Consider the following 54551-nt stretch of genomic DNA (forward strand, 5'->3'; position numbering starts at 1 on the left):
GGACAGCATGGACAACGTAAGCAGGATCGGCCGTCTCTGGACGGTGGAGGACGTGTCGGGCTACCTCGGCATCCCGGTGGCGACGCTGTACCAGTGGCGCAGCAAGGGCTACGGGCCTGCCGGTCGCCGGATGGGCAAGTACGTCCGCTACCGGCCCGAGGACGTGCGGGCCTGGGTGGACGGGCTCGCGGACGAGGTGGCGTGATGGGTCGTCCACCTCTGGATATCGGGACCTACGGGAAGATCCGGTACTCACCTCTGCCCGGCGGTGGCTGGCGTGCGCGCACGCAGTTCCGGGACTACGACGGCAAGACTCGGCCGGTCGAGCGCACGGGGAAGACGCAGGGGAAGGCGGCGCAGCGGCTGCGGGAAGCCATCCGGGAGTGGACGGGGGCGACGAGTGGTGAGGTGACGCGGGAAACGAAGTTGAGGGAGCTCGCGGCGATGTGGATGGAGCAGGTCGACCTTGAGGTGGGGCGAGGAGAGAAGTCGCCCAACACGGCGACCACCTATCGCTCGATCCTCGATCGCCATATCCTGCCTGGGCTGGGGGAGCTTCGTGTCCGTGAGGCCACGGTCTCCCGGATTGACCGGTTTCTTGTTGCCCTGCTTCAGAATGTGGGGTCGTCGTCGGCGAAGACGGCGCGGACGGTGTTGTCCGGCATGTTGGGGCTGGCTGCCCGGTATGACGCGATCAGCACCAATCCGACGCGGGACACTCGTCGGATTTCGGCCGGCCAGACCAAGCAGCCGCGGGCGTTGGACGCGATGGAGCGGACGCAGTGGTTGGCCCAGTTGGAGAGCAACGACAAGGCCGTTCGCTGGGACCTGCCGGACTTGTCGAAGTTCATGATGGCGACCGGGGTTCGGATCGGTGAGGCGCTCGGCGTCTTCTGGGATGACGTGGACTTCGACGCCGGGACTGTTGATGTGGCGCACACGGTCGTGCGGGTCAAGGGGCAGGGGCTGTACCGGAAGCCGAAGACGAAGACCAAGAAGAGCGAGCGTCTGTTGCCGCTGCCGTCGTGGGCGCTGGAGATCTTGGAGAAGCGGAGGGCCGAAGCGATGGAGGAGGGCCGGGGCATGAGCAGCCCGGTGTTCGCCAGCTCGACCGGTGGGCTCCGGGATCCGAGCAACGTGCTGCGGGTGATCCGGGAGACCCGCGGCCGGGAGGAGTTCCTGTGGGTCACCTCGCACACGTTCCGCAAGACGACGGCGACCGCGCTCGACGATGCGGACGTGCCGACCCGGTTGATCGCGGATCATCTTGGCCATGCGAGGGTGTCCATGACGCAGGATGTGTACCTGGGCCGGAAGGCGGTCGATCCGGCCACGGCGGCGGCCCTGGAGGGGCTGTTGGATAACCCGTCCGAGGGCAAAAGCGGGGATAAACCGGGGAGATGATCTTGTCCCGGGTGGCCCGCGAGTCGCTGACCTGCATGAAGAGTGGGCCGCCCGGGGCTCGAACCCGGAACCTATGGATTAAAAGTCCACAGCTCTACCAATTGAGCTAACGGCCCGCGCACGTAGTCTAGCCGGTGCTCGCAGTGCCTTGGCCACGCTGGGTGGTTGTTCCGCGTGTGGCGCCCGTCTCGGAGGCGTGTTGTGCCTGGGAGTCGCTCTTCTCCAGTTGTCGGAGGGTTTTCCGCAACCAGGCCAGCTCGGCCTGGCTGGTGGCCTTGGCGATGGTGAGCATCCCCTGCCGGTACGGGTCGTCGAAGTCCTCCGCGCTGAGCGGGCGTCCGCGTTCGTAGAAGAAGCTGGTCGGTTCTTCCAGGAAGGTGAGGCGCCGGCGGAGGACGGCGGCTTCCGCGGCCGGGTCGTCGAGGTGGCGCAGGAAGGCCAGGACGACGTACCAGCGGTTCTCGTCGCTGACGTCGAGCTCTTCGGGCGAGCGTAGCCGTGCCCGCAGGGCAGTGCGTCCCGCGTCGGTGAGGGTGAGTACGTGGCGGGGTGCCGCGGCCTGGCCCGGTTCGGTGCGGCGGCTCAGCAGACCGGCCTGCTCCATGCGTTTGATCTTGGGATACAGGGTTCCCTCGGCGATGGGGCGGATGTGCCCGGTGAGTGCCGCGATCCGGGTGCGCAGCTCGTAGCCGTGCAGCGGCTGTTCGAAGAGGAAGCCCAGGATCGCCAGTTCCAGCATTTCCGCATTGTCGTCCAGGTCGTGCGGACGCGACTCGAGACCGGTATACATCGTAGTCGATGTATTATCGCCGCGAGGTAGCTCGGAACGGAGGGGGATCGATGGCCATACCCGTGAGCGCGCTGATGCTGTGCATCTTCTGCATCGGCACCGCCGAACTCGTGGTGACCGGGCTGCTTCCGCAGCTTGCCGTCGACCTGCACGTCTCGGTCCCGTCCGCCGGTCTGCTCGTGACGCTGTACGCCGCCGGAGCCGTCGTCGGCGGACCCGTTGTGACGGCGCTGACCACGAGGGTTCCTCGCAAGGCACTGCTACTGGCGCTGATGGGGCTGTTCGCGGCCGGCAACGTGATCGCCTTCGTGGCGCCTTCCTACGCATGGCTCGCGGTCGGGCGGGTGCTGAGCGCTCTGTCGCAGGGCACGTTCTTCGCGGTGTCCGTGATCGTCGCGCTGACCCTGGTGGCACCCGAGAAAGCGGGCGTCACCATCGCGAATCTGGCCTTCGGGTTGAACCTGGCCACGGTGCTGGGCTCGCCACTCGGCACGTTGCTGGGGCAGCATCTCGGCTGGCGCGCCGTTTTCGGCGTCATCGCCGTCGCCTCCGTGCTGTGTGTGGTGGCGCTGGGGCGGACGGCGCCGGCCGTCCCCGCCGACGGTGGCTCCGTACGGGCCGAGTTCGCGGTCTTCCGCAACGCGGCGGTGTGGCAGTCGATCCTCATCACGACGCTGGCCCAGGCGGGACTGTTCGCGGTGATGACCTACATAGCCCCGCTGGTCACCGGCGTTTCCGGCTTCCCCGTGAGCTGGGTTTCGGTGCTGCTGCTGGTGTTCGGCGCGGGCTCGGCGCTGGGCAACTTCGCCGGGGGACGGCTGGCCGACCGGTGGCTGCTGGGCTCCCTCGTCGCGTTGCTCACCGAACTGACGCTGAGTTTGCTCCTGCTCTGGCTGGTCCTGCCCTGGCGGGTGCTGACCCCGCCGGTCCTGCTCCTCTTCGGTGCGTTCGGCTTCTCGATCGTGCCCGGCCTGCAAGCGCGGATCATGCGCAGCACCACCGGGGCGCCCACCCTCGCGCTGTCGGTGAACGTCTCCGCGTTCAACATCGGAAACGGCCTGGGAGCGTGGCTCGGCGGGCAGGACATCGCACTCGGGTTACCCGTCCGGTCGGTCACGATCGTCGGCGCCGTGCTCAGCGCCGGCGGGCTGGCCGCGCTGGCTCTCGTGTGGGCTCGGGAAAGAAGAACGGCCGGGAAGGTGTCGGTCTAGTACTTCGCGGGACGTCCGCGCCAGAGGGACACCACGGCAGCGAGGCCGGCGATGCTCGGCAGCAGGGTCAGTATCCCGTACCCGACCGGGAGGATGACCTTGTACGCCCCGCCGCCCATGGTGAGGTGCGCCAGGGAGAGGCAGGCGCCGACGGCGAACACGGTGGTCGCGGCCCCGCGGGCCCAGCGCTTGCGGGTGACCACCGCCCAGATCATCGGCAGCCAGCAGAGGATGCCGAGAACGCCGATGATCACAAGGTAGATCACGATGGCGTTCCGGTCGGCTTTCACGAGGTCGGGGCCCCAATCGGGGTAGGCCGCGCGCACGTGGTCCGCAACGGTGTCGACGGTGGCCACGTCCACGAGCGGGGCCACCGTCGCGACCACGGTCAGGGCCAAGCCGAGCAACATCGCTCCCGGCCAACGCCGCCGGGTGGGGTTGTCAGTGGGTGTTGCCATGAGAAGCCAGCCCTTCCGGATGCTCCCGGGATATTATTCCTACGTTGTAGGTATACGTCTACAGCGTAGGTTTCGGCTACGGGAGCGCCTTGGCAGTGGTCAATCGCACACAGGGACAGTCGGCGGGACTCACTCGCGAACGGATCGGCCGGGCCGCGGTCGAACTGGTGGATCGGGACGGGCTCGAGCGGTTCGGCGTGCGGCGGTTGGCCGCCGAACTGGGGGTGGACCCGATGTCGATCTACAACCACATCAAGGGCAAGGCCGCGCTCCTCGACACGGTTTCCGCGACGGTCCTCGCCGAGGTCGGAGCCGAACTGGGCTCCGCGCCTCCCGGCGGCGACTGGATCGACGTCGCCCGCGGGATGGCCCACGCCTACCGCGAACTGGCTCACCGGCATCCCCGCGTGTTCCCGTTGCTGACCACGCGGGCCCAGACCTCGCCGGTCGCCCTCGCCGCCCTCGAACAACTCGCGGCGGCCATGCGCCGTGAAGGTGTTCCGGACCGGGTCGTCGCCGATGCGCCGTTGATCCTGTTCGGCTTCCTCAACGGCTATCTGCTCGCCACGCTGAGTGCGGCCTCGGAGGCCGCCTCCCCTGACCTGCTCCTCGCGGAATACCCGGCGATGGCCGCCCTCGCCCCTTTGCAGGCCGGTTTCGGTTCCCGGGAGGAGTTCGACCGCATGCTGGAGACCGTGCTCGGCGGAATCCGGGCCGCGGCCGGGGAGCGGTAGCGCGGACCGGGGCATTGGTGCTTTTGAGTTCATTTCCTGGAATGAGCCGCATCCGGGTCCCGTTTACGGCAAGATCGGGCCGCTCGCCTTGACCTGAAGGACCCGGGAGGAACGTCGATGCCTCGGTTGGACGGGCCGGTGCAAGCGCTGGCCCGTGGGGACGCGGAGCGGCTGCTGGCCGAGTCGGCCAACAAGCCCCACGAGGGCCGGGTGTACGACTACTACCTGGGCGGGACCTCGAACTACGCCGCGGACCGGCTGTTCGCGCAGCGCCAGATCGCGACGCTGCCGGACCTGCCGTGGGCGGCCCGGCAGAACCGCGGTTTCGTGGGCCGGGCCGTCCGGCACCTGATCGCGCGCGGGATCCGGCAGTTCATCGACCTCGGGTCCGGTTTCCTCGTCGACGGCACCGTCCACCAGGTCGCCGAACGGTACGCGCCGGGAGAATGCCGCGTCGTCTACGTCGACCACGATCCCCTGGTCAGCGACCGGACGTACCGGCTTCTGCAGCAGAGTGGGCAGCTGGAGCGCAACCGTTCGGTCAACGGGGATCTCCTGCGCCACGAGGAACTGTGGGAGGCGGTCCTCGGCTCCCGGCTGATCAACCCGCGCCGTCCGGTCGGCCTGCTGATGACCGCGGTGCTGCACTTCGTGCCCGACGAGGCCAACCCGCACCCGTCGGTGGCGTTCTTCCGGGACCAGGTCATCGCGGGCTCGGGGCTCGCGATCTCCCACGTCACCACCGACGGCATGTCCGCGCAGGCCCGGGCGAAGCTGGAGGCGGTGGCCAAGGACTACGACCAGACCACCTCGCGCATGATCACTCGCCACCGCGACGAACTGCTCGCGTTCTTCGGGGACTGGTCGCTGGTGCAGCCACCGGGCCTGGTGTGGACGCCCGAGTGGACCACTCCCGAGTCCGGTGCGGTGGTGGTGCCCGAAGATCCCTCCCGTGCCCAGGGCGTGGCCGGGCTGGCGTGGAAGCCCTGAGGTGTTCAGTCCGAGGTGACGCGGGCGGTGCGGCGCAGCCAGAACAGCCCGATCACCGGCAGTACCAGCGGGATGAACAGGTAGCCCTCGCCGTAGCCGGACCACACGGTCGCGTCCGGGAACGCGGCGGGGTCGAACACGCTGAGGGTGCCGACGGCCAGCACGCCGAGCAGTTCGACGCTGCACGAGACCAGCGCCACGGTCCACGAGGTGGAGCCCTTCCTGGCGAGCGCCACGGTGGCGACGATGTAGATCACGGCCGCCAGCGCCGACAGCAGGTAGGCCAGCGGCGCCTCGTGGAACTTGGTGGCGATCTGGACCGCGGCCCGCGAGGTCGCGGCCAGCGCGAAGATCGCGTAGACGGCGACCAGCACCCGGCCCGGCCCGGTCGCGGTGTTCTTCGTCTCAGGCACTGGCACCTCCCCAGATCTGGTGCAGGCGCAACACCATGACCGGGATGGCCACGCAGGCGATGCCGAGGATCACCGTGCTGGACCGGCTGCGTTCGGCCAGCGCCCAGGCGGCGCCGGCGGGGATGATCACGAGCGAGCCGATCAGATAGGCCAGGAACGTCACCAGGCTGCCGGGGTGGTGGCCGCCGATCAGCAGCACCACGCCGATCACCAGTTGGACGACCAGCAGCAGCTCGACCAGGCCGAGCGCGGCGAGCAGGGGCCGTCCGGGCTCGCGGTCGCGGGCGGCGAGCAGGAAGCTCCAGGCCGCGACGACGAGGGCGCAGACCGCCACCGCCACCCCGAAACCCGAAATCACGGACGGTAGCTTAGCCGGGCTCCGTCCGGACCGGTGCGAGGCCCTCGCGCCCCATGTCCACAAAGGACCGCGCTCCCGTTCTACTCAGGGGTGTTTACCAACCGATCGGATGACATCACGTTCACTTGACCGGAGTAGGCGCGCTTGATTACCTTGTGTCATCACGAATCAGCGAGGATGGACCGTCGCTCAGGCCGCGGTCCGGGTAATGGTCGACGCCGGTGTACGGAACGCGTACACCGTGCCCGCTGACTCCTTCCTGGAGCTTCTCGACGCGATCCAGGTCGAACCCCTCCTGCGGCTGGTTGCCGCGCGGCACGAGTCCGCCGTGGCCTTCATGGCCGAGGCCGAGGGCAAGCTGCGGGACCGGCCTGCCCTGCTCCTCGGCAGCCGGGGACCGGGCGTGTACCACTTCGCCACCGGCCTGCACACCGCCTGCGAGGACGAGACCCCGCTGATCGTGCTGCTCGCGGACCCGCCATCGATGAACCTCGTCGGCGGCGGGGACGACGAACTGGACCAGCTGGCCTTCTTCCGCCCGTTCGCGAAGTGGCTCGCCAGGGCGACCACCCCCGGTGAGGTGCCGGCGCTGCTCGCCCAGGCGCTCACGGAGGTCCAGCGAGGCCGGCGCGGGCCCGCCGTGCTCGCCGTCCCGGCCGACTTCTGGGGCGTGCCGTTCGACGCCCCCCTGCCCGCGCCCGAACCGCCCCCGGAGCGGTCGGGTGCGTTGCTGCGCTCGGCCGACGAGGTCGCCGGGCTGCTCGCGGACTCCCGCCATCCGGTGGTGATCGCGGGCAGCCGTGCGCGCCAGGCCCGCGACGAGCTGATCGTCGCGGCCGACAAGCTCGGTCTGTCCGTGTACAACGCCTACCGGCGGCAGGATGCCTTCCCCGAGAACCACGCCCGCTACGCCGGGCACCTCGGGATCGGCATCCCGCCCCGGCAGTTGGACGCGCTCGCGCGGGCGGACCTGGTGCTTTCCCTCGGTGCCCGGCTCGACGAGGTCACCACCCAGAACCACCGGTACCCGGGCCCCAGCCAGACCCTCGTGGTCATCGGGCCCAACCCGGTGCCGACCCGCCGCCGCGGCCTGACCGTCCGGATCGACTGCGAGATCGGCCCGTTCCTCCGAGAGCTGTGCGCGGTCGCGGAGCCGAGGGCGCGGCGCAGTTCCGCGGCCAACGCGGGGACCCACACGTTCATGACCCCGCCGGACACCCGCGGCAACGCGTTGGTGCACCCGGCCGAGGTGGTGCGCGCGGTGCGCAAGGTGGTGCCCGAAGACACCATCGTGGCCGCCGACTCCAGCAACTTCGCCGGTTTCGTGCACCGGTACTGGTGCTTCACCGCTCCGCACACCCAGCTCGGGCCCTCGGCCCGTGCGATGGGGTACGCGGTGCCCGCCGCGGTCGCCGCGAAGCTCGCCGCGCCCCAGCGCACGGTGGTCGCCATGGTGGGGGACGCCAGCGCGATGATGACCGGCCAGGAGCTGGAGACCGCGGTGCGGTACCGGGTTCCGATCATCGTCGTGGTGATCCAGAGCGGTATCTACGGCGAGATCGCGATGCACCAGGCCCGTACCCACGGGCGGCTGTCGGGGGTTTCGCTCGGCATCATCGACTTCGCGTCGTGGGCGCGTTCCTTCGGCGCGGTGGGCTACACGGTCGAATCGCCCGAACAGCTCGAACCCACGGTGAGCAGGGCGCTGCACCACCAGCGGCCGACGGTGATCGACGTGCGCACCGACCCGGACGTGGTCGCGCCCGACATCCGGCTCAGTGCGCTGTTCCCACGGCCTCGCCCGAACTGAACCAATTCCGCGAGATAGGGGTGGGGTCCGCTCGCGTTTTCCCCGCCGCTCACGTACGTTGAAATTTCGTTGCTGCGTACCAAAACGTGAAAACTGGTCTCCTCATATGTCTCTGGAAACTCCGGTACGGAAACCGAAGCCGATCATTTCCGGCACGAGGTCGTTGTCCGAGCACGTCACGGTCAAGGTCTTCGTGCTGCTGCCGCTGCTGGCCCTCGCCGCGGCGGTGCCCTTCGCCTGGGGTTGGGGGTTGAGCTGGCTGGACATCGGCCTCGGCGCGTTCTTCTTCGTCGTGTCCGGACTCGGCGTCACGGCCGGATACCACCGCTACTTCACGCACGGCTCGTTCAAGACCGGCCGGGCGCTGCGCATCGCACTCGCGATCGCCGGGAACCTCTCCGCCCAGGGGCCGGTCACCACCTGGGTGGCCGACCACCGGCGCCACCATGCCTTCTCCGACCGCGTGGGCGATCCGCACTCCCCGTGGCTGTTCGGTACCAGTCCGAAGGCGCTGGCACGGGGCTTCTGGCACGCCCACATGGGCTGGCTGTTCGAACGTGACGTGACCAACGCCGAACGGTTCGCGCCGGACCTGCTCGCCGACCGCGACATCCGCACCGTCGACCGCCTGTTCCCGCTGTGGGTGGCGCTGACCTTCCTGCTCCCCGGTGTGCTCGGCGGCCTGCTGACCTGGTCGGTCTGGGGCGGGGTGACGGCCTTCTTCTGGGCCGGGTTCGTGCGGGTCGCGCTGCTGCACCACGTGACCTGGTCGGTCAACTCGATCTGCCACATGATCGGGGAGCGTCCCTACGCGAGCCGGGACCGGGCGGCGAACTTCTGGCCGCTGGCGATCTTCTCCTTCGGCGAGGCCTGGCACAACCTGCACCACGCGGACCCGACCTGCGCTCGGCACGGGGTGGGGCGGGGGCAGATCGACATCACCGCCCGGCTGATCTGGATCTTCGAAAGGCTCGGCTGGGTCCGCCAGGTGCGCTGGCCCACACCCGATCGGCTTCAACGGTTGGCGTTCCGGCCGGATCTGTGATGTACTGATGGTGGTCTCAAGCTTTTGTGTTCGTGTTTACCCACGCTCGCAAGACTTAGCGGGCGCAGTGGTTTCCCCTTCGGGAGAGCAAACCGTCTCGTAGTGACCCGGAGCACCGGCACGGTGTTCTCGTTTTGTTTGCTGTATTTGGAGATATCTTTTATGGTTCAGGGCACTGTGAAGTGGTTCAACTCCGAGAAGGGGTTCGGCTTCATCACTCCCGACAACGGTGGTGGCGACGTGTTCGTGCACTACTCGGAGATCCAGGGCAACGGCTTCCGTAGCCTGGAGGAGAACTCGCGCGTGCAGTTCGAGATCGGCCAGGGCCAGAAGGGCCCGCAGGCCACCTCGGTCAGCATCATCTGACACAAGCTTTCGACAAGGAGCCCCCGCCTCGACGAGGCGGGGGCTCCTGCCGTGTCCCGGTAAGGTGTGAGGTGTCGCACAGCATGCCTGTCGGTGTTTTTCCCCCAACGTGATCCCGGCTCGCCGACGGCAACCGGCAAGACACATATCAATAACGCCTTTGTCCGATGCCGGTTCATCTTCCCTGTTCGAGCAGGGAAAGCGCAGGAGTCGATGGCGGTGCCCACGGCGCCTCGGATACCTTCATGCGGGTGGTCTCCGGGCGAGGGGTGGATTTGATGACGAGCACCGCGACGCGGCCTGGGGGGCCGGGCGCACCCGTGACGGAGCAGCCTCCGGCACCGGCGCCCGTCGGCTCGCCTGAGGCTACTCGCACCGGTTTCGCCGGGCTGATCGAGTTGCCGGTCGCCGCGGCCCGCGGCCTGATGCGCTCGGTGCGCACGAGCCCGGGCAGGCTGACCGTGATCGGCAGCGTCCTGGTGCTGCTGACGCTGCTCACCGGCCTGGTCGGCACCGTCATGGTGCAGGGCAAGCAGAGCACCCTCAACGACCTGACCGAGCATCGCGAACCGCTGACAGCCGCCTCTCAGGAGGTGTACCGCTCGCTCTCGGACGCCGACGCCACTGCTGCAAGCGCTTTCCTGGTGACCGGCACGGAGCCGCAGGTCCTGCGTGACCGTTACGACGTGGACATCGCCCGCGCGGGCGCGGCACTGGCCAAGGCCGCGTCGGACGCGGAGGGCGTCGCGGACGCCGCGGCGAAGGTCGACGTGATCAGCCGCAACCTGCCCGTCTACACCGGCAAGATCGAGACGGCGCGCACCAACAACCGGCTGGGCTTCCCGGTCGGCGCCTCCTACCTGCGCGAAGCGTCGAACCTGATGCGGACGACGATCCTGCCCGCCGCGGCGGATCTCTATCGCATCGATACCGCACGACTGGTCGCCGAGCAGGACGACGCCCGGGGCTTCCCCTGGTTCACCACGGTGCTGCTGGTGGTCCTGCTCGCCGCGCTGATCGTGACCCAGGTGTACCTGACCCGGCGCACCAACCGGTTGCTCAACATCGGGCTGGTGGTCGGCACCTGCGCGATGGTGATCGCGCTGCTGTGGGGTTCGGTCGCGCTGATCGTGCAGAGCGTGCTGGTCGGCGGCGGCCGCGACGACGGGAGCCACCCGGTGGACGTGCTCGTCCAGGCGCGCAGCGGTGCCGTGCAGGCCCGCGCCGACGAACTGCTCACGCTGGTCGCCCGGGGCGACGGGGCCAGCTACGAGCAGGACTACAAGTACCTTTCGCCGATCGTCGGTTCTCTGCTCAGGCAGGCCAAGGACGTGATGACCGGGGACGCGGACAAACAGATCGATGTGGCGCTGGCCGCCGTGAACGACTGGCAGGCCGCGCACAAGGACGTCCGCGCCAAGGACGACGGCGGTGACTACGCCACCGCCGTGAAGCAGGCGATGGACGCCTCGCAGGTGAACGGCCCCGCCGCCTCCTTCACCAAACTGGACGAAGCGCTGGTCAAGGCGATCAACATCGGACGGCAGAACTTCCTGACCGAGACCTCGAGCGGAGGTCGGGCGCTGACCCTGCTGGCCCCGGGTGTGGCGGTGCTGTCCGTCGTCGCCGCCGCGGGCGTGACGATCGGTATCCGTGACCGGCTGAGGGAGTACCGGTGAGCACACGAAGAAGGCTCGGCGCCCTGGTCGCGGCGCTCGCCCTGCTGGCCACCGGCTGTGCGGGAGCGGGCATCCCGGTCGACCCGGCGCCGGTCGGGACCGTCGGGCAGCCGCAGCCCGCGAACGTCGGCGGCGCGGACCCGACGAGCAGCGGGCCGAGCTCGGGCGGTTGCGACATGAACAGCCTGCCGCCGAGCTCGTCCATCACGTCCGGCTCCACGATGGCGAAGATCCAGCGCCGCGGCCGCCTGATCGCCGCGGTCGACCAGACCACTTACCTGTTCGGATTCCTCAACCCCGCCAACGGCAATCTCGAAGGGTTCGACATCGAGATCGTCAAGGCCATCGCGACCGCGCTCTTCGGCAGTTGGCAGGGGCACGTCCAGTGGATCACGATTCCCTCTTCGGAGCGGGACAACGTGCTCAAGTCCAATGCCGTGGACATCGTGGTGCGGACCTACAGCATCACCTGTGCCCGCTTGAAGGACGTGAACTTCTCGGCCGCCTACTACCAGGCGGGCCAGCGTGTGCTCGTGCCGAAGGACTCCGGGATCAGGGGGCTCGACGACCTCGGGGGCAAGAAGGTCTGCGCCACCAAGACTTCCACTTCGCTGAGCACCATCGCCAAGGCCGCATCGAAGCCGATCCCGGTGTCGGTGAGCAACTGGTCCGACTGCCTGGTGATGCTGCAGCAGGGCCAGGTGGACGCCATTTCCACCGATGACGTCATTCTGGCCGGGATGGCCAAGCAGGACCCGAACGTCGCCGTGGTCGGCGCCCCGTTCACCAAGGAGCTGTACGGGGTGGGGATCCCGAAGGGCCAGGAGGACATGGTCCGGTTCGTCAACTCGGTGCTGGAGTCGGTGAAGAGCAACGGAACCTGGCAGACGAACTACGACCAGTGGATCGCGCCCGTGCTCGGGCACGCGTCCCCGCCGACCGTTTCCTACAGTGGGGGTTAAGTGATGTCCGAAGAGCCTCGTCGCCCCCGGCACGCCGCGCCGGACAACGAGCCCGTTTCGGGGCAGCTCGACGAGCACCGCGACACGGGGTGGACGCGGTCGCCGAACGAGCTCACGGGCTCGGGACCCGCACCGTCACCGTCGAACCCGCCACCGGCACCTGGGACGGCCTCGCGACCGGCACCGGGCTCGGCACAGGGGGCACCGCCGCCGATGTCCGAGCGCGAGGCCACGCGGTTCATCCGCCCGCCCGCGCCCCCCGCGCCGCCTGCACCTCCCGCGCCCCCCGGACCCCCTGTGCTGTCCGCCCAGGAAGCACGCTCGGGTGCGCGGCCCGGTCCACAGGTTCCGGCGGCACCGCGGCAGCAACCACCGGAACCCCAGCTGACCAGCGTGCTCGCCGCACCGGCACCGCCGACCCAGAGCATCATGCCGCCCGCTCCCCGGGTCTCTCCCGGCAGCGGGGTGGAACTGCCCGATCCCGGCACCGAAAGCGTGCTGCCGGAACGAACCAGCGAGGGCATGCATCCGGGCACGGGGACCGGCACCGGAACGGGCCCCGGGACCGGCACCGGAACGGGCACCGGGGCGCATCCGGGCACCGGGCGGCGCAGCGGCCGCCGCACCTCGCGCCGAGGGCGTCTCGGTGCGGGACTGGTGGAGGTCCCGCCGGTGCCCTACCGCGACCCGGCCTCCGCGGTGCTCGCCAACCCCGTGGTCTCGGAAGAGAAGCGGTACTGCAGCAACTGCTCGGCCAAGGTCGGCCGTGGCGACAGCGGACCCGAGGGTCTGTGCGAGAAGTGCGGTACGCCGTACTCGTTCCTGCCCAAACTCCGCCCGCACGATCTCGTCGGCGGCCAGTACGAAGTGCTCGGCGCGCTCGCCTACGGTGGTCTCGGCTGGATCTACCTCGCACAGGACCACAACGTCAACGACCGCTGGGTCGTCCTCAAAGGACTGATCGACACCGGGGACGCGACCGCGCTCGCCGCCGCGGTGAACGAAACCCGGTTCCTGGCCGAGGTCGAACACCCGAACATCGTCAAGATCTACAACTTCGTGCAGCACCCGGACCCCAAGACCGGGCACTCCGTCGGCTACATCGTGATGGAGTACGTCGGCGGTCAGTCGCTGCGCCAACTCGCGCTGGCGCACTACAAGCAGGCCGGGCGGCCGGAACCGCTGCCGATCGCCCAGGTGATCGCCTACGGACTGGAGATCCTGCCCGCGCTCGGCTACCTGCACAGCCAGGGCCTGCTGTACTGCGACCTCAAACCGGACAACGTGATCCAGACCCACGAGCAGCTCAAGCTGATCGACATGGGTGCGGTGCGGCGCCTCGACGACTACTCGAGCCCGCTGTTCTTCACCACCGGCTACGCCGCCCCGGAACTGGCCACGCACGGCGCCTCCGTGGCGTCGGACCTCTACACCGTGGGTCGCACGCTGGCGGTGCTGAGCTTCGAGTTCAACGGCTACACCACCAAGTACAAGGACACGCTGCCCTCGCCGGACGAGGTGCCGCTGTTCAAGCTTTTCGGTTCCTACCACCGGTTCCTCAAGCGCGCCACCCACCGCGACCCGGACCGCCGGTTCATCACCGCGGAGGACATGGCCGACCAGCTCGCCGGAGTACTGCGCGAGATCATGGCCATGGGGACCGGAAAAGCGCGTCCCGGTGTGTCCACTGTGTTCGGTCCGGAGACCAACACCTTCGGGGTGGACATCGTGGTCCCCGAGCCGGGCAAGCCCGTCCCGCTGCCCGACCCGCTGGAGGTGGTGGCCGGCCTGCCCATTCCGCAGGTGGACACCAGCGACGCGGCGGCCGGTGTGCTGGCCACGACCACAGCGCTCGACCCGCAGGGCGCCATCGACGCGCTGGCGGGAGCGCCCCGGCAGTCCATCGAGGTGCGGTTGCGCATCGTGCGGGCCCGGATCGAGCTGGGCGAACTGGCCGAAGCGAACCGCCAGTTGCAGGCCGCGCAGTACCTGGCCATCCGGGCGGGCTACCCGCACGACTGGCGGATCGACTGGCACCGCGGGCTCATCGAACTCGCCGGCGGGCGGCAGCGGGTCGCCCAGGTGGCCTTCGAAGCGGTGTACGACGATCTGCCCGGCGAGATCGCGCCGAAGCTCGCGCTGGCGGTCAGCGCCGAGGGAGTTCGTGACTATTTCGCAGCCTCCCGGCTCTACGAGCTGGTGTGGCGCACGGATCGTTCGTACGTGAGCGCAGCCTTCGGGCTGGCGCGCGTGTACCTCGCGCAGGGCGCGCGAACCAGCGCGGTCGAGGTGCTCGAGTCGGTGCCGCCGTCGTCCACGCACTACGTGGCGGCACAGGTGGCGGCGATCAAGATCAAGACGCAGGTGACCGGCGACGGCTCGCTGACCGAGGCCGATCTCGCCGAGGCGGGGGCGCGCCTGGAGCGCCTGGTCCTGGACGCGGAACGCCGGACCCGGCTGTCGGCCGAGGTACTGGAAGCGGCGTTCCAGTGGGTCAAGTCCGCCCCGGCGGGGTACCGGACGCCGACCACGGTGCTCGGTTGCACGCTGTCCGAGCGGGACGTGCGTTTCGGCCTGGAGCGGTGTTACCGCACGCTGGCCCGCCTCTCGCACACCGCGGAGGACCGCATCGCGCTGGTCGACCGGGCCAACGCGATCCGTCCCCGCACACTCACCTGAAACCGGCGGTTCGGGCACTTCTGGTGGAAGTGCCCGAACCGCTCGCTACGGGTTGATGTCCCAGTCACCGCGCGGACGGTCGTGGGTGCGGCGGAACTTGTCCAGCGCGTTGGGGTCGCCGTGCGTGGTGAAGTGTTCGAAGCCGACCTCGACGAACAGGGCGCGGGCGCGGACCGCCACCGGGCCGTCCTCCGCACCCAGGTGTCCCTCGGCGCTGGCATAGATCTTGCGTCCGGCCACGCCGTCGAGGCGGGCGGTGATGAACAGGGTCGAACCGACCGGGACCGGCTGGACGAAATCGGTTTCCAGCTTGCCGGTCACCGCGGGCTTGCGCAGCAGGTTTCCCACCGTGGCGCCGAGCGCCTCGTCGAACGCGCAGGCCAGTAGGCCGCCGTGGGCAAGGCCCGGCGCGCCCTGATGGGCCTCGGTGACGGTGAACTGCGAATGCACGTGTGCCTGCTCGCCCACCGTCGACTTCAGGTGCAGGCCGCTGTCCAGTTCGCCGCAGCCGAAGCACTCCTCGTAGTGCATCTCCAGCTTGGTGCCCGGGCCGGGCGCGTCGGGGTGCGTCCCCGGCCGTTCGGTGGCCACCGGGGGCCAGGGCGGCGCCGGCCTGCGCGTCTGAGATGCCTCGCTCATCGGACCAAAGTAACTCGGCCTGCCCGGAATGCCCCGTGCCACCCCGCCTTTGAGGAGACAGAGAGCACGATTGGAAGGAAAATTACCACCAATGGCACGGTGGGCCACTATGGTCACCATCTTGATCGCTGGCACGAAACGCGAGGAGGAGGTCGGGGAGTATGACGGAAGCAGCGGCTCAAGTAGGGGAAATCGACCAGAGAACGGTGAAACGCGCGGTCATCGCCTCCGCGATGGGTAACGCAACAGAATGGTACGACTACGGTGTGTTCACCTCGGGCGCGATCGCCACCACGATCGGCACGGTTTTCTTTCCCGGGGACCACAACGCGGTGCTGAAGTCGCTCGCGCTGGTCGCGATCGGTTTCGTGGTCCGGCCGTTCGGCGGGGCGTTCTTCGGCCCGCTGGGCGACAAGATCGGCCGCCAGCGAGTGCTGGCGATCACCATCCTGCTCATGTCCGGCTGCACCTTCCTGGTCGGCTGCCTCCCGACCTATGCGGGCGGGTACGCGATCGGCGCGGCCGCTCCGGTGCTGGTCCTGCTGCTGAGGCTGGTGCAGGGCTTTTCCACCGGGGGTGAGTACGGCGGGGCGGCAACCTTCATCGCCGAGTACGCGCCGACCCGGCGGCGCGGATTCTTCGGCAGTTTCCTGGAAATCGGCACGCTCATCGGGTATGTGCTGGGCAATTCCGTGGTGCTGCTGGTGACCCTGTCGTTCACCGCCCAGCAGGTGGAAAGCTGGGCGTGGCGGATACCGTTCTTCGTGGCGCTGCCGCTGGGCCTGATCGGTCTGTACCTGCGCTCGAAACTCGAGGACACCCCCGAGTTCCGGCGCCTGGAAAAGGCGGGCGAGAAGGCGGAAAAGGCGCCGCTGAAGGAAACTCTGGTCCGCAACTGGCGGATGATCCTCAACCTGGTCGGCATCGTGCTCCTGCTCAACGTCGCCGACTACATGCTGCTGACGACCATGCCCACGTACTTCACCGACACGTTGCACATCAACGACAACACCGCGACGATGATCGTGATCGGGGTGGAGGTCGTGCAGTTGGCGATCATCGCGCCGCTCGGGGCGCTGTCCGACCGCGTCGGCCGCAAGCCCCTGCTCATCACCGCGGCGGTGGGCTACATCGTGTTGAGCTACCCGTGCATCAAGCTGATGCAGAGCGGCAACATCGCCCTGCTGGTGGTGGGTTTCGGCGTGGTGGCACTGCTGCTGGTGCTGATGCTCGCGGTGATCGGCTCGACGTTCCCGGCCATGTTCCCCACGCGCGTGCGCTACGGCTCCTTCGCCATCGGGTACAACGTGTCGACCTCGCTGTTCGGCGGAACCTGCGGCGTGATCGTCACGGCGTTGATCCACGCCACCGGCAACGGGGACTGGCCCGCGTTCTACCTGATGCTCGCCGCCGGGATCGCGCTGGTCCCGATCCTCCGGATTCCGGAGACCGCGCGGGTGCCGATGGCGCGCATCGAGGTGCAGGGCGTGCCCGAGGCGGCTCGCGCCGAGGCACGTTGACGCGGTGGACCGCGCCCCGCCCGGGCGCGGTCCCTCGCGTTGAGGCGTACCGGCGGTGGCGGCAAGATAGGGGGCACCGCACGGGAGGAGAGCGGCGAATGAGCGACAGGACGGAATCGGCGGGAGTGGCGGAGGCCGCTCGCCTGCTCGACGACATGACCCAGCAGATGACCCCGGTGCCCCCGGTGCTCGACGAAGGGCCGTCCGCGGAACCGGACCGGCCGACCAGGCCTCGGCTATCCGAAGTGGACGGTCACGTGCTCTGAGCGGATCCGCTCAGTGGCCCGGTGGCGCGGCGGCACTGGTCGAGGCCGTAGGCCCGCCCCGCTGGCTCCGCGTCGTCGCGGCTCCAGCGTCGGGCGTCGGCCCGCTGGTCACCCGAGCGGTCTGCTCGATGGTCGAGGGCGGACTGGTGGTCATCGGGACGGGTTTCAATGACACGGGCGCGGCGGGCGGAACCGGCGGCGGCGCGGGCGGACGTCCCGCGGCCACCAGCGCGATCGCGACCACCGCGCCACCGGTCGCCACGGCACTGCCGAACACGGCGAGACGCTTGCGACGGCGCCGGACGAGGTGACCGCGCCGGATGATCCCGGAGGCGTCGATGCCCAGCGGCGGTCCCTGCTCGGCGCCGGTGGACGCCAGCAGCCGGTGGATCTCGGGATCGGACATGGTCACCTCCCCTTCCTGGTGGCGGCTTCGAGGATCTCGTGGAACTGAGGGCCGAGCCGCTGCCGGAGGGCGGCCAGCCCCCGCGCGCTCTGGCTTTTGACGTTCCCGGTCGAACAGCCCAGTTCGGCGGCCGTCTCGTCGACGCTCAAGTCGTGCCAGTACCGCAGAACAAGGACCGCGCGCTGTTTCGGCGGCACCGCCGAGAGCGCTTTCAGCACAAGGAGGCGCTGCTCCGGCCCTCCTGGCTCGGTGCCCGTTTCGGGCAGGGTTTCGGCCGGCTGTTCCCGGCGCCGCCACGGCCGTCGCCGTTCGGCCAGGAAGGTGCGCAGCACTGTCTTACGCGCGTAGGCGTCGAGAGCGTCCCGGTGATCGAGCCGAGGCCAGGCAAGGTAGAGCTTGAGCAGCGCGGCCTGGGTGATGTCTTCGGCGTGATGCCAGTCCCCGCACAGCAGGTAGGCCGTCGCCCGCAGGGAATGTGCCCGCTCGCCGAAGAACCGGGCGAACTCATCGTCCCACGACGAAGTCCGCCCGGACCTACTTCGGTCAGTGGCCACGCGTGCTCGGCTGCGGCATCACGGTCGGCGTTTGGGCCGGGGCTGAGGTCGAGATCGCCGTGCTGGGCATGGGGGCTGGAGCCGAGGTGGAGGGCGTTTGGGCCGGGGCTGAGGTCGAGATCGCCGTGCTCGGCATGGGAGCCGAGGTCGAGGGCTCGGGAGCCTGGGTTCCGCCCGAGGCCGCCAGGGCCGTCCCGGTGACGGCCCCGGCGACGATCACGAAAGCCCCCGCGGCCAGGCCGATCCGCATCCGTGTGCTGAGCACATGTCCTCCCAGAGATGGGGTGTCGCCCGATGCGACACCGTCACGGTGAGACATGCACGGCGATGGCCGCGGGGTTGCATCGAATTTTCAGTGGTTGAGCGCGGACATCTTCGTCCAGTCCGCCCACGAGTACGTCCAGTCCGCGTAGTCGCCGTCCTCGGGCCCCAGCTGCTGGGTGCTGCCGATGATCTCCACCGGGTCGCCGGTGAGCACGCCGTCGTAGTACTGCTTGGCGTTCGCCGGAGACAGGTTCAGGCAGCCGTGCGACACGTTCGCCTTGCCCTGCACGGAGACGGTGCCTGCCAGGCCGTGGATGAACTCGCCGTTGTTGGAGATCCGCACCGCCCACGGCACGTTGACGTCGGTGTAGCCGTAGCGCGGGTTGCTCATCGACTTGATGGTGTACTTCTCCATCGTCACGTGGATGCCGCTGTGCGTGACGCGGCCCGGGTCGGAGTCCAGTCCGTAGCTGACCGGGTAGTCCGCGATCTGCTGGCCGTCCCGGATCACCTGCATGCGGTGGGTGCGCGTGTCACCCTTGACGATCTGCGAGCGGCCGATGGAGAAGGCCGAGGTGATGTCGGACTTGCCGTAGGTGCCGTCGCCCATCTTCACGCCGTACACGTGCGCGGCAACCTTCACCGTGGTGCCGGGCTGGAAGTACTCCTTCGGCCGCCAGTGCACCTGGGTGTCCGACAGCCAGGCCCACGAGCCCTCGGTCTTCGGGGTGGTCTCCACGGTCAGCGCGTGCTCGACGGCGGCCTTGTCGGTGACCTTGCTGCTGAAGGTGAGCGCGATCGGCATCGCGATGCCGTAGGTCTGCCCGTCGCCCACGTTGAGGCTGGCCGAGATCTGGCGCTTCGGCGTGACCGTGGTGAACGAGCCGGACAGGGCCGCGGGCTTGCCGTCGGTACCGGTCGCGGTGCCGGAGAACGTGTAGGTCTTTCCGTAGCCCAGTGGTTCCGTGGCGGTCCAGCTGTGCTTGTCGGCCGCGATCTGGCCGGCGACCTGCTTGCCGTCCGGGTTGGACAGCGACACGTTCTGGATCTCGCCGTCGACGACGCTGACCTTCACCGGGTCGCCGGGTGCGACGTCCGTGGCCCCGGCGGTCGGTTGCGTGGTGAGCTTCGCGGGCGCGACCGCGACCCCTTCGGCCCCGCCGGCGGGTCGCGCGCTGGTGCTGGTGCTGGTCGTGGCCGTCGCGTCGGACCCGCTGCTGCAGCCCGTCAGGCCGAGAACCGCGGCCAGTCCTAACCCGATCAGGGCGGCCGGAATGCGGCGTCCGATGCTCTGTGTGCTCACGTCTGTGCCCCTTCTCCCCATTTGCCCCAGAAGACGCCCGACCAGGGGTAGCCGTTGACACTCGAAGGTGTGATCGAGGTCACACAAGCGATAGGAGGCGGGCGCGATCATCAGCCTATCGGGTAGGTCGGGGTCCAGGGCGGGCCGCTCGTGTACGACGTTCCGGTGACTTCGGCGAAGGGGTCGGCAAAGGGGTTCAGATTTCGCCAGATCCCGGTAGGCTGCCCACTAGGCCGTCGTTTTGCGTGTTAGTGGCTTCACACTCGCGGAACTTCTGACGCGAGCCCTGAGCCGAACACGCTCTTTGCTCGTCTCGTTGGAACCGCCCGGGGCGGCCCGGGTCACCGCCACGGCGGGGCCCGATGCGGATGTAACGAGGAGTAAAGCGGTGGCGCAAGGCACTGTGAAGTGGTTCAACGCCGAGAAGGGCTTTGGTTTCATCGCCCAGGACGGTGGCGAGGGCGACGTCTTCGTCCACTACTCGGAGATCGACGGGCGCGGCTTCCGCACCCTCGAGGAGAACCAGCGAGTCGAGTTCGAGGTCGGCCAGGGCCAGAAGGGCCCGCAGGCCCAGAAGGTGCGCGTCATCTGACGCCCCCTGCCCCATGAACGTCGCAGGCCCCCGGCGGTGATCCGCCGGGGGCCTGTTCTTCTCCGTGGGCCGCTTGGGGCCTGATCAGCTCAGGCTCTTGCCGAAGAAGTGCTGGTCGGTGTCCGCGATGCCGTCGTGGTCGGCGAACTGCCGTCGTTCCGACGAGGCGGCCTGCGCCTCCCAGGAAAGGCGTTCGAGGACCCAGTCCCGGGCGAGCGCCTGCGGGGAGGTGCCGCGTTCCTGCGCGAGGTCGCGCAGCTGGGCGCTGGCGACCAGGTTCATGCGGAGCTGGTAGACCTGCGCCTCGCCGAAGCGCTTGCCCGTGCCCGTGCTTTCCGGGGCGGACTCGGGGGCGAGCGCGGCGAGGTAGCTGGTGAGCTCGTGATCTTCGGCCGCGCCCTCGTCCTCCTTGGCGGGGCCGTTGCGGTGACGGCCGGGGCTGACCGGCTTGAGATCGTTCCGGGTGTTGCCGCGGCGTCCTAAAGAGGGAAGAGGCACCCGGACACGATAACGTTTGGATCTCGCCGCGCCCCCGAATGTGACCCAAGACACGCCTTGAGTGGTTGTGGTGACGGTGCTGGGGCCGACTGACACCCACATGTCGCAATAGCTGGTTCACGAACTGTCATTGCCCCAGGAAAAACGTGATAAGGCAACGCGTTCACCGGACGCAATGGTGGGAAACCGACCAAACTCGGGGTGGGGGTGGAAATGGAGAGGCCCCCGCGCCAGGGGGAGGAACGCGGGGGCCGGAGGGGATCTCCACAGGCGCTGACCGGGGGTGTGTCAGCAGGTCGATTGTTACATGACTTCGGCGCTCAACGCGAGTGCTGACCCCGAAAAAATCACCCTGTCCGTCATTTGATCGTCGTCGGCCGTTCATCCGTGATGGTGGCTGAGCGTGGGCATCCATCACTGTCAGGTTCACTCTGCGGGGGGCTGTGTCGCACTGTTTTGGCTCGCTAGCCTCGCGGCGAAGTCGCTTTGAACGAGCTGTCGATGGAGGAGCTATGAGCGGGTCCGTGGAAGTTCGGCAGTTCCTCCTGCGATACGACGGCGCCGACGCGGGCAGCGGGGGTGTGCCGTCGCAGCGCTCCGGTCAGACGGAGGCTCCGCGCGTGTCCGACGATCAGGTCCGCCGGGCGCGGCTTGCGGTGGCGGCCGGCGCGCTCGACGCCGACGACTGTGCGCTCCTGCTGGACATGCTCGGTCTGATCCCCGACGAGGACGGCGAACTCCCCGCGCAGCGGTGAGAGTTGGCGCCGTTCAGGGGTCCGCCCCCTGGTCGCACCCCTGAACGGCCCGCGCCGCGAACCTACCGGCGGCCTTCGACCTGCAGCAATCGATTTACCTACCCCAGGCCGTCGCCCCTGGTAGCGGCCTCTTCGGCGTCCCCGTCAGAGGGTCGGGCGGGGTCTCAAAAGAGTGACCGGCCACACAGTGGTGGGTTTGGCGCTGAAATGGCCTGCGGGCGGGGGTAGCTTGAGGGCATCTGCGCAGGTGGGAGCCCTGTTCGAGGCTTAAGGGATACCCCCTTTGAACGCCCTGATGGCGTGCCCTATGCTTGTAATCGCTCCCGGGGGGACCTGAGAGCGCGGTCGGTCGGTTCGCCGAAATCGATCGAGCTCCCATCGTCCAGCGGCCTAGGACTCCGCCCTTTCAAGGCGGCAACGCGGGTTCGAATCCCGTTGGGAGTACGCAGTACAAAGCAAGGCCCTGTGGCGCAGTTGGTTAGCGCGTCGCCCTGTCACGGCGAAGGTCGCGGGTTCGAGTCCCGTCAGGGTCGCAACAGCGTCTGGCACGTAGCCGGCGTTTCCGGCCAGGTAGCTCAGTTGGTATGAGCGTCCGCCTGAAAAGCGGAAGGTCGCCGGTTCGACCCCGGCCCTGGCCACTTTGCAGACCAGCACAAACGGCCTCCACCGGCAACGGTGGGGGCCGTTTGGCGTTCCCGGGTGTTCAAACAGGGTCTCAGTTGACCTTCGAGGGCTCTGTTTGTGAGCGCCCTGGTGGATGATGTTTGCCATGCTGCCGGTCCGGATGAACGTGCTCCTGCTCACTGTGAGTGCGGCGCTCATTGCTGCATGCTTGTGGTTGGACACGGTGGCGCGGGAGTGGCTCTCTGAGCACTCGCTGATGTCGAACGTGATCGCCGGCGTTCCGGCGATTCCACTAGGCGCTGTGTTGATCAGTTTGTTTGTTGACCGCTCCGTCTCGCGCGCGCATGAGGTTCAGATGAACCGGCTGCGCGACCAGACTTTGGACCGCATGCGTCCTACTTGGCAGGAGCTGCGCAGCCTCCTTGTGGCGCGTTTCGCGCTCGATGGCAGCCGGCCGTTCTTGGCAGATGTAGAGCGCTGCATACAGCTCTGGGAGGAACTAGCGGTCCAGCCAGACCGGACGATCCTGATGGTTCGAGGTGGTAGTGGAGGAGTTGTCCCTGATGTTGAACTGCCTCAGGACGGTCGGCAAGCTCTCGAGGAACTGGTCGGTCACGCCTTCGCGATGAACCCTGCTGGATACCCGAAACAGCAGAGCCTCCTGCAGGAACGCCTGTTGAGTTACGTCCGACAACTCGAGTCTGTCGGCGATGTTGCCTTGGTGCTTAGTCTCCGGGACCTCGGAGATGCGATCGTTGAACACCGGGACGCGCTTGCCACCCTGGGCAACTACCATGACCCCTTTTCGCTGGTGAGGGAGGTGCCAGCTCGCGCGAGCCTCAGGAACATTGCCGAGACGAGTTTGGGCACGATGCAGCTTGTTCAGCACGTGTTGATTTCCGCGCGGCACCTCCTCGTCACTGGCGACAACCTGCTGGCGACCACGCCCGGCCGATTGGTGGACTCAAGGCGCGAAGGCGTCCTCGAGTCCACCGTCGGCCAGGCAGGTTCTATGGATTCGCCCAGAAGTACCCGTTGAGCTGGTCGGCGACGTCCCGCCGGATCGCGTCTGTCACGTGCATGTAGCGCGCCTTCATCGACACCGTGGACCAGCCCATGAGGTCCATCACCGTCCGGTCAGGCACGCCGAGGACGAGGAGCACGGTGGCCGCGGTGTGCCGGGCGTCGTGCAGGCGCGCCTCTCGGACGCCAGCCTCCGAGAGAAGCACCTTCCACTCGCCGTAGTCCGCCCGCGGATCGAGCGGCTTGCCGTTCGGCTGAGTGAAGATCCAGTCTCCGTCGTGCCACTCGGTGCCGGCGCGCTCGCGCTCAAGCGCTTGCCGCTCCTTGTGCTTCATCAGGAGGTGGAACAGTTCGTCGGGCAGCGGGAAGGTTCGACGGCCAGCCCTCGACTTCACGTCGACCTCGACGAGGCCCCCGCCCGTCCGTTGCGGGCACATCCGGGCGTGTTCCGTGCAGTCCGGCGCGCAGGGCTCCGGGCAGGGCCGGGTGTGCTTATTGCAGGGCTGCTTGCACTTCTCCGCTCGGTGGTAGTCCGACCCGCATGTGTGCGGGTGGGTGCAGCCGTGCTGCCACTTCTGCCGCTGGAGGGCCTTCCTCACCCGAAGTGTCTTCCTCCTCTCGTCGAGGTTGGCCCACTTCATGCCCAGCGCTTCGCCCTGGCGCGCGCCGAGAGCGAGCGCGATGACGTACCGCACGCCGTTGCGTCGGCGAAGCGCGGCCGACAGGAGTCGCTGAATTTCGTCGGCTTCGAGGGGTTCGACCTCCTCCTCTTCCACACGCGGAGCCTTGGCGAGGGCCACCGGGTTGCGCATGATGATCCCGCGCCGTTCAGCCTCACCGAAGGCGGTGCGGGCCGTTCGATGCACTTGGTGCGCGGTACCCGGCTTGAGCTTGGATTCCAGCATCTTCGCGTAGAGCTTCTCGAAGTGGTCCGGCTCGATCCGCTTCATGCGGTGGGCTCCCACGCCGGGAATCAGGTGCCTATGCACGGCGGTTTGGTAGCCGCGCAGTGTCTTGTACCGAACGGTCAGCGGAGCGATGTTCTCCACCCAGTGGCGTAGCCATGCCTCGACGGTCCAGTCACGGCCCTTCCTGCGCACGGTTCCTTGGTCTCGCTCGTTCAGGAGCTTCCGGTATTCCTCGCGTGCGTCATCTTCGCGACGGCGTTTGATGTGGCGTCGGTCCGGCTTTCCGTTGTCCAGCACGCCGACGGTCACCCGTGCGTGCCAGTATCCGTCGTACTCGCTGTAGTAGAGACTCCCCTCGCCGTTCGGGTTGCGCGTTCCTTGCGGGCGCTTGCTGCGAGCCACTGTTTTTCCCCTCTCAGGCGGCGTTGCGGTTGGTGCCAGCGACGAGGCGTGCCGCGTAGTCGCGGATTGCGGAGACGGGCACGCGGCGGAGTCGTCCGATGCGGACCGATTCGATCTGGCCGGCGCGGAGCAGCTTGAACATCAGCGTTCGACCGATACCGAGCTGCTCGGCGGCCTCTTCGGCGGTGAGCATCACGCGCTCCGACAAGGGCCGGACCGGCGGTGGGGTGGTTTCGGTTTCGCGCTCTGCGATGGTGCGGGCGAGCCTGGCCAGGGTGGCGGCCAGTTCGGTGATTTCGGCGGCGGTAGCCATTCGTGATGGGCCTTTCGACGCGGGGCGTGCAGGGGTGATCAGGCGTCTTCGCCGACGACTCGGAGAGGGGGAGCCGTCCCAGCCGTACCAGCCTCGTTTTCGCTGGTCAGGGGCGGTACGGCTTTTCTGCCGGTACGGCTTGAGCCGTACCACGCGTCAAGCCGTACCGGCTCTGAGCTGGGGTTTTGAGGCTGGTACGGCTGGGACGCCTCACCCCCTTCCGGTGTGTCGAGTTCTGGGCAATAGCGGGCCCAGGCGTCGGCGAACTCGGCGCGCTGGTAGCCCTTGGCCTGACCGCTGCCGGGGAAGCGAATGGTCGCCGAGCGAATGCCGTACTCGCGCAGGAGCGTGCCGAGCTTCATGGCGGTGAGCCCGGTCGGCCCGAACTCTCCCCACGGGGATTCCGGCAGGGTCCGCAACCGGTGCAGCAGTTCCGCGGTGGGGAGGGCGAGGTCCTCTCGGAAGGCGGTGCGGCAGTCGATCAGGAGGCGGAGCCGGTCGGATACCTCGCCGGTCTCGTTGTGCTCGCGGGTCATGGCGACTGCGGCCGCCCGGGCCCGGGCGGGCCAGTCACCGCCAGCGTGATCGGCGACTGCCACGAGGGGTTCCCAGGTGTCGGCGGCCCGGTCCTCTACGGGCATCTCGGGTTCGGTGCGTTCGAGGGTGGCGAGGTCGGCGCGGAGCCACTCGGTGAGCTGCGCGGCCAGGGCCCGGAGGGGTTCCCGGTCGCGACGGGACCGGTAGGCGGCAGCCTTCTCCCCTGCCGCGCGGCGGCGCATGTGCACGACGACGGCGCGATCTTCGATGGTGTCGGGCATGGCGCCGATCCCGGCGAGCGCGGCCATGGCAAAGGTGGGGATGGTGACCACGGTTTGCGTGGCAGCGTCGTACCGCAGCGCCGGGCGGCCCCGCTGGTGACCGGCATTGAGCAGGCCACGCAAGTCCTCGTTACCGTCCGCCTTCGGTCCGAAGATCGTGTCCGCCTCGTCGACAAGCAACACCGGCGGGTCCGGCGTGATCGACCGGTACACCGCAGCCGGGCTGGCGTTTACGGTGATCAGCGGGTTGTGACAGGTCGCCTCCACGACGTCGAGCAGGCGGGACTTGCCACAGCGCCGCTCCGGTGCCCGGATCACCAGCCGCGGGGCGTGGGCCCAGGCCGGTTGGGCGTGGGTAGCGGCGATCCAGAGCGTCACGGCGTCGGTGGCCTGCTTGGACGGCATCACGACGTAGCGCGTGAGCGCTTGGTGGAGCTCGGCGAGCAACTCGGCACCCGTCCGCGTGGGTTCGGTGGTCATCAGGCCGCCACCTCCAGGCGCGCCGAGACGCTGTTGGGGTTGCGGGCGGCTTGGTAGCGGGACCACAAGTCGTCCACTGCAGTGGTGTCGTCGAGCAGTTCGTGCAACTCGCCGGTTGCGGACTCGCTGGCGGCTTGGAGCAGTCGGTGCGCGTGTTCGGCCACGGCGCGGCGCCAGGCGGCTTTGAGCACGACCGCCTTGAGGTAGGCAGCGTGTTCGACAGGAGCGGCCGGAGCAGCCTGGTACACGTCCGCCAGCCAGAGCGCGACCTCGCGCAGCCGCGAGGCCCGCGGTCGTTCGGCGATCTCCTGGGCGTGCTCGAACAACACGACGGGCGCGGGTCGCTGGTCGTTCGCCACGGCCCGGATCGCGAGGTGGAGCACGAACGAGGCCGTGGGGTCGGCGAGATCGCCGGGGCACATGCCGGTGAGCACGCGGCGGGCGTGGGTGAGCGGGAGTTGCATGAGGCAGCCGAGGAACTGGCGTTCCGGGTCGAGCAGAGCGGAAGTCATCGCTTGGTCCTTCGCGGAGGTTCAGTGGTTGTCGTTGCGCCGTTGGGTGTCGCGGTAGCGGCGGTGGGCGCGGTGGAGGGCGTTGTAGGCGCGGCGGCCGAGGCGGAGGGTGCGGCCGGTGCCGCCGCAGCGGTGGCAGAGCCGGAGGGCGCGGATGAACCGGGACCGGAACTGGCCCGCTCCGCCGCAGGAGCGACAGGGCTTGTACGGGTAGACCGCACACGACCAGACGTAGCAGAGAGTGACGATCAGGAGCGCGAGAATGAAGGTGGCGGTGGGGTGGTCGAGGGGGTGCACAGGGTGCCTCCAGGAGGGTTTTAGGGCGCGAGGGGGCGACGCCTCTAGGTGCTAGGGCGCTGGTGGAGAGTGTTGGGGGTGTCTAGGGAGGGCTCTAGGCCTAGCGACAGCAGGCTCTAGACCTAGAGCCCCGCACGGGTGTTAGCCGTGTCCCCGTTGTTGGTCACGTTCGGTGAGTGCCTGGGCGATCCAGTCGCGTTTCACGCCCATGCGGTTGGCGCCTTTGCCGGTGGCGGGGTCGGTGCCCCACACCTGTTTCGTGGAGATCCCGAACGGCTTGAGCGCACTGGCGAGCTGGGTGGCCTTCGCACTGCCGGTCGGCAGATCAGCCCACGGGCCGTAGATGGCCGGGCGGAGTTCGGCGAGCCGGTCCACGATGGCTTCCGACCATGCCTTGTCCGCATCGCCGATCGCGGCCAACACATCCGTGAGCAGCGTGCTGCCGTCGTCTTCGTCGGGGGTGAGGTCCAGTCCGGCGGCGTAGCCGGTCAGGCGCCCGACAGCGACGCGGGTGGTGCGGGCGCGTGCCGCGAGCTGTTCGGCGTCGGGGCCGTCGAGGTAGACGCTGCGGGTGATGCGTGGCTCGTCGCCTTCGCCGACGAGGTAGCCGATGCCCTTGTCGCGGAAGGAGAGGGTGGTGGCGCGGATGCCGTTGCGGTACGAGGAGGTGCCGAGCACCATGTCGTTGGCCTGCTGCCCGGTGACCTTGAGGCAGAACCGCAACACCGCATTGTCGGAGATCGCGGTGGGGATGGAGCGGGCGTCGGGGCGTTGGGTGGCCAGGAGGGTGACGAATCCCAGGGCGGGGCCGCGTTTGACCAGGTCGGTCACGATCTCCTCGATCTCGGCACCGTGGTCGGGGTGTTCGAACCATTTCTGGCACTCGTCCACCCCCAGCACGACCGGGTGCAACCCGAGCGACTTCTTACCGGCCAACTCGGGGGTGACCTTGTTTTCCGGGCACAGATCCTTCGGTAGTTCCCGGATCACCTTGGCCCGCCGCCGCAACTCGCCCGCCAGGGCGCGGAGGTCGGCCAGGGCGTAGGCGATGTCGTCGGGTTCGTCTCCTGCGCGGTAGCGGTGGGAGATGGGTGCGAGGGGGGAGAGGTCGCCGGTGCCTTTGAGGTCGTAGCAGTGCAACTCGGCGCGCGCATCCATCCCCGCGATCAGCAAGAGTTCGCGCAGGGTGAAGGTTTTGCCCATGCGGGGGACGGCGCCGATGACCATGGAGACGAACATCAAGGTGATGTCCACCCACCGGCCCCGCTGGTCGGTGCCGAACGGCTGCGGCCGGAACAGGTCGACGGTTCCGGTTTTGCGCAGGGGCCAGGTGGGTTGGCGGGACTTGGACATGTCCTGATCCCCCACCCACAGCACCAACCGGCCGGGGTGGATTTCGGCGTTGCCCTCCGGCCACACACAGCCGAGGGGGCGGCCGAGGGCGGAGGCGAGCTTCGCGCGGCGTTCGATGACCTCCGCGACCGTCACCCCGGGCGGCAGGTCGACATCGGCTCGCCAGCCGGGACCGTCCCGCGTGATGGGGGCGGGGAACCCGATCGCGTCGGGGTTTTTCGCCAACGCCTGGTTGATTCCGGCGATCCCGAGCACGGACAGGGCCTGGACGACGCTGTCACTGGTGAGCTTCTGCACCTTCCCGGACAACACCGCCCGCGACGCGATCACCGGCTTGTCCTTCGGCGAGCCGAGCTTGCCCAGCAACCCGACCGCCAGCACCGCGCAGGACCACAGCACCCACTCGGGCAGCACGTGCGGCAGGACGAGGAACGCGACCAGGCCCAGGGCGGCGACGAGGCCAAGTTGGATCCAGCGCAACTGCACGCGCCGGTCCCGCTGCTGCGACAACTTCAAGTACAGCTCGGCCTTGTCGCCCGTCGCGGTCTCCGAGCGGGCGGGGCGTCCTTCGGCGTCGGTCACCCACCGACCGGTCGCGACGGCCAGGAGCAGCAGGCCCCTGGGGGAGCGGACCGCCAGGCGGAGTGCGTAGAGGGGGGAGCGGGCCAGGTGGTAGCCCGCCTTGTGGGCGTAGTGTCGGGCCACCCACTTCCCCGCCTCCTTCGCCTCGGACAGTGAGGTGAGGTAGCTGGGGAGGATCGGTTGCCGCTGCTGGGAACGCAACCGCTCCAGCCAAGTCGAGCCATCCACGGCAGGGGTGTCCACCGGGACCGGGGTGTGGTCGTCGACCAGCTCGGCGTCGAGAATCTCGGGCGGGTTGGTGGTGGGGAAGGCGATCACCTTGCCGCCTTCCCCAGGGGTGGGGTTCATCAGGCGGTCACCTCCGCATCGCTGGTGTTGGCCAGTAGGTGTGCGAGTGCGGCACCGGAGCCGAGCACGACCACGGGCAGGCAGGACACGAGGGTGGTGATCGGCCACGGCGCGATCGTGACCGCGGCCGCCGCCATGAGGTGGTAGGCGATCTGCCCGGCCATGCCCAGGCCGAGGGAGGCGAACGCGGACCACTTCGCGAACTCCCGGGCCCGCCCGGACCGGGTCGAACCGGACAGCCACACCCGCAGGGCGAACGCGGCATAGGCCTCGACCCCAATCGGCAGCGTGATCGCCGAGTTGAACGAGAGGTCATCCCAGATCCCGGGGAGGAGCTGGATCGGTCCGAACCCGGTCAAGCGACCCAGGCCGACCCAGCCGCCCCAGATCGCCACGAACGCCGGCAACGCCAACAGCACCACCGGCCACACCCTCACCGGTTCCGGATTCGGCACCGGGTCTGCGGCGGGCGTGACCTGCGCTTCCGTCTCCTCCGCCGCAGGCTCGGTCTCCACCTCCGGGTCCGGTTCGGAAGTGGGTTCCGGGACTGCGTGCAACGCCCGCGGCGGCGGGGGTGTCGGGTTCTCGTCAGTGAGTGCGGCCAAGATGGCTCGCGCCTTGGGTGCGCCCACCTTGAACTCGGCCATGATCCGGTTCCGGGACGGGACCGCACCCAGGTCCGCCACCCACGCCCGGACCCGGGGCAACAGAGCAGCCACGGACGGCGGATAAGCGCTTCCAGTACTCGTGGGCATGTTCAGCCCTACCATTGGTGTTCTCCTGGCTTGTTTCGTGCTGGTTGGGAGAAACCCGTTCCGGCGAGTGGTTCTTGGCGGTTCCGTGCGCCGGACCGGGGCAAACTCAAGCCGCGGCGTCGTTGTCGGTGCTGGTTGAACTCGCGCGGACCGACCGCAAGGCAGCGTTGATCGTTTGGCGGCTGATTCGACGGATGTGCCGGTGCTCGGCCACCCGGTCGAATGCCGGTGCCACCGTCGTGTCGACTTCGGGCAGGCCGTGATCAGGGCCGAAGTACTCGGTGAGCAGTGCGTCAATGTCCGACTCGTACAGGCCGTCCGGTGCGTAACTGAGCGGCGGAACGAGGTCATCCATGAGATGGACTCCAAGATGTCGGTGGATCTCGTGCGGTAGGAGAGGCCGGTTCCCGGCCGAGACACAACGTAGAAGTTGTCTATCAACTCTGTCAATAGAGCTGCTTGAACTAACTTAACTGAGTTGCTTGCCCTACCCTTGTGGGTATGGCTTCCTTCGACCCGGATGACCCGCGCGCGCCTTACCTGCAAGTGGCCGGTGGTCTGCGGGCCGCGATCCAGTCGGGGGAGTACGCCCCAGGTGCTCAACTGCCCAGTTACCAGGAACTCGCCGACTCCTGGGGTGTCGCCATCAACACGGCGAAGAGCGCGGTGACCTTGCTGCGGGACGAGGGCCTGGTGGTCACCCGACATGGCAAGGGCTCGTTCGTGCGCACTCAACCGGCCGAGGCCGAGACTGCTGGTCGCCAGTCCGGAGGTGATGAGCGCGTCTGGCAGGCCATCGCCGAGATCCGCCGTCGCTTGACCGAGATCGAACGTCGTCTGGACCATAGCTAGCCGAACAGGGCTCGGAAGAAGGCCACGAGGCCGTCGATCACGGTGCCCAAACCCCGCACCCACCGCGCGGCGTCCGTTGGGTACTTGATCACGAGTACGACCACCGCGATCAACGTGAGCAGGCCGAGCAGCTTCGGCAGCAGCCCGCCGCCAGTGTTCATCACGGGGTAGGGGTTCTTCGCCATTTCCGTTTCCTTTCGAGTCAGCGACCGCCTTGTGCGGCTGTCCGAAGCGGTGATCCGGTCCGGTGTTGTCGCTCATGCGGTTAGGAAACCGGTGAAGCGGTGGGGTGCGGCAGCGTGCGCCGGGGGGTGCATTTGTGCACCAGGGGGTGCACGGGGGGTGCTTTAATGACCACGGAGGTATGCGTGGTCGACACTGAGAAGCAGCCGAACACGCTCCTAGCTGGGGTTATGAAGCAGGCGGGGGCGAGTAACAAGGGGTTGGCCCGCCGGGTGCGCCTACTCAGCGAATCCGACGGCGGCGAGCCTGTGCGGTGCGACCACGTGTCGGTCAAACGCTGGCTCGACGGCACCAAACCGCACACGCGAACCTGTCAGTTGATCGCCAAGGTCCTCGGTGAACTGCTCGGCCAAGTCGTCACGCTCGACGAGATCGGATTTGCCGATTCCGGAGAGGTGAGTTCGGGGCAGGGCGAGGGGCAGACCGACGAACTCATTGAGCACGGCGTCGAGTACCCAGAGCAGACTGACACGGCCGTGCGCTTGCTGGACACGCTCGCCGCCCGGGATCTCAACGACGCTGCGATCGTCGCGGGTGCGGGCTGGAGCAGCGAGGCGGCCCCGCAGATCATCACGGGCTACCTGTTCGCCGAACCTCTCACACTGACCATCTCGGAGGACTTCGAGTCCCTTCGCGGCTTCGCGCTCGCCGAACGCATCCGGGACACAACGGCCACCTTCATGAAGATGGACTTCCAGTGGGGTGGTGGTTACGTCCGGAGGATGCTCTTGCAGTTCTTCCGCGACCAGGTGGTGCCCGAACTCCGGAAGATGAGGTTCACCCCGGGTAGTGGACACCGAGTTAGCAGGACCAGTGGTCCTGTTGAAAGGATGTCCTCATGCCTCCTCACAAGCGCCGTTCGTACACGGCCGAGTACAAGGTCGAGGCTGCTCACCGTGTGATCGATTCCGGCCGTACGATCTCCGAGGTCGCTCGCGAGCTGGGAATCGACGCGGGCATGTTGAGTGTCTGGGTCAAAGACGAACGACGCCGGATCACCGCGGCCGAGGTCCACGGGGACAAACCCCTGGAGGCCGCCGAGCGGGCCGAGTTGCTGCGCCTGCGCGGGCAGGTGGCCGAGCTGGAGAAGGACAACGCGTTCCTGGTAAAAGCCTCGGCGTACTTTGCCGCGATGCAGAAGAACCGGCCCGGTTCGCTCTGATGGCCAAGTACGCCGGCCCCGACGAGTTCGCCGCCGCCGCCACCACCGCTTCGCCGCCGAACGCCCGGTTCTCGGTCCGCCGCATGGCGCGACTGCTGGGCGTGTCGACGTCGGGCTACTACGCCCACGTCAAGCGTGTTGCGGCAACGGTGCTTACACCGCGGCAGCAACGCCGAGCCGACCTGGAGGTGAAGATCACCCAGGCGCACACAGAGTCGCGTGGAACCTACGGGTCGCCGCGGATCACTGCCGAACTGCGTGACCAAGGCGAGGTGGTCACCGCGAAGACCGTCGCCAAGATCATGGCCTCGATCGGGCTCGAGGGCATCAGCCCGCGCACGTTCAAGGTGAAGACGACGGTGGTCGATCCGACCGCGTCGTTCCCGCCGGATCTGGTCGACCGGCACTTCGACCGGGACCGGCCCGACGCGGTCTGGCTCACCGACATCACGTATCTGACGTGTGGTGAGGGCGAGATGTTCCTGTGCGCGATCCGGGACGGACATTCCCGGAAAGTGTTGGGCTACAGCGTGTCCGAACACATCGGTGCCGCGATGGTCACCGATGCCATCGATGCCGCAGTGGCCGCCCGTGGCGCCAGATGTCGTGGCACCATCCTGCATTCCGACCGCGGCGGGGAATACACGGCGCACCTGACAGCCGCAGCGTGTTTCCGGCACGGGCTGCGCCGGTCGATGGGCGCGACCGGGATCTGCTGGGACAACAGCCCGGCGGAATCGTTCTGGTCGACGTTCAAACACGAGCACTACTACCGGCACACGTACGCCACGAAGACAGAACTCGTTGCCGCGATTGACAAATGGATCAGTTTCTACAACAGTACACGGCGGCACTCCGCGATCGGGATGATCAGCCCCGACAACTTCGAGCAATCACTCCGAACGGCTGCCTGAACCCTTGTAAGCCCCTGTCCACCACTCGGGGTGAACCTCAAGAGCCACCCCGAAGCGGCTCGCCGCGAGATCTTCGGCGCGGCCGCGGAGGTAGCTCAATTGCTGGGCTGGAGTGCCTATGACGCAGGCCGTCACGGTGCGGCAATGCGCTACTTCGTGCAGGGCTTGAAGCTGGCGCGAGAGGCACGCGACTACATGATGGGCGGGCGGTTGCTCGCGAACCTGTCGCACCAGGCGAACTTCCTCGGCAACTACGCCGATGCGGTGAAGTTCGCGAGGGCAGCGCAGAGCGCGACCGCCGGCCAGGCGACGAAGAATGTCCAGACCATGTACGTGATGCACGAGGCTCGTGCCCTAGCGAACCTGGGCGATCGGCGAGGAACCGCGGAAGCCATCCATCGGGCCGAGCAACTCTTCGAGCAACGCGATCCGGCACGCGAGCCAGGCTGGATCGGCTATTACGACCCCGCGGAACTTGCCGGTGATGCCTCGCACTGCTTCCGGGACCTGGGCCTGGCCGAGGAGACCAAAGAGTTCGTTGGCCGCGCCCTCAGCCCGGACACGCCACCACGAACGCGGGCCTTCATTCAGATGGTCTCCGCGGTCGCCTCATACAGTGCCGGTGATCTGGAGGAAGCGGTCACGCTGGCTTCGGAGGCGGTCCGCAACGGTGCCGGGTTGCAGTCCGCGCGCTACCTTCGTTACCTGACCGATTTTCAGGGCACGGTCTCCGTCCATGCAGGTCACAGGCTCGTTGGCGAGTTCGAACACCTGCTCCGGGAGCAGTATCCAGATCTGCCAAGCTCGCTTGCGCGGGCTAGAACGGCCGCCACTTCTGGTCAGCCACGCCAGTCCGGATCGTCCGGACCCGCGTCTGGTACTCGGCCGCGATATCCGCAGACTGGTCAACGTTCTGCATGAGCCAGGTGGTCATCTTGATCTCGTGAGTCGCTCGTAGCGTCTTGAAGCCCTCCCACCGGGTGACGTCCCAGCCGTAGGCCTCGGCAAACGATGTGTACTGCTCGGCCGACCACCAGCCGGCCGTGAGGTACTCGGTGGCGGTCATCGATAGGTCCCATTCGGGTTGGCCCCAGGCGACGTTCTCGAAGTCGATGAGCACTGGGCGACCGGAGTCGAGCATGAGGTTGCCGATGTGTGCGTCGCCGTGGATCACGGTTTCCGCACAGGGGAAGTTGAGGTTCGCGATCTCGTGCCGCAGCTGCTCGCAGCGTTCCAGCAGCATCGCCTTGTCCGTGTCGGGAACCGGGGACTTGGCGACCCGCGGTTCTACACGGCTAAGGATGTCGACCCGAGGCAGTGACAGACTGGCCGGGACGGGCAACTCGTGCAGCTTCCGGAGCGAATGGCCCAGGATCGCAACATCGTCGGGTGTGGCGACGGGGCCGGGAATGAACCGCCAGAACGTGACCGGATGGCCGGAGACTTCTAGTGGTTGCTCGTCGACGTCGTACAGCTCGGCAGCCGAGAAGCCCTCGTGAGCGAGCCAACGGGCTACGTCGACTTCCTTCACTGCACTTGACCAGTAGTCCATCGTGCGAGCGATGCGCACGACAACAGGTACCGGGTCGAGCTGGTAGAGGGCATTCTCGCCGAGACGCATCAGGGAAGCGCCTTCCGAAGGCAGACCGGCCTTGCGACAGGCGTTCTGCAGGATCGCGCGCGTCGTCTCGGCGGAGAACACCGTCGATTCCTCGGCCATGCACCCTCTCCTCAGTCCGGTCAGCGCTGCCAGGTTACGGGGGAGCAGCCCTGATGACTGCTCCCCCTGATTCCTAGCAGTTGCTCGCGGTCCGGTTCCTGGGATCGGCGACATAGGTGCCTTTTGAGCTGATCGTGACGACGAACTTGCGTTCGCGCAGCAGCTTGGTCGCGTGTCGAGCGGTGCCGAGAGAAACGCCGTACTCCTCGGCAAGCACCCTCTCCGAGGGGAGTGGTTGGTTCGGCTTGAGGTCGCCAGTCTCGATGCGCCGTGCGATGTGGTTTGCCACCGTTTCGTAGACGTAGCCGGGGGTGTCGGTGTCGATCTCGTGGTGCATGTGATTCCTTGTGTCTTCCTCGGGCTGATCAGCGAGGGACGGAGGCGATGGCGTCGGGAACGAGCTGCCCCGAGGGGCCTTGGCTGGGCAGCGGCGCGTCCTGCCCGTTGATCTCCTCGGCACGGTTCTCCAACCGTTGCGCGACAGCCCGCATGCAGTCGGCAAGCGTCAGCAGCGCGTCCGAGCGGGCCTGATCGTCTCGCGTCGGTTGCATCACCTCCAGGAGCACTTCGCCCAGGTGCCGATTCATGTCGCTCACGGCACGTAGGAGCGACACGTCACGCTTGTGCACCCTGTCTCCTTCCCTCGCTCGCTGGTGTTTGAGGCGCTCCGGCAGCTGGCCGGTAGTGATGTGCCCCTTCTTGATCTTCGATCCTGTTGACCTGGGAAAACAGGGCCTTGATCCATGTTTTCGCACCCTGCCGCGGCCGGTTCTATGCCTGCGGAGCACAGAACGGCACGGGGCACTATGGCCCGGTAACCTCTCGGGCGTGGATCTCCTGCCGTTCGACGAGTACGTGCGGTCTCTGGACCGCAAGCGGATGTCCGCCGGGGTGCTCTACCGGGACGCGGCTGGACGCGTTCTGCTCGTTGAACCGTCGTACAAGCCCCACTGGGACATCCCGGGCGGTGCCGTCGATGCCGGAGAAGCGCCATGGACGACCGCCATTCGCGAAGTGCAGGAGGAGATCGGCCTTAACCGCCCGTTGGGACGGCCGCTGGTGATCGATCACGTGGCCGATGACGGGCGGATGCCTGAGGGCCTCGCGTTCGTGTTCGACGGCGGCGTGATCACCGAGCAAGAGGCGAGAGACCTGATCCTCACCGATCCTGAGATCATCGCCGCTCGGCTCGAGTACCTGGACGACGCGGCGGAGAAACTCAAGGCCTCACTTGCCCGACGGCTCGCGGCTGCGCTCGACGCCGTCCGAACGGGTGAACTCGCGCTGTGCGAGAACGGCGAGCCGATCGGCGGTTAACCTGGGGTTTTGCTGAGGCCTGTGCTGGAGGGGGACATGACGGCTGGCGGCAATCTCTCGGAGAACCTCGCGCGCTATCGCAAGGCGCGCGACATGTCGCAACACGAACTCGCCGAGGCCGCCGGCGTCGGGATCGACACCGTGGCCCGCATCGAACAAGGCGTTCGCCAAACCACCCGCCCGGCGACTTTGAACAAGCTTGCCGCTGCCCTCGGCGTATCGGTGGAACGGCTGCTCGGACAGGCTGGCCCAGTCCCGCCAGCGCAGATCGACATAGCGACGTTGCGGCAGGCGATCACAGCAGGCGACGACATCCCGGGCCTGGAGGACTTCGCCGAGTCTCGCGAAGTCGTCGACCTCGACGAACTGGCTAAGGCAGCACACCGGGCGTGGCGCGCCTACGTCGACGGGCGACATGGGGAGCTCAGCCACATGCTGCCCGTAGTGCTCGCCGACGCACGTCGGCTCGTCCGCTCGACAACCGGCGACGAGAAGGCGCGGGCACACCGCGCACTCTCCACCGCCTACCGGCTCGGCGCAGGCATGGCCGGGCGGGCCGGATTCGACGACCTTGCCTGGACCTCAGCCGAACACGCCCTCGATGCCGCTCGCCGATCAGACGCTCCCGAGCTGGAGACAGCGATCTCCCTGCGCTATCTCGCCTGGACCCTCGTCCGGCAAGGCCGTTTCGAGGACGCCGAGCGCGTGGCCGTGACTGCGGCCGAGCGGGTGCAACCCGCCATGCTCGACCGTGACCCCGCTCGGGCCGGTGTTTTTGGGAACCTTCTGTTCAACGCGGCGTCCGCCGCACTCTCGGCCGGTAGTCCATCCCGGGCCGCGGACCTGCTCGCCGAGGCGCAGGCGGCCGCTCTGCGCTCAAGGGGCGATACGGCAACCGAAGCGGCGATCTTCGGCCCTCGCGTCGCAACCCTCCAGCGGATCGACCAGACCGCGCGGGCTGGGGATCCAGAGAAGGCATTGCGCCTAGCTGCGACCATCCCCACTGCGAGAGGTGAAGTGCCGGCCTTCTGGGAGGCTGGCCACCGACTGAGGCTCGCCGCGGTGTCGTTGGAGTTGCGCCGGTACTCCGAGGTACTTCACTACCTGATTGAGGCCAAGGAGTTAGCCCCAGATTGGGTGCGGTACCAGCCTTTGGGCATGGCGACCATGCGCAACATCGTTGACCGCGCACCTCGTCGTCGAGGCGCGGAGTTTGCTCAACTGGCGGCACACTTCGGGATCGTGGACCCCACGGAGTAGGCCTGCGAGCGCGGGAAGACGCCCGCCGAGGTGGTGCAACTGCTTCGGGCTCGGGTAAACCCCCGCTCCGCGGGGAAGATCCGCACGACACCGGCCGATGCAGCCTCGGCCGGGGAACACCCCCGCGGGCGCGGGGAAGACCGCAGGGTGATCGGCTCGCCCTGCCGGTAAGCCGGAACACCCCCGCGGGCGCGGGGAAGACGCCGAGTCCGCAATAGACAGTGACCGGGTAGCCGGAACATCCCAGCGGGCGCGGGAAAGACGAACAGCCGCGCGGCGAACCTCCCGAGGTCCACGGAACACCCCCGCGGGCGCGGGGAAGACCGGGCGCTGTGGCGCCGCCTCCGTTACCCACTGGGAACACCCCCGCGGGCGCGGGGAAGACTCGAGAACGTGAGCGACGGCGCCACGCTCGGTGGGAACACCCCCGCGGGCGCGGGGAAGACGTGGCACCGAAGCCGATCACGCCGAACGAATGGGGAACACCCCCGCAGGCGCGGGGAAGACGAAGACGGCGGCGGCCGGGTGACCTCCTACCCGGGAACACCCCCGCAGGCGCGGGGAAGACCGCCGCGCCCTCACTAATCACGCTCGCCGCGTGGGAACACCCCCCGCAGGCGCGGGGAAGACTGCACGGCCGGGACCGTCGCCCAGGTGCTTGTCGGAACACCCCCGCAGGCGCGGGGAAGACAATTCGTAGGCGTCGGTACGGTGCGCACCATGCGGAACACCCCCGCAGGCGCGGGGAAGACGCCCAGTCGGCTGCACTCCAGGCGTAGGTGCCGGGAACACCCCCGCAGGCGCGGGGAAGACGCGTGACGGCGTTTATGCAGGTCAGGACGCTGTGGAACACCCCCGCAGGCGCGGGGAAGACGGCGTCTTCGACGCGCGCCGCCGGTTGGTGCGGGGAACACCCCCGCAGGCGCGGGGAAGACCGAGCGAGAATCGGGTGAGAGTCCCGATTCACCGGAACACCCCCGCAGGCGCGGGGAAGACGCCTGCGGGTCCTCCCACGAACCGGGCGGCGGGGGAACACCCCCGCAGGCGCGGGGAAGACCGCCAGGTGCGCGCGGCGATGCCGGTCGGCGCCGGAACACCCCCGCAGGCGCGGGGAAGACTGACGCAGCGCAGACACCGCGGCCTCGGTGGCGGGAACACCCCCGCAGGCGCGGGGAAGACCCCACCCCCAAAGCAGTCGCGCCCTACTGCATGGGAACACCCCCGCAGGCGCGGGGAAGACGACACCGCGCCCGACGACGGCCCGCGGCCGGTGGGAACACCCCCGCAGGCGCGGGGAAGACATTCGCCACTCTTTCCGCCCAAAGGCCGGAGCCGGAACACCCCCGCAGGCGCGGGGAAGACGCAACGCTCCGGCGCGGCTCCCTACCTGCCTCAGGAACACCCCCGCAGGCGCGGGGAAGACCAGCAGCTTCGGTCGCGCCCTGCCGCCCCCACAGGGAACACCCCCGCAGGCGCGGGGAAGACAGGATTGCGGCCGGGCAGGAATGCCCGGCCGGAGGAACACCCCCGCAGGCGCGGGGAAGACCTCACCGCGCTGTCTTTCAACGTACCAACAGAGGGAACACCCCCGCAGGCGCGGGGAAGACACTTGTTGACCTGGGCTTTTGCGGACAGAAGTGGCGTTTCAGCATCAGCTTGGCATGAGGTTTAGCGACCGTAGCGGCGGCGTCTGCCAGCGGCACTCCATCCTGTCTTGCGTTGTCCGGCCGTGCCGGAGGGCGTGCCTGACTCCCCATCTTTGTGTGGGCGGAGCATGAGGTTGACGCCTTCGAAGTCGGTTGGGATCCAGTCGTGGTCGTGGACGCGGAAGTCCAGGCCCTGTTCGTTGTTGGCGGTGTGAACCATGATGGCCCGGCCGTTCTTGACCATCTCGACGACGCGGACCCACATGAGGTCGCGGACTCGCTTGGTTGGTTTGCCGACGAACACACCTGGTGAGATCTCCAGCAGCCATCGGGTGAGGTGGCCGCGTAGGCCGACGGGGCATGCGGCGACGACGATGACGGTCATATCTCGTCCTCGTCTTCCCAGTACGAGGTCCCGCCGGCGACGGTGCGGCCGTTGGAGTCCCACAACATGACCACGTCGGCATCCTCGAAGGCCTCGGGGCCGTACTCGATCTCCTCGTCTTCGCCGGTGAGCAGCGTCTTGATGTCCCGGACGCAGGTCTCCAGGAAGGCGCCGTCCTTCATGCGGTCACGGATTGCGCGTCTCGTTTCGGCGCCGATGTCGGAGACCTCGCGGGAGGCGATGTCGAAGGCCACCGGAATGGTGATTTCGGCCTTGTAGAGATCGGCGATGTCGAAGACGAAGGATCGGACATGGCCGGTGTGGACGAAGCCTAGTCCTGGTGCGCAGCCGAGGGCCACGATGACGGCGTGAACCACGCCGTAGAGGCTGGTGTTGGCCGCGGAAAGTGCCTGGTTGATAGGTGTGCCGGCGGCAAAGTCGGCGCTGTCGTAATCCCGGCGATCCCACTCCACGCCGGTGCGCTCGGCATGTTGCCGGTAGACCCGTCGTACGCGGGCACCCTCGCGGCCGCGGAGCTGTTGCATCGAGAGACCCGTGGTGTCCTCGCCGGGAAACCGCATGGCGTACATCTCCCGGGCAACGCGGAGCCGAGAGCGTTGATTGGACACCAACGCGGCTTGCGCTTCGAGGAGACGGGACGACCTGGCCAAGGAACGGCCATGCGCGTAGTAGCGCACGCCGTGTTCCCCGACCCACACGGCCGTGGCGCCGCTCTCGGCGAGCAGCACCATGGCCTGTTGACTCACCTGGGTTCCCGGCCCGAGTAGGAGCGCACCGACGGTGGCGGCCGGGATGTGGACGGTGCCGCGAGCATCGCGTGCCGTGATCGCGTTGGCGTCTCGGTGCACGATGCAGTGCTCAAGGTAGAGAAAGGTAAGACGATCCTGCGCCCGAGTGAGGTGAGAGATGGGGACAGGAGGCGCGCCGGGGATGTCCGCCATGATCTACCTTGCCAGCGTCAGTAACCCGCAGCCGTATCCCTTGCCCGGGCCGATGCCCTGGACAAGCGATTGCCGCAGCAGTTCGGGATCGATGACCTCCAGGCGCCCTTCGAAGACTGCCGTGCTCAGCGTGACTGTCTTGCCTTGGCGCGGGAACCGCAGTGTCTGGCGACGGTGCACCGCGACATCGGGTTCGCAGTGCAGCCCGGTGACGATGGCGAACCCGTGGCGGTGAGCGCGGGTGAGCAGCCATTCCGTCTGCTGAGCCACCGTGACGTGCGCGAATCGCTGAGTCCTCGCTGCGTCAGGCGTTTTGCGGCGGCTGCTGACCGGGTTCGCAGTGAGCCGGAACGCCCACTGATCACCTTTGCCGAGCGCTTCGAGGAAGGGCGCGTAGTGGCGAGTGGCCCAGGTCTGAGTGGCAGGCCAGCCGACCGACTCGACAAGGTGAGTGAGGTCCGGCTGGGTCGGGCTCACCAGGTAGAGCAGCGCTTGGTGCCGGTGCTGGTCCAGCCGCCAGAGCACCCGGCCTTCGGATGCCGCCGCCGAACCGACCGAAGGGAAGCCGGCCAGGACAGCGGCATGCATTCTCTGTGGCGAGGCGAGGAGCTCGCGGGCCGCTCGACGGGCGGTGTTGATCTCGAATCGGGTCAGGAACATCAGAGTGCGCCTTCCAGCGCGGCCATCGGGTCGTGCGGGTCGGGGGAGCTGGTAGCCGGGCGGTTTCCGTTATGGAGAGGGTTGGCCACTTCGATGCGCTTGTCCTGGACGCGGCGCCAGGTGTAGTCGCGGTGACGCGGGTCGAAGGTCAGGGGCTCGTCGCGCACGAGGTAGCCGTTGTCGACATCGAGCGGGCAATCCAACAAAGCGTCCAGCGTGATGCGGTCGGACCGGTGCGAGCGTTGCACCCAGGGCGAGGCACGCCACGGTTCCGTGTTCAGCGCGGTCTCGATGTCCCCGTCGCGAAGCCCCAACAGCAGCGGCCCGGCAGGAGGACAGGACCGGCGTCCCAGGTAGAGGGGGTAGACCGGCCGCCGCAACGCCTCGGCCAAGCCCTCCAACAGCGCCCGGTCTCCTTCGACGGCTGCGAGGAACACCGCGTCCGCGAGGTAGAAGCGATAGGACAGCGGCATGGAGGTCGAGCCGTCCCGGGTTCGCGCGGTCTGGAAGTCCCGCTCCACGCGACCGGGCTGGTCGAGCCGAACACCGACGCGCAAGTGCGCGAGGTCTTCAAGGGGGTCGGTCCGGCGCAGCCCCTTGGCGGCCGCCAGGAGCCCGATGACACCACTCTTGCTGGGGGCCCGATCGGTGTTGCGGCGGACGAACCTGCTGCTGGTTCCCCAAGACTGCAGCGGCCCGGCGAGGCGCAGGAGCAGGACGGTCACGACTGGCCCGCCAGCCGCGCGGCAACGAGGTCACCAACCGCGTCGACGGTCTTGTCGAAGGTTGTGCGCTCGGCCAGGTCGGTGAGCGGAGCTACCCGCTCGCCCACACCGAAGATCCAAGCGGCGACGGGATTCTGGTCGTAGGCCTCGTGGACGTCGCGTCCGTAGTCCGCCAGACGACGGATCGCCGCGGTGATGCGGCCGCCCTGCTCTCGTTCGGTTACCGGTTCTTCGAACGCGCCCACGAAGTTGACGGGCTGGGTGTCGCGAGCGAAGACCAGCACAGCGTCGGGCAGTGTGCGGTTGGCGAACGTGTTCTGCTTGCCGGTCGGCATGCTGGACACGAAGGCGCGCACGAAGGCCTCCACCGCGCGGCGGGTGGCCTCAGGGTCGCCGAGGTTGTCCTGCAGCCGATCCACATCGACCGTCGCATAGCGGTAGAGAGTGGAGGAGTTGAATTCGACCGTGCCGATCATGCCTGCGCCGGCATCTTCCTCGGCATCGGCCTTCTTGTGGTCATCCACGGCGGTGTAGTAGTCGTACTCGTTGTCCACCGCGTGCACGCTCAAGGCGTGCGCGACCTGGGCGGCGGCGTCGACGTTGAGGTCGGTGACCTCCGCGATCATCCGCCCGAACAGGGAAACGTCGACAGACTGATCCCGATTCGCCCGAGCCTTGGCTTCCTGCTTGGGGAAGGTCAGCTTTCCGTCACCGGCCTCGCGAGCCGTTTCGACGGCGAGTTCGGCAAGGCCGTCGATCTGGCGGCGGCTGAGGAACACCAGGTAACCGGCTTCGGGAAGGCCCTCCTTCTTACGGGGCTTCTCGGTCTTGATGCCCGCGGCGAGCAGCACCTCCGCCGCCAGTTCCGCCGAGCGCTCGGCGAGGGCCGGGTCCAACTCGGCGATGCGGTCGCCGACAAGCTCCACGACACGCTTGGTGCGCACACCCAGCTCATTGGTGTCGAGGAAGGTGGGGAACGCGTCGCGAGTAGCGCGCTTCCACGCCTGGCTGGAGACGCGTGCGCGGGTGTGCCCGCCATAAACGGCGGTCTTGGGGCTTCCCGTGTCGTCGCGGTTGATGTTGCTCGGCGGCACTGTCTGCAGAACGTGGATGTCGATGATGGTGCGGGCCATGGCGAATTTTCCTTACGCGGGAGAAGAGGCGGGAGTGTTTGTTACGGGATGCGGAAGAATTCACGTCCCCAGCGGAGGCGAACGGCGGAAGCGCCGCCCGGTTTCTGCCAGCGCAGCAGGTCGTCGGCGAGCAGGCCGTAGTCGAGGGGAATCTTCGCTGCTCGCAGCAGTTGGACCAGGCCACGGGCGTGGTGCGCCAGTTCGTCGAGGTTCTTCGAAGTGCCCAAGGCCTGGAACCGGCGCAGCACGGGGTGCGTGCTCTTCTCCGGATCCAGTGACTCGGGAATCAATGCCCGCGTCGAGCGTCCGAGTCCGTGGCCGGGACGGTGCATCCGGTCGGCTTGGGACTGCTGGTGTACGGCGTAGAGGGTCATCGCCACATGGATGGCCTTCTCGGCCGCGGTCGGCGCGTCATCGTTCGGATCAGCGGGAGCGAACCGCGCGTCCAGCGTGTATTCGAGGATGTCGCCCATCGAACCCGCCGGTTTGCCTGCCGCGCGGCGAAGCCGGGCGAGCGCTGCCACGCTGGCGGAGCGGTTGGCGAGGACGCCGGTCTGGAGCTTCCCGATCCGTTCGTCCACGACTTCGCCCACCAGGCCCAGTGGCGTTCTGCGGGCCGGACGGGCTTTCGGGGATTCGTCCTCCGCGTCTGCTGACACGTGCGATCCTTTCTGGATGGTCATGCCCGTGCTTCAGCGGGCTCGTCGGCGAATGCCAGTGGCAGGGCTTTACACAGGTTGCGGCGAAACCATCGGTCGGCGTGAGCGGAGGTGAGCAGGCTGCCGTTGATCTGACGTCCGATCCATGCCTGCTCTGGTGCCTCTGTCAGAAGGTGCTCGCCCAGCCGCTTGATCGTCCGGTAGGCGATCCGGTGCCAGCCCTGTTCGGCATCCACGCTGTCGGTATCGGGTCCCAAGCCCGCGACCCAATCGCGAAACGGCATGTCCAACTCGGCGTAGGCGAGTTCACGTGCCCGGTCTTTTGGCCCGTCCGGTGTGCCGCCGGCCGCTTCGGCCAGTGATCCGGCAAGGGAGGTCAGGGCCCGGGCGGCGGATTCCGCGGCCGCGACGCTCGACGTCACTGCCGACACCAGGTGCGTGGTCTGCCTGGTCAGCAGCATCGAACGAATGGCCAGCGCGTCGCTGATGATCTCGTCGGTCACCGACTGGTTGCTGCCGTAGATCATCCCGATCGCATGGAGGTGGACGGGATAGTCCAGGCCGATCACCTCGGCGCTGATCTCGTTGAGCCACTCCAACACGGCTGGGGTCATCGTGGCTGCGGGCTCGTTGCCACCACCGTTGGTGATCGCCCCTGGGAGCAAGGCTTGGAGGCCGCGCCAGAGGGCTCGCTCGGGTTCGTGCTCCTTGGGCATGTAGACGGGCGACTTGCCGAGTTTCTTCTCCTGCGGCAAGCTGCGCCGCCAGGCCGAGTGCGGTTCGACGATGTGTTTGTTCTGCGGGGTGATTCGCTCGCCGTTGCAGATCAGCACCCCCGTGACGTGCTCCTGGTCGAAGGCCAGGCGGATGCGTCGGGCCTGCCAGGTGTAGAGATCGATCGGGCCGGTCGGCGCGCGTCCGCCAGTGACTTCCTCCGCGGCTCCGACCGGGTCACGCTCCCATGCGGGCCGGTCGTCCCGTTGCCAGCCGGAGAGGGTCGAATGGCCGAGCGGAGGCAGGTTCAGTAGCAGGGTGTCCCGCAGGGTCTTGCCTTGCGGGAGGACACCACCCAGGTAGCCCGCCCAGCCGGTGCCGATGGGATAGCCCTTTCCAACCTTGACCCGCGGGTCGCCCACCGCCCCGGACTTGATTCCGGAGGGATCGAACGCGTGACAATGCACGACCCATCGGGCTGCTTCGGCGAAGGACAGCGAAAGGTCGCGATCCAACCGCATGCTGAAGTACGGGTGCCCGTTCGGGATGTCCGCTACCAACTTGTTCAGTTCCGACATCTCCCCCTTCGCGGTGCGCAGTTCCGCGACCTGGAAGAACGGCGTGCGCGGGTGCAGCAGGTCGAACCGATGGCGCCACTGGTCGAGATATTGGCCGATCCGGTCGGCGGGGAGACGTTCCTCCTCCCACAACTGCTCCCAATGGTCCAGGTCGCGCGGTCCGTCCACCGCTCTGTGCAGGATCGCCAGCAGCAGCCTTGTCAGGGCGAACACCTGGGTCGGCACGTCGCCAAGCAGCGAGGTCAGCTGATGCGCCTGGGTGAAAACCTCCCGCAGCGACAGCTCAGCAGTGGTGCCGTCGGTTCGGACGGCCAGCAACCAGGGGCGTTCGACCAGGTCGAAGGAGAGGGCATCATCGTTGCTCATGGACCAGGCCTCGCAGGGGGTCGTAGGTCAGCGCGAAGTTCACACTTCCGTGTTGCACGGTGGCTCTGCGGCTTTCGTCGAGGACCAGCACAAGCTGGTCTTTCAGCAGGGGAGATTGCTGGAAGCTGGTGAAGTAGTTGCGCTCCAAAGCGGCGATGACATCGTCGATCACTCCTGGATGGCTCATGGCCTGAGGAAGGCGCAACGAGCAGGCAGCGACCGTCCGGGCCAAGCCGACTGGCATCTCCTGATCGAGCGGGATCTGTTGGCTGGCACCGTGCTCGATCCAGGCCGGGGTCAGCAGGCCGCCGTCCGCGTCCCTTTGCACCACCAGCACCTCCAATGATTCCTCTCCATCACGAACCTGTCCGAGTCCAGCGTGAGTATCGTCGGGGGCACCGACATTTCCGCGCAGCCAGCCGATCAGGCTTTTCTCCTTCGGCTCGTCCAGCAGGAAGGCCTTCGCCGCTTCCGCTCGTCGCTGTGCGACCAAGCGCGCTTCCTCTCTTGCGGCCGCCATCGCTTCCCGCCACGTCGACGGCCCCAGTTCGTCATCGCCGTAGGCCTGTTGAACCAGGTCGGAGATGTCGTGCGGTAGGCGCACCGTGCCGCGGTCACGAAATAGTGCCGCTGCGCGAAGCAGAGTGTCGTCGCCGTAGATCCGTCGAGACCCGGGGACGGCAAACGTCGGATCGCTCTTCCAGTCGGTTACGCCCACCAACGCGCAACGCGGAGTTCGCACTCGATCAGGGCGAGTGCGATCGTGACGGTGCAGACGACCTAGCCGTTGTAACACGAGGTCGGTCGGGGCCAGGTCTGTCACCAGCAGATCGAAATCGACGTCCAAGGACTGCTCGATGACCTGCGAGGCCACGACGATATGGAACCGAGGCCGGTCCGACTCGGCGCTTGGAGGACCGAAGCGCCGCAACAGTTCGCGATCCAATCGGGCCCGGTCGCAGGCCAGGAAGCGAGAATGCGCGACGGTGACGTGGTCATCGCCGAACTCGCTGATCAGGCGGTCGGCCGTCTCCTGGACTCGGCCGACCGTATTGCGGACTACGGCGGCACAACCGCCTTCGGAGAGGTGGTCGCGCAGGTAGCCGACCAAGCTGTCCAGGTCGTCGGCCACGTGGTCCACGTGCACCTCAGTGCCCCGCTCGGGAAGAGCCAACCGTTCGGGAGATTGACCTGTCGCCAGCACGACGGGATAGCCCAGGTCGCCGGCCTCATCGAGGGGAGTGGCACTGTCGTAGGCGCGTAAGAGGTCAGCGCGCCGACCTGCGGGCAACGTGGCCGAGAGCAGTACGACCGGCACCTGGTAGGCACCGAGCCAACGCAGGACCCGATGCAGATACTGCGACATGTAGACGTCGTAGGCGTGCACCTCGTCGATAATCACCACTTTGCTCGCGAGCCCCAGGTGCCGAAGCATCAGGTGCCGGCCCCGCAAACCGGCGAACAGGAGCTGGTCGATCGTTCCCACCACGAAGGAAGCCAGCAATGACTTCTTCCGCCCACGCAACCACTGGTGCGCGACGGCTTCCTGCTCGTCGTCCTCACCGATGCTCGCCAAACGGGCCGCGCGCATCAGCCCCAGATACGTCTCGTTGAGGTGCGCTTTCCCGTGAGCCAAGTTCACCGTGAACGGCTTGCCGGAACGGGGAAGATGTTCCAGCCAGGTGTTGACGCGAGCGAACATGGCATCGGACGTAGCTTGTGTCGGCAAAGCGACAAAACAGCCGTCGGCTCCGGTCTTGGATGCCAATTGCTCGGCGGCCAGCAACGCGGCTTCGGTCTTGCCGACCCCCATCGGTGCCTCGACGATGATCATCCCAGGCTTCGTCTGCCGGGCAGCGGCGCGCACCGCCGCGACCTGCACCGGCCTGGCGTTGCCCGTCAGTGCGAACCGATCGCGCATCACGGAGTCCAGATCTTCTGGTACCGGCTGGGCGACCCAGCCGGACGGAAGCGCGAGCCGCTCCCAAGCATCCTTCACGCGCTGGGCAGTGACGGCATCCGGCGGAGCGGTCAACGGATGCCGGAGCGTCGCGATCGATTGCAGCGGAAACAGTTCCGTGTTGGACGCGATCCAGTCGGCGAGAATCACCACGGCTGTCAACAAGACGAGGGTCGGCAGAGTGAACTGCACGTCACGGAACTGGCTCAGCACCTCGCGCCCGCCGACAGCGGTCGTGGCTCGTTCCAGGAACAGCCGCCGAGTCTCCTCCCAGAGGCCCACTCCGCGGAAATCGTCCCGCTGCCGCGTCAACGTCAGACCACTTTGCTCGGGCGGGACCCCGTGATGACTCCCCACGACCGAGGCCAGCGCAATCGCACTCGCCCGGCGGGGAAACCCCAACTCGGACACCAGCCAGTCCTGGACGGCAACATGACCGACCAGCGAATGAGACACGTGCCGCCGGTCCGGGTGGTCAGCGAGTTGCGGCCGGATCGAGAAGCCGTGGTCCCGCATGTGATCACTCAACGCTGGGACCTGCACCGCGAAGGCGGGGCTGGCCTTGCCGACGTCGTGCACCCCAGCCAGCCAGGACACAAGAGGTCGCACGCCCGAAACGCCCTCCGGAAGATCCGCGGCGATGCGGGACAGCACCTGCGGCGACAACCAGTGGTCCACCAACTGGCTGGCGACACCTGCTGTGTCGTCGAGATGCTGAGACAGTGGCAGCCACTCTGTCACCGCATTGTGGTCGTCACGGACGGACTTCGCCCACACGGCGAGCCACGCTTCCGACATCCCCCATGTCCTCCTGATCAGCAGGACCAAACCTTTAGGAACTAGTAGTCGCTCAGAGTCGCCGATCGTTACATTGGCGCGTGGCGCCCGAAGCGGCGGCCGGTGGAAGTTGAAGCTATTTCGAGCGTGGTTGGTGTATCGTCGCTGGTCAGCAAGTGTCTTCCCCGCGCCCGCGGGGGTGTTCCCGCCTGGGCGATGTTGCGAGCCGGGCCGTTCTCCGTCTTCCCCGCGCCCGCGGGGGTGTTCCTCACTGACATGCTCAAGCCCGAAGTTTCGCTGGGTCTTCCCCGCGCCCGCGGGGGTGTTCCCATCCACCAGAGGCCGCAGGCGCGGCGTGAGCCGTCTTCCCCGCGCCCGCGGGGGTGTTCCGCAGTGACGGCAGCTCCCTACCGTCCCCGGCATGTCTTCCCCGCGCCCGCGGGGGTGTTCCGTAGAAGCCGTCCGTGACGGCCCACTTCCCGCCGTCTTCCCCGCGCCCGCGGGGGTGTTCCTGTGGACAGGGTCGAGTCGGTGAACTCGGGGCTGTCTTCCCCGCGCCCGCGGGGGTGTTCCTAGGCGGTGTCCGGGAAAATCAATCGGTGGTCGGTCTTCCCCGCGCCCGCGGGGGTGTTCCCGACGGGCCGATCACGATCCTGTTCGACGAGGTGTCTTCCCCGCGCCCGCGGGGGCGTTCCCGTCGGCCCAATCACCTGCATGAGCCCCACCGAGTCTTCCCCGCGCCCGCGGGGGTGTTCCCCGGCAGGGCTTGAGCGCCCAGGAGATCGAGGCGTCTTCCCCGCGCCCGCGGGGGTGTTCCGACTGACCCGATCACCGCCGCCGCCCAGCGCGCGTCTTCCCCGCGCCCGCGGGGGTGTTCCCCCCGCCGCATAGCCCCCCTCCCCCCAGGGGTGGTCTTCCCCGCGCCCGCGGGGGTGTTCCCGGGCGCGCAGCGCGTCGACCAGGCCCCGCAGCGTCTTCCCCGCGCCCGCGGGGGTGTTCCCTCCACGTTCGTGGTCATGCCGGGCATCGACACGTCTTCCCCGCGCCCGCGGGGGTGTTCCCGACGCCTGCTGACTGCCCGGACCGGAGGTGAGGTCTTCCCCGCGCCCGCGGGGGTGTTCCCTGGCGCGCCTGGTTCTCGGTAATTCCGAGTTCGTCTTCCCCGCGCCCGCGGGGGTGTTCCGGTGAGTGACCGATCATGGGTAAGAACAACCGCGTCTTCCCCGCGCCCGCGGGGGTGTTCCCGCCCGCATCGCTCCCGAGTCCCACGTGGGCATGTCTTCCCCGCGCCCGCGGGGGTGTTCCCGGGCCGGAGCTTTCGATCCGGTGATTCGGCGCGTCTTCCCCGCGCCCGCGGGGGTGTTCCCGATGTGTCCTGGGGGCCGATGATCGGCGCCGAGTCTTCCCCGCGCCCGCGGGGGTGTTCCCGTGGTCTACCGCTGGGACTGGAAGGACTACAGGTCTTCCCCGCGCCCGCGGGGGTGTTCCCTGCAGGTAGTCGATCACCACCACGTCGAGACCGTCTTCCCCGCGCCCGCGGGGGTGTTCCCTGGAAGCCGCGATCAAGGCACTGGAGGCCGACGTCTTCCCCGCGCCCGCGGGGGTGTTCCGGGGACCCCGGTAACCCTGGCTGGGCGCATCCGGTCTTCCCCGCGCCCGCGGGGGTGTTCCCGGGGCGCTGGCGCCGGTGGTGGCGATGTCGCCGTCTTCCCCGCGCCCGCGGGGGTGTTCCCCGCCCCACCAGCGCGACCTCGCCCCGCATCTCGTCTTCCCCGCGCCCGCGGGGGTGTTCCCCAACCGCGCGACCTGCTCGACCGCGTCAAGCAGTCTTCCCCGCGCCCGCGGGGGTGTTCCCAGGGTTGCCGCCCTGCCCCGAACCTCCACCCGGTCTTCCCCGCGCCCGCGGGGGTGTTCCCCAACCGCGCGACCTGCTCGACCGCGTCAAGCAGTCTTCCCCGCGCCCGCGGGGGTGTTCCCAGGGTTGCCGCCCTGCCCCGAACCTCCACCCGGTCTTCCCCGCGCCCGCGGGGGTGTTCCCGGGGGACGGATGGCGCGATCACGGGGCCGGACGTCTTCCCCGCGCCCGCGGGGGTGTTCCCCAGATCTGGCCGAGAAGTTGACCGCACGAGCCGTCTTCCCCGCGCCCGCGGGGGTGTTCCGTAGTACGTGGACTGATCTCGCGGCGCGTGGACGTCTTCCCCGCGCACGCGGGGGTGTTCCCACCGGCACCGGATCCGTGCTGCTCAACGGCGTGTCTTCCCCGCGCACGCGGGGGTGTTCCCTCGACGAACAAGGTGCCGGGCGACGGTGCCTAGTCTTCCCCGCGCACGCGGGGGTGTTCCCGGGGAACCGACGGCCGGGTGAAGCCGTGTGGAGTCTTCCCCGCGCACGCGGGGGTGTTCCCGTCGGCCAGTATGCAGATCAGGTGATGGCCTAGTCTTCCCCGCGCACGCGGGGGTGTTCCTGATGCACGACTGCCGAGTAGGTGTTGACAGGGTCTTCCCCGCGCACGCGGGGGTGTTCCCGACCCCAAGACGCCCCAACGACAGCAGCAGCCGGTCTTCCCCGCGCACGTGGGGGTGTTCCCGCCTGCGCATCCGGCACCGCGTTCATCACGTTGTCTTCCCTGCGCACGCGGGGGTGTTCCCACCGAGACCGGCGAGGAGCGGCACGTCGGCGGATCTTCCCCGCGTCTGCGGGGGGTGTTCCCCGGGCCGCGATGGCGCTTAGGGTGTCACCGGCGTTCCCCGCGTCCGTGGGTGTTTCGCAGCTGGAAGAGAAGGTCTCGCAGCAGGCAGGGATGGTCATCTCGTAGTGCTTTCGCCTTGACAGGTGTCAACTGGGGGAGTTGAGGCCAGCAGGGGCTGCCCTGAAAAGGTCTGATTGCCTGTATTGGCGGTACAGGCTATGATCACGGTATGGCATTGGAAGGTTGGGGCGAAGAGATCCGACGCGCCCGCAGAATGAAGCAGTACACCCAACGAGGCCTCGCTGACCTCGTCGGAGTCTCCCAAGTCACCATCTCCGACTGGGAACTCGAGACCGCATGGCCCACCAAGCTCGCTGAACTGTGTCGTGAACTCGACATCACCGAAGATGCACTACATGCCTACCGACAAACCCAGGACGAGGTCGAAGCGAAGATCCTCGGCCACAAGAAGCTCACCCGCGCAGAGAAGGACGCGTTGCTGATGTTCTACCGGGCGCTGCTGCGAGGACATCCCGGATATCGGACGACGGCATAGTCGGCGAAGTTGCTTGGAGATGCAAAGGGGGCCCTCGATGTCCGGCAGGTGCCCCGTTCACTTCGCAGACCTAGTGGTCCCTGCAGTGGCCCGTTCCCGTGCTCTCCTCGCTGGGGTTTCGCGGGACGGGCGCATGCCACTATGGTCCGCCAAAAATTCGGGCGGAGTAGTCGCTGGGTTGAGGTGCACAAGGTGCTCAGTTTGGGTCTCAGTCGCCTACGGCCGCCGGAGTTCTTGACAGTGCGCGAAGCCCTCTGACCTGGCACTCTGCGACTGAAGAACGGAGGCGAACGGACTTCCTGAGACCTGAAAAGCGGAAGGTCGCCGGTTCGACCCCGGCCCTGGCCACGGTCCGATGAGCCGCTCTGACACAGGTCAGGGCGGTTTTTTCGTGTCCGGGGCCTGGCGCCGGTCTGGCCGGTGTTGACCTTGGTTGACAGCCGATGGCCGCCCCTCGATACGGGCTTCCATCCGATCGGCGGCGCGCGGTTCCTGCACAATGTGGGCGCCCGGAGCAACCTCCCGCCAGAAGATCAACAACCGGCAAGAGGTTGGGGTTCAGCGCCTGAGGGTTTGTCCCCCGTGGGAGCTACACGCGAGTGTCCTTCCCGAGGGGACTTCCGGGGGCCCGCGGGAGCCTAGTTTTCCTGGCATGACAACGAAAATGAAGTCCTTCCCCAAGTTCGGGTTCCCGATCCTGCTGGTCGCCATGATCGTCGTGATGGTGGTGGCGAGCCTCGTCAACGCCGCGGTCGGCGGCCTCGGTCCCCTCTCGCTCGTCGTCGGCCTCGGGACCGCGGCGGCCGGGTTGTTCGCCTACACCCGGCTGTCGCGGTGGCTCGAGCAGCGCGACAGCGTCCCTGAGCTGGCCCGCGAGAAGGCCAGGCCAGGCCTCCTGCGCGGAGCTGCCATCGGTGCCGGCGCCTTCGTCGCGACGATGCTGTTGATCGGGATCTTCGGCGGCTGGGACCACTTCTCCACCGGCTCGTTCTGGGGCTTCGTGGCGAGCATCGGGATGATGGCGAGCGCTGCGGTCAACGAGGAGCTGCTCTTCCGCGGGGTCATCTTCCGGTTTGCGCAGGACCGGCTCGGCACGTGGATTGCGTTGGCGCTGTCGGCTGTGCTGTTCGGTGGATCGCACCTGCTCAACTCCGGTGCGACGTTGTGGGGTGCGATCTCCATCGCTATCGAGGCGGGGATCACGCTGGGTATCTGCTACGTCTTTACCCGTTCGCTGTGGCTGCCGATCGGTTTCCACTTCGCCTGGAACCTGATCCAGGGCGGCGTGTTCGGCACGACCGTTTCCGGGGCCTCGAACACCGCGAGCGGCTTGTTCAACACCGCGCTGTCCGGTCCGGCCGTGCTGACCGGTGGGTCGTTCGGCCCGGAAGCCAGCCTGATCGCCGTAGTCACCTGCCTGGTGCCCGCCGTGTTCCTCTTCCGCAAGGCCTCGCGCCGAGGCCTCGTCGTGCCGTTCCGCTCGAAGAACACCGAGACCACCGCGCGGCTCGAGGCTCAGTCGTGAACCCCGACCAGTCCCGTCCGGTAGGCCAGGACGACAGCCTGGGCACGATCGCGCAGATCGAGTTTCGTCAGGATTCGCGAGACGTAGGTCTTCACGGTTTCGCCGCTGATGACCAGTTCGGCCGCGATCTCGGCGTTCGACAGGCCCTTCGCGATAAGGCCCAACACCTCCCGCTCGCGGGGCGCGAGCCTCTTGAGGGCCTGCTGGCGGGGGGCGTCGGCGGTCGGGCGGATGCGCTCGGCGAACTGGCCGATCAGGGCGCGGGTGACGGCCGGGGCCAGCAGCGACTCACCGCGGGCGATGGTGCGGACGCCGTTGACCAGCTCGTCCGGGTGCGAATCCTTCAGCAGGAAACCGCTGGCCCCGGCCCGCAATGCCGCGTAGACGTACTCGTCGACGTTGAAGGTCGTGATGACCAGAATCTTCGCGGGGTTCGCCGCGCCGGTGCCGGCCAGCCGCTTCGTGACCTCGATGCCGTCCATCAGGGGCATCCGGATGTCCATCACGATGACGTCCGGCTCGAGCAGCTGGGCGGCCTCCAGTCCGGCGGGGCCGTCCGCCGCCTCGCCGACGACCTCCATGTCGGGCTGCGCGTTGAAGATCGTGGCGTAGCCGGCGCGGATGACTGCCTGGTCCTCGCAGATCAGCACCCGGATCGGTGCGGTCATGCCCTGCTCCCTGTCGGAATTGATGCGCGCACCCGGAACACCCCGTCGGCCGCGGAGCCGGCGCTCAGTTCCCCGCCGACCCCCTGCACGCGCTCCCTCAGCCCGCTCAGCCCGCGGCCGCCGGACAGGCTCCGGTCCGGCGTCGCCGTGGTGCCCTCGCTCGCGACCTCGATGTCGACCCCGTCCGTGCGGTACCCGATGCGGACGACCGTGCGATGACCACCGGCGTACTTGACCGCGTTGGTGAGTGCCTCCTGCACGACCCGGTAGGCGGTGAGTCCGGCGGCTTCCGGCAGCGCCGTCCGTTCGCCCACCTCGACCAACTCGACCGGCTGCCCGCCGTTTCTGGTGACGGCCACGAGATCGGGGACGTCGTCGAGCGCTGGGGACTTGCCCGCCGACGGCTGGTCGCCGGTGGCCTCCAGCACGCTGAGCAGCGACCGCAGCTCCTTGAGCGCCTGGCGACCAGTGTCGCCGATGGTGTCGAGCGATTCGGCGACCTGCTCCGGCGAAGCGGTCAAGTACTTGGTGGCACTGGACTGCACCACCATCGCGGTCACGTGGTGGGTCACCACATCGTGCAGCTCGCGGGCGATACGCGAGCGCTCCGCCGCCTTCGCCGCCTCGGCCTCCAGCCGCCGGCGCGCGACCTCCTCGGCCCGCCGGGTCCGCACCAGCACTCCGATCCCGACTCCCACCAGGGCCGCCACGTAGAACAGCACGAAGTCGGCGAGCCCGTTCGGCGAGTGCCGCAGGTACAGGACGAAGCAGAACACCGCGTAGCCGACGGTGCTCGCGATCGCCACGGCCCCGCGATGGCTGTCCTGGAGCGAGCCGACCGAGTAGAGCGCGATCAGCAGCCCGAGCGTGCCCGCCGTGGCCGGGTAGGCGACCGACTCGTGGACCGCGAAGCACACCGCGATCACCGCGAACGACCCAGCGGGCCAGCGCCGGCGGATGGCCAGCGGC

56 protein-coding genes, 4 tRNA genes and 2 CRISPR repeat arrays (1 of these 62 only partly in view) are annotated in these 54551 nt (G+C 68.0%); of the genes, 28 read left to right on the plus strand and 32 right to left on the minus strand.

Annotation, left to right across the window (positions count from 1 at the left end; all coding sequences use genetic code 11):
• Positions 1 to 7: 7 nt before the first annotated feature.
• Positions 8 to 205 carry a helix-turn-helix transcriptional regulator gene (locus ORV05_RS34545; RefSeq protein WP_268756065.1) on the plus strand — a complete coding sequence of 66 codons (198 nt, stop codon included), beginning with the start codon at positions 8 to 10 and terminating at the stop codon, positions 203 to 205.
• Positions 205 to 1404, plus strand: coding sequence for a tyrosine-type recombinase/integrase (locus tag ORV05_RS34550; protein WP_268756066.1), 1200 nt, complete (start codon positions 205 to 207; stop codon positions 1402 to 1404). Before ORV05_RS34545 ends, ORV05_RS34550 begins: the two co-directional genes overlap by 1 nt.
• 43 nt (positions 1405 to 1447) lie before the next feature.
• Here ORV05_RS34550 and ORV05_RS34555 read toward each other — a convergent pair.
• Positions 1448 to 1520 (minus strand) — tRNA-Lys (locus ORV05_RS34555).
• A gap of 11 nt (positions 1521 to 1531) precedes the next feature.
• The gene (locus ORV05_RS34560) at positions 1532 to 2194 is read right to left on the minus strand and encodes a PadR family transcriptional regulator (RefSeq protein WP_268756067.1); all 663 of its coding nucleotides are present in this window, start codon (positions 2192 to 2194) and stop codon (positions 1532 to 1534) included.
• A 50-nt stretch (positions 2195 to 2244) separates the two neighbouring features.
• On the opposite strand from ORV05_RS34560, the gene ORV05_RS34565 reads away from it, so the two are divergent.
• Positions 2245 to 3405, plus strand: a complete 1161-nt coding sequence (locus ORV05_RS34565) for an MFS transporter (protein ID WP_268756068.1) — start codon at positions 2245 to 2247, stop codon at positions 3403 to 3405.
• On the opposite strand, the gene ORV05_RS34570 is transcribed toward ORV05_RS34565, so the two are convergent.
• Positions 3402 to 3863 carry a hypothetical protein gene (locus tag ORV05_RS34570; protein WP_268756069.1) on the minus strand — a complete coding sequence of 154 codons (462 nt, stop codon included), beginning with the start codon at positions 3861 to 3863 and terminating at the stop codon, positions 3402 to 3404. The genes ORV05_RS34565 and ORV05_RS34570 overlap by 4 nt on opposite strands.
• A gap of 95 nt (positions 3864 to 3958) precedes the next feature.
• On the opposite strand from ORV05_RS34570, the gene ORV05_RS34575 reads away from it, so the two are divergent.
• Together ORV05_RS34575 and ORV05_RS34580 are read left to right on the plus strand one after the other, a co-directional pair.
• Positions 3959 to 4597: a TetR/AcrR family transcriptional regulator gene (locus ORV05_RS34575; RefSeq protein ID WP_268756071.1), complete on the plus strand. Its 639-nt coding sequence runs from the start codon at positions 3959 to 3961 to the stop codon at positions 4595 to 4597.
• Positions 4598 to 4714: 117 nt separating this feature from the next.
• Complete coding sequence (locus tag ORV05_RS34580; RefSeq protein ID WP_268756072.1) at positions 4715 to 5587, plus strand: SAM-dependent methyltransferase; 873 nt, start codon at positions 4715 to 4717, stop codon at positions 5585 to 5587.
• A 5-nt stretch (positions 5588 to 5592) separates the two neighbouring features.
• On the opposite strand, the gene ORV05_RS34585 is transcribed toward ORV05_RS34580, so the two are convergent.
• On the minus strand, positions 5593 to 5961 hold the full coding sequence (locus ORV05_RS34585) for a hypothetical protein (RefSeq protein ID WP_407652814.1): 369 nt from the start codon (positions 5959 to 5961) through the stop codon (positions 5593 to 5595).
• Positions 5962 to 5992: 31 nt separating this feature from the next.
• Positions 5993 to 6358, minus strand: a complete 366-nt coding sequence (locus ORV05_RS34590; protein ID WP_144589972.1) for a hypothetical protein — start codon at positions 6356 to 6358, stop codon at positions 5993 to 5995.
• Positions 6359 to 6566: 208 nt separating this feature from the next.
• Here ORV05_RS34590 and ORV05_RS34595 point away from each other — a divergent pair, with 208 nt between their 5' ends.
• The 6 genes from ORV05_RS34595 (at position 6567) to ORV05_RS34620 (ending at position 14899) form a co-directional block, all read left to right on the plus strand.
• On the plus strand, positions 6567 to 8168 hold the full coding sequence (locus tag ORV05_RS34595) for a thiamine pyrophosphate-binding protein (RefSeq protein ID WP_268756074.1): 1602 nt from the start codon (positions 6567 to 6569) through the stop codon (positions 8166 to 8168).
• Positions 8169 to 8274: 106 nt separating this feature from the next.
• On the plus strand, positions 8275 to 9213 hold the full coding sequence (locus ORV05_RS34600) for an acyl-CoA desaturase (RefSeq protein WP_268756075.1): 939 nt from the start codon (positions 8275 to 8277) through the stop codon (positions 9211 to 9213).
• A gap of 162 nt (positions 9214 to 9375) precedes the next feature.
• A complete protein-coding gene (locus ORV05_RS34605) occupies positions 9376 to 9579 on the plus strand; it encodes a cold-shock protein (RefSeq protein WP_268756076.1) in 204 nt (67 codons plus the stop codon).
• Between the two features lie 278 nt (positions 9580 to 9857).
• On the plus strand, positions 9858 to 11258 hold the full coding sequence (locus tag ORV05_RS34610; protein ID WP_268756077.1) for a hypothetical protein: 1401 nt from the start codon (positions 9858 to 9860) through the stop codon (positions 11256 to 11258).
• Complete coding sequence (locus ORV05_RS34615) at positions 11255 to 12220, plus strand: glutamate ABC transporter substrate-binding protein (RefSeq protein WP_268756078.1); 966 nt, start codon at positions 11255 to 11257, stop codon at positions 12218 to 12220. The genes ORV05_RS34610 and ORV05_RS34615 overlap by 4 nt, the downstream gene beginning before the upstream one ends.
• A gap of 3 nt (positions 12221 to 12223) precedes the next feature.
• The gene (locus ORV05_RS34620) at positions 12224 to 14899 is read left to right on the plus strand and encodes a serine/threonine-protein kinase (protein ID WP_268756079.1); all 2676 of its coding nucleotides are present in this window, start codon (positions 12224 to 12226) and stop codon (positions 14897 to 14899) included.
• A gap of 45 nt (positions 14900 to 14944) precedes the next feature.
• Here the strand turns inward: ORV05_RS34620 and ORV05_RS34625 are convergent, their stop codons facing one another.
• The gene (locus ORV05_RS34625) at positions 14945 to 15538 is read right to left on the minus strand and encodes a PaaI family thioesterase (RefSeq protein ID WP_268756080.1); all 594 of its coding nucleotides are present in this window, start codon (positions 15536 to 15538) and stop codon (positions 14945 to 14947) included.
• Positions 15539 to 15771: 233 nt separating this feature from the next.
• Here ORV05_RS34625 and ORV05_RS34630 point away from each other — a divergent pair, with 233 nt between their 5' ends.
• Both ORV05_RS34630 and ORV05_RS34635 read left to right on the plus strand, forming a co-directional pair.
• A complete protein-coding gene (locus tag ORV05_RS34630) occupies positions 15772 to 17058 on the plus strand; it encodes an MFS transporter (protein ID WP_268756081.1) in 1287 nt (428 codons plus the stop codon).
• A gap of 98 nt (positions 17059 to 17156) precedes the next feature.
• Positions 17157 to 17324, plus strand: coding sequence for a hypothetical protein (locus tag ORV05_RS34635; RefSeq protein ID WP_268756082.1), 168 nt, complete (start codon positions 17157 to 17159; stop codon positions 17322 to 17324).
• 10 nt (positions 17325 to 17334) lie between these two features.
• On the opposite strand, the gene ORV05_RS34640 is transcribed toward ORV05_RS34635, so the two are convergent.
• The 3 genes from ORV05_RS34640 to ORV05_RS34650 form a co-directional block, all read right to left on the minus strand.
• A complete protein-coding gene (locus ORV05_RS34640; protein WP_268756083.1) occupies positions 17335 to 17730 on the minus strand; it encodes a hypothetical protein in 396 nt (131 codons plus the stop codon).
• A gap of 2 nt (positions 17731 to 17732) precedes the next feature.
• Entirely contained in the window at positions 17733 to 18284 is a 552-nt protein-coding gene (locus tag ORV05_RS34645; protein ID WP_268756084.1) for a SigE family RNA polymerase sigma factor, read from the minus strand.
• 352 nt (positions 18285 to 18636) lie between these two features.
• Positions 18637 to 19872 carry a L,D-transpeptidase gene (locus tag ORV05_RS34650; protein WP_268756085.1) on the minus strand — a complete coding sequence of 412 codons (1236 nt, stop codon included), beginning with the start codon at positions 19870 to 19872 and terminating at the stop codon, positions 18637 to 18639.
• A 367-nt stretch (positions 19873 to 20239) separates the two neighbouring features.
• On the opposite strand from ORV05_RS34650, the gene ORV05_RS34655 reads away from it, so the two are divergent.
• Positions 20240 to 20443 (plus strand): cold-shock protein, encoded by a 204-nt coding sequence (locus tag ORV05_RS34655; protein ID WP_027941311.1) that lies wholly within the window; start codon positions 20240 to 20242, stop codon positions 20441 to 20443.
• A gap of 84 nt (positions 20444 to 20527) precedes the next feature.
• Here ORV05_RS34655 and ORV05_RS34660 read toward each other — a convergent pair whose 3' ends face one another.
• Positions 20528 to 20941, minus strand: coding sequence for a hypothetical protein (locus ORV05_RS34660; RefSeq protein ID WP_144593232.1), 414 nt, complete (start codon positions 20939 to 20941; stop codon positions 20528 to 20530).
• A gap of 512 nt (positions 20942 to 21453) precedes the next feature.
• Between ORV05_RS34660 and ORV05_RS34665 the strand changes: the two genes are divergently transcribed.
• From ORV05_RS34665 to ORV05_RS34685, 5 genes are all read left to right on the plus strand, one after another.
• Positions 21454 to 21696 (plus strand): hypothetical protein, encoded by a 243-nt coding sequence (locus tag ORV05_RS34665; protein WP_268756086.1) that lies wholly within the window; start codon positions 21454 to 21456, stop codon positions 21694 to 21696.
• 371 nt (positions 21697 to 22067) lie between these two features.
• Positions 22068 to 22140, plus strand: a tRNA-Glu gene (locus ORV05_RS34670).
• 15 nt (positions 22141 to 22155) lie between these two features.
• Positions 22156 to 22229, plus strand: a tRNA-Asp gene (locus ORV05_RS34675).
• Between the two features lie 31 nt (positions 22230 to 22260).
• A tRNA-Phe gene (locus tag ORV05_RS34680) sits at positions 22261 to 22334 on the plus strand.
• Between the two features lie 131 nt (positions 22335 to 22465).
• Positions 22466 to 23359: a hypothetical protein gene (locus ORV05_RS34685; protein WP_268756087.1), complete on the plus strand. Its 894-nt coding sequence runs from the start codon at positions 22466 to 22468 to the stop codon at positions 23357 to 23359.
• On the opposite strand, the gene ORV05_RS34690 is transcribed toward ORV05_RS34685, so the two are convergent.
• The 8 genes from ORV05_RS34690 to ORV05_RS34725 form a co-directional block, all read right to left on the minus strand.
• Positions 23331 to 24653, minus strand: a complete 1323-nt coding sequence (locus ORV05_RS34690) for a tyrosine-type recombinase/integrase (RefSeq protein ID WP_268756088.1) — start codon at positions 24651 to 24653, stop codon at positions 23331 to 23333. The genes ORV05_RS34685 and ORV05_RS34690 overlap by 29 nt on opposite strands.
• 13 nt (positions 24654 to 24666) lie before the next feature.
• Complete coding sequence (locus tag ORV05_RS34695; RefSeq protein ID WP_268756089.1) at positions 24667 to 24966, minus strand: helix-turn-helix domain-containing protein; 300 nt, start codon at positions 24964 to 24966, stop codon at positions 24667 to 24669.
• A gap of 38 nt (positions 24967 to 25004) precedes the next feature.
• Positions 25005 to 26264 carry a DUF3631 domain-containing protein gene (locus tag ORV05_RS34700; RefSeq protein WP_268756090.1) on the minus strand — a complete coding sequence of 420 codons (1260 nt, stop codon included), beginning with the start codon at positions 26262 to 26264 and terminating at the stop codon, positions 25005 to 25007.
• Positions 26264 to 26776 carry a hypothetical protein gene (locus tag ORV05_RS34705; RefSeq protein WP_268756091.1) on the minus strand — a complete coding sequence of 171 codons (513 nt, stop codon included), beginning with the start codon at positions 26774 to 26776 and terminating at the stop codon, positions 26264 to 26266. The genes ORV05_RS34700 and ORV05_RS34705 overlap by 1 nt, the downstream gene beginning before the upstream one ends.
• Before the next feature lie 21 nt (positions 26777 to 26797).
• The gene (locus tag ORV05_RS34710) at positions 26798 to 27073 is read right to left on the minus strand and encodes a hypothetical protein (RefSeq protein ID WP_268756092.1); all 276 of its coding nucleotides are present in this window, start codon (positions 27071 to 27073) and stop codon (positions 26798 to 26800) included.
• A gap of 141 nt (positions 27074 to 27214) precedes the next feature.
• Positions 27215 to 29356: an FtsK/SpoIIIE domain-containing protein gene (locus ORV05_RS34715; RefSeq protein WP_268756093.1), complete on the minus strand. Its 2142-nt coding sequence runs from the start codon at positions 29354 to 29356 to the stop codon at positions 27215 to 27217.
• A complete protein-coding gene (locus ORV05_RS34720; RefSeq protein ID WP_268756094.1) occupies positions 29356 to 30075 on the minus strand; it encodes an ABC transporter permease in 720 nt (239 codons plus the stop codon). Before ORV05_RS34720 ends, ORV05_RS34715 begins: the two co-directional genes overlap by 1 nt.
• 142 nt (positions 30076 to 30217) lie before the next feature.
• Complete coding sequence (locus ORV05_RS34725; RefSeq protein WP_268756095.1) at positions 30218 to 30466, minus strand: hypothetical protein; 249 nt, start codon at positions 30464 to 30466, stop codon at positions 30218 to 30220.
• A gap of 146 nt (positions 30467 to 30612) precedes the next feature.
• On the opposite strand from ORV05_RS34725, the gene ORV05_RS34730 reads away from it, so the two are divergent.
• Positions 30613 to 30963 (plus strand): GntR family transcriptional regulator, encoded by a 351-nt coding sequence (locus tag ORV05_RS34730; RefSeq protein ID WP_268756096.1) that lies wholly within the window; start codon positions 30613 to 30615, stop codon positions 30961 to 30963.
• Here ORV05_RS34730 and ORV05_RS34735 read toward each other — a convergent pair.
• Positions 30960 to 31148, minus strand: coding sequence for a hypothetical protein (locus tag ORV05_RS34735; RefSeq protein ID WP_268756097.1), 189 nt, complete (start codon positions 31146 to 31148; stop codon positions 30960 to 30962). The genes ORV05_RS34730 and ORV05_RS34735 overlap by 4 nt on opposite strands.
• A gap of 183 nt (positions 31149 to 31331) precedes the next feature.
• On the opposite strand from ORV05_RS34735, the gene ORV05_RS34740 reads away from it, so the two are divergent.
• The 4 genes from ORV05_RS34740 to ORV05_RS34755 all read left to right on the plus strand — a co-directional run bounded on the left by ORV05_RS34740 (position 31332) and on the right by ORV05_RS34755 (position 34203).
• Positions 31332 to 32108 carry a hypothetical protein gene (locus tag ORV05_RS34740; RefSeq protein WP_268756098.1) on the plus strand — a complete coding sequence of 259 codons (777 nt, stop codon included), beginning with the start codon at positions 31332 to 31334 and terminating at the stop codon, positions 32106 to 32108.
• Positions 32105 to 32368, plus strand: coding sequence for a transposase (locus tag ORV05_RS34745; RefSeq protein WP_268756099.1), 264 nt, complete (start codon positions 32105 to 32107; stop codon positions 32366 to 32368). The genes ORV05_RS34740 and ORV05_RS34745 overlap by 4 nt, the downstream gene beginning before the upstream one ends.
• A gap of 83 nt (positions 32369 to 32451) precedes the next feature.
• The gene (locus tag ORV05_RS34750) at positions 32452 to 33282 is read left to right on the plus strand and encodes an IS3 family transposase (protein WP_268756100.1); all 831 of its coding nucleotides are present in this window, start codon (positions 32452 to 32454) and stop codon (positions 33280 to 33282) included.
• Between the two features lie 30 nt (positions 33283 to 33312).
• The gene (locus tag ORV05_RS34755) at positions 33313 to 34203 is read left to right on the plus strand and encodes a tetratricopeptide repeat protein (RefSeq protein ID WP_268756101.1); all 891 of its coding nucleotides are present in this window, start codon (positions 33313 to 33315) and stop codon (positions 34201 to 34203) included.
• On the opposite strand, the gene ORV05_RS34760 is transcribed toward ORV05_RS34755, so the two are convergent.
• The 3 genes from ORV05_RS34760 to ORV05_RS34770 form a co-directional block, all read right to left on the minus strand.
• Positions 34100 to 35002: a phosphotransferase family protein gene (locus ORV05_RS34760; RefSeq protein WP_268756102.1), complete on the minus strand. Its 903-nt coding sequence runs from the start codon at positions 35000 to 35002 to the stop codon at positions 34100 to 34102. The two genes, ORV05_RS34755 and ORV05_RS34760, sit on opposite strands and share 104 nt — an antisense overlap.
• 73 nt (positions 35003 to 35075) lie before the next feature.
• Positions 35076 to 35339 carry a winged helix-turn-helix domain-containing protein gene (locus ORV05_RS34765; protein ID WP_268756103.1) on the minus strand — a complete coding sequence of 88 codons (264 nt, stop codon included), beginning with the start codon at positions 35337 to 35339 and terminating at the stop codon, positions 35076 to 35078.
• Positions 35340 to 35367: 28 nt separating this feature from the next.
• Positions 35368 to 35631: a hypothetical protein gene (locus ORV05_RS34770; RefSeq protein WP_268756104.1), complete on the minus strand. Its 264-nt coding sequence runs from the start codon at positions 35629 to 35631 to the stop codon at positions 35368 to 35370.
• Positions 35632 to 35830: 199 nt separating this feature from the next.
• On the opposite strand from ORV05_RS34770, the gene ORV05_RS34775 reads away from it, so the two are divergent.
• Positions 35831 to 36319: an NUDIX domain-containing protein gene (locus tag ORV05_RS34775; protein ID WP_268756105.1), complete on the plus strand. Its 489-nt coding sequence runs from the start codon at positions 35831 to 35833 to the stop codon at positions 36317 to 36319.
• Between the two features lie 21 nt (positions 36320 to 36340).
• Positions 36341 to 37579, plus strand: coding sequence for a helix-turn-helix domain-containing protein (locus ORV05_RS34780; protein ID WP_268756106.1), 1239 nt, complete (start codon positions 36341 to 36343; stop codon positions 37577 to 37579).
• A gap of 113 nt (positions 37580 to 37692) precedes the next feature.
• Positions 37693 to 39186: direct repeats of the CRISPR family, unit length 28 nt; unit sequence GGAACACCCCCGCAGGCGCGGGGAAGAC.
• A gap of 61 nt (positions 39187 to 39247) precedes the next feature.
• On the opposite strand, the gene cas2e is transcribed toward ORV05_RS34780, so the two are convergent.
• The 8 genes from cas2e to cas3 are packed head-to-tail and all read right to left on the minus strand — an operon-like array spanning position 39248 to position 48165.
• Complete coding sequence (gene cas2e, locus ORV05_RS34785) at positions 39248 to 39610, minus strand: type I-E CRISPR-associated endoribonuclease Cas2e (RefSeq protein WP_268756107.1); 363 nt, start codon at positions 39608 to 39610, stop codon at positions 39248 to 39250.
• Complete coding sequence (gene cas1e, locus ORV05_RS34790) at positions 39607 to 40572, minus strand: type I-E CRISPR-associated endonuclease Cas1e (protein WP_268756108.1); 966 nt, start codon at positions 40570 to 40572, stop codon at positions 39607 to 39609. Before cas1e ends, cas2e begins: the two co-directional genes overlap by 4 nt.
• Positions 40573 to 40575: 3 nt before the next feature.
• Positions 40576 to 41232, minus strand: coding sequence for a type I-E CRISPR-associated protein Cas6/Cse3/CasE (cas6e, locus tag ORV05_RS34795; protein ID WP_268756109.1), 657 nt, complete (start codon positions 41230 to 41232; stop codon positions 40576 to 40578).
• On the minus strand, positions 41232 to 41957 hold the full coding sequence (cas5e, locus tag ORV05_RS34800) for a type I-E CRISPR-associated protein Cas5/CasD (protein WP_268756110.1): 726 nt from the start codon (positions 41955 to 41957) through the stop codon (positions 41232 to 41234). The genes cas6e and cas5e overlap by 1 nt, the downstream gene beginning before the upstream one ends.
• Positions 41954 to 43090, minus strand: coding sequence for a type I-E CRISPR-associated protein Cas7/Cse4/CasC (cas7e, locus tag ORV05_RS34805; protein WP_268756111.1), 1137 nt, complete (start codon positions 43088 to 43090; stop codon positions 41954 to 41956). Before cas7e ends, cas5e begins: the two co-directional genes overlap by 4 nt.
• A 41-nt stretch (positions 43091 to 43131) precedes the next feature.
• Positions 43132 to 43749: a type I-E CRISPR-associated protein Cse2/CasB gene (gene casB, locus ORV05_RS34810; RefSeq protein ID WP_268756112.1), complete on the minus strand. Its 618-nt coding sequence runs from the start codon at positions 43747 to 43749 to the stop codon at positions 43132 to 43134.
• A 20-nt stretch (positions 43750 to 43769) separates the two neighbouring features.
• Positions 43770 to 45407 (minus strand): type I-E CRISPR-associated protein Cse1/CasA, encoded by a 1638-nt coding sequence (casA, locus tag ORV05_RS34815; RefSeq protein ID WP_268756113.1) that lies wholly within the window; start codon positions 45405 to 45407, stop codon positions 43770 to 43772.
• Positions 45394 to 48165, minus strand: a complete 2772-nt coding sequence (gene cas3 / locus ORV05_RS34820; RefSeq protein WP_268756114.1) for a CRISPR-associated helicase Cas3' — start codon at positions 48163 to 48165, stop codon at positions 45394 to 45396. Before cas3 ends, casA begins: the two co-directional genes overlap by 14 nt.
• Positions 48166 to 48322: 157 nt before the next feature.
• Positions 48323 to 50791: direct repeats of the CRISPR family, unit length 28 nt; unit sequence GTCTTCCCCGCGCCCGCGGGGGTGTTCC.
• 271 nt (positions 50792 to 51062) lie between these two features.
• On the opposite strand from cas3, the gene ORV05_RS34825 reads away from it, so the two are divergent.
• Together ORV05_RS34825 and ORV05_RS34830 are read left to right on the plus strand one after the other, a co-directional pair.
• Complete coding sequence (locus ORV05_RS34825; protein WP_268756115.1) at positions 51063 to 51389, plus strand: helix-turn-helix domain-containing protein; 327 nt, start codon at positions 51063 to 51065, stop codon at positions 51387 to 51389.
• Positions 51390 to 52041: 652 nt separating this feature from the next.
• Positions 52042 to 52914, plus strand: a complete 873-nt coding sequence (locus ORV05_RS34830; protein WP_268756116.1) for a CPBP family intramembrane glutamic endopeptidase — start codon at positions 52042 to 52044, stop codon at positions 52912 to 52914.
• Here the strand turns inward: ORV05_RS34830 and ORV05_RS34835 are convergent.
• Positions 52905 to 53582 carry a response regulator gene (locus ORV05_RS34835; RefSeq protein WP_268756117.1) on the minus strand — a complete coding sequence of 226 codons (678 nt, stop codon included), beginning with the start codon at positions 53580 to 53582 and terminating at the stop codon, positions 52905 to 52907. The two genes, ORV05_RS34830 and ORV05_RS34835, sit on opposite strands and share 10 nt — an antisense overlap.
• Positions 53579 to 54551 carry the 3' portion of a sensor histidine kinase gene (locus ORV05_RS34840; protein WP_268756118.1) on the minus strand. 176 nt of this gene lie beyond the right edge of the window, so 973 of the gene's 1149 nt are visible here — the last part of the coding sequence; the start codon falls outside the window, past its right edge — the gene reads right to left on this strand; its stop codon occupies positions 53579 to 53581. The genes ORV05_RS34835 and ORV05_RS34840 overlap by 4 nt, the downstream gene beginning before the upstream one ends.

Origin of the sequence: Amycolatopsis cynarae, assembly GCF_026802195.1 — a bacterium.
GTDB classification, from domain to species: Bacteria; Actinomycetota; Actinomycetes; order Mycobacteriales; family Pseudonocardiaceae; genus Amycolatopsis_E; species Amycolatopsis_E rhizosphaerae.

What these genes read in the sequence shown, in the direction of transcription:
- ORV05_RS34545 (WP_268756065.1), top strand. Translation starts at nt 8, where the DNA reads ATGGACAACGTAAGCAGGATCGGCCGTCTCTGGACGGTGGAGGACGTG.
- ORV05_RS34550 (WP_268756066.1), top strand. Translation starts at nt 205, where the DNA reads ATGGGTCGTCCACCTCTGGATATCGGGACCTACGGGAAGATCCGGTAC.
- ORV05_RS34560 (WP_268756067.1), bottom strand. Translation starts at nt 2,194, where the DNA reads ATGTATACCGGTCTCGAGTCGCGTCCGCACGACCTGGACGACAATGCG.
- ORV05_RS34565 (WP_268756068.1), top strand. Translation starts at nt 2,245, where the DNA reads ATGGCCATACCCGTGAGCGCGCTGATGCTGTGCATCTTCTGCATCGGC.
- ORV05_RS34570 (WP_268756069.1), bottom strand. Translation starts at nt 3,863, where the DNA reads ATGGCAACACCCACTGACAACCCCACCCGGCGGCGTTGGCCGGGAGCG.
- ORV05_RS34580 (WP_268756072.1), top strand. Translation starts at nt 4,715, where the DNA reads ATGCCTCGGTTGGACGGGCCGGTGCAAGCGCTGGCCCGTGGGGACGCG.
- ORV05_RS34595 (WP_268756074.1), top strand. Translation starts at nt 6,567, where the DNA reads ATGGTCGACGCCGGTGTACGGAACGCGTACACCGTGCCCGCTGACTCC.
- ORV05_RS34600 (WP_268756075.1), top strand. Translation starts at nt 8,275, where the DNA reads ATGTCTCTGGAAACTCCGGTACGGAAACCGAAGCCGATCATTTCCGGC.
- ORV05_RS34605 (WP_268756076.1), top strand. Translation starts at nt 9,376, where the DNA reads ATGGTTCAGGGCACTGTGAAGTGGTTCAACTCCGAGAAGGGGTTCGGC.
- ORV05_RS34610 (WP_268756077.1), top strand. Translation starts at nt 9,858, where the DNA reads ATGACGAGCACCGCGACGCGGCCTGGGGGGCCGGGCGCACCCGTGACG.
- ORV05_RS34620 (WP_268756079.1), top strand. Translation starts at nt 12,224, where the DNA reads ATGTCCGAAGAGCCTCGTCGCCCCCGGCACGCCGCGCCGGACAACGAG.
- ORV05_RS34625 (WP_268756080.1), bottom strand. Translation starts at nt 15,538, where the DNA reads ATGAGCGAGGCATCTCAGACGCGCAGGCCGGCGCCGCCCTGGCCCCCG.
- ORV05_RS34630 (WP_268756081.1), top strand. Translation starts at nt 15,772, where the DNA reads ATGGGTAACGCAACAGAATGGTACGACTACGGTGTGTTCACCTCGGGC.
- ORV05_RS34635 (WP_268756082.1), top strand. Translation starts at nt 17,157, where the DNA reads ATGAGCGACAGGACGGAATCGGCGGGAGTGGCGGAGGCCGCTCGCCTG.
- ORV05_RS34640 (WP_268756083.1), bottom strand. Translation starts at nt 17,730, where the DNA reads ATGTCCGATCCCGAGATCCACCGGCTGCTGGCGTCCACCGGCGCCGAG.
- ORV05_RS34650 (WP_268756085.1), bottom strand. Translation starts at nt 19,872, where the DNA reads ATGGGGAGAAGGGGCACAGACGTGAGCACACAGAGCATCGGACGCCGC.
- ORV05_RS34665 (WP_268756086.1), top strand. Translation starts at nt 21,454, where the DNA reads ATGAGCGGGTCCGTGGAAGTTCGGCAGTTCCTCCTGCGATACGACGGC.
- ORV05_RS34685 (WP_268756087.1), top strand. Translation starts at nt 22,466, where the DNA reads ATGCTGCCGGTCCGGATGAACGTGCTCCTGCTCACTGTGAGTGCGGCG.
- ORV05_RS34695 (WP_268756089.1), bottom strand. Translation starts at nt 24,966, where the DNA reads ATGGCTACCGCCGCCGAAATCACCGAACTGGCCGCCACCCTGGCCAGG.
- ORV05_RS34700 (WP_268756090.1), bottom strand. Translation starts at nt 26,264, where the DNA reads ATGACCACCGAACCCACGCGGACGGGTGCCGAGTTGCTCGCCGAGCTC.
- ORV05_RS34705 (WP_268756091.1), bottom strand. Translation starts at nt 26,776, where the DNA reads ATGACTTCCGCTCTGCTCGACCCGGAACGCCAGTTCCTCGGCTGCCTC.
- ORV05_RS34715 (WP_268756093.1), bottom strand. Translation starts at nt 29,356, where the DNA reads ATGAACCCCACCCCTGGGGAAGGCGGCAAGGTGATCGCCTTCCCCACC.
- ORV05_RS34725 (WP_268756095.1), bottom strand. Translation starts at nt 30,466, where the DNA reads ATGGATGACCTCGTTCCGCCGCTCAGTTACGCACCGGACGGCCTGTAC.
- ORV05_RS34730 (WP_268756096.1), top strand. Translation starts at nt 30,613, where the DNA reads ATGGCTTCCTTCGACCCGGATGACCCGCGCGCGCCTTACCTGCAAGTG.
- ORV05_RS34735 (WP_268756097.1), bottom strand. Translation starts at nt 31,148, where the DNA reads ATGGCGAAGAACCCCTACCCCGTGATGAACACTGGCGGCGGGCTGCTG.
- ORV05_RS34750 (WP_268756100.1), top strand. Translation starts at nt 32,452, where the DNA reads ATGGCGCGACTGCTGGGCGTGTCGACGTCGGGCTACTACGCCCACGTC.
- ORV05_RS34760 (WP_268756102.1), bottom strand. Translation starts at nt 35,002, where the DNA reads ATGGCCGAGGAATCGACGGTGTTCTCCGCCGAGACGACGCGCGCGATC.
- ORV05_RS34765 (WP_268756103.1), bottom strand. Translation starts at nt 35,339, where the DNA reads ATGCACCACGAGATCGACACCGACACCCCCGGCTACGTCTACGAAACG.
- cas2e (WP_268756107.1), bottom strand. Translation starts at nt 39,610, where the DNA reads ATGACCGTCATCGTCGTCGCCGCATGCCCCGTCGGCCTACGCGGCCAC.
- cas1e (WP_268756108.1), bottom strand. Translation starts at nt 40,572, where the DNA reads ATGGCGGACATCCCCGGCGCGCCTCCTGTCCCCATCTCTCACCTCACT.
- cas6e (WP_268756109.1), bottom strand. Translation starts at nt 41,232, where the DNA reads ATGTTCCTGACCCGATTCGAGATCAACACCGCCCGTCGAGCGGCCCGC.
- cas7e (WP_268756111.1), bottom strand. Translation starts at nt 43,090, where the DNA reads ATGGCCCGCACCATCATCGACATCCACGTTCTGCAGACAGTGCCGCCG.
- casA (WP_268756113.1), bottom strand. Translation starts at nt 45,407, where the DNA reads ATGAGCAACGATGATGCCCTCTCCTTCGACCTGGTCGAACGCCCCTGG.
- cas3 (WP_268756114.1), bottom strand. Translation starts at nt 48,165, where the DNA reads ATGTCGGAAGCGTGGCTCGCCGTGTGGGCGAAGTCCGTCCGTGACGAC.
- ORV05_RS34825 (WP_268756115.1), top strand. Translation starts at nt 51,063, where the DNA reads ATGGCATTGGAAGGTTGGGGCGAAGAGATCCGACGCGCCCGCAGAATG.
- ORV05_RS34830 (WP_268756116.1), top strand. Translation starts at nt 52,042, where the DNA reads ATGACAACGAAAATGAAGTCCTTCCCCAAGTTCGGGTTCCCGATCCTG.
- ORV05_RS34835 (WP_268756117.1), bottom strand. Translation starts at nt 53,582, where the DNA reads ATGACCGCACCGATCCGGGTGCTGATCTGCGAGGACCAGGCAGTCATC.